This is a genomic window from Mesorhizobium sophorae, from assembly GCF_002270415.1.
Classification (GTDB): Bacteria; Pseudomonadota; Alphaproteobacteria; order Rhizobiales; family Rhizobiaceae; genus Mesorhizobium; species Mesorhizobium sophorae.
In genome coordinates, this window is the sequence record NZ_NNRI01000003.1 from 1 (window position 1) to 56,335 (window position 56,335).

Consider the following 56,335-nt stretch of genomic DNA (forward strand, 5'->3'; position numbering starts at 1 on the left):
GGTCAGACCTAAGAGGCAGGCCGGCCGTAGCAAATAGAGTTCGGATTTCAGAAAGCCCGGAATCTGGCGCGGGTATGGAGGAGGGCTTACGGCCGGCATGTGGGGCGTCTACCTGCTGGTCAGCTAGCGCCTCTTCGGCTTCGGCGTGATCTGTTCGATCCGCACCTTGTCGCCGATCTCCATCGCCATGGCAAAGGCCTTTTCTCGAACACGGTTGTCACCTGCAGCCATTGGCGGCGAGTTCGCCGGGATCTACCTGTTCTACCAGCACAAGTTCGACCACGGCAACATGCCGCTGCTGATCGGCTTGCTGGTCGGGATCGCGGTCTTTGCAATCGCCGGCAACTTGTTGTGGAAGGCGGCCAATAGGCACGATCCGGCCCGCGCATCCGACACGGCCAGATTCTTCTTCCACCATTGGAACCGCCAACACTTGCGCCCGCGCCGGCATTAGCTCCGCTGCTGCCGCCTATGGAAGCGCCAGCACCAGCCTTGACCCCGCCTCCACCGCCATGTTCCCGCCGTTCTAAATCAGCCATCTCTTGCAGCGGCCGAATCTCAATTTCACATGGACCGGGCATCGGATTAGGGCAGCGTCTGACCCAGGCCACCGCGTCGTCCATATCCTCCACTTCCCAGAGCCAGAATCCGGCGACCAGTTCGCGGGTGCAGGCGAAAGGCCCGTCGATTACCGTGCGGCCGGGACCATTGAACGCAATAAGCTTGCCCTTCGATCAAGGCTCAAGACCGTCTGCGTCCCGCAAAATCCCGGCTTTACGCAGTTCATCGTTAAATCGACCCATCGCCTCAAAGGCGTGGGCCGTGGGGGAGAGTGCCTTTTTCGCTGTCTCCTGTCGCCTTCACGAGCACCATGACGCGCATCACCGATCTCCTATCCCGTTTTAAGGCTGGCTGTATGCGTTGCGCCCTAACCGTCCTCAAGCCAAGGCCGGAGATCAATTTGTCCTGTTGATCGACGTAACCGCAAGGTTCGTCAGCTTGTTGTTGGTGGCTTTCTCCTGGTCGAGGATGTCGCTAAGCAACTTGTGCGCCTCGTCGTGCCCGAGGTCCTTTGCCCATTCCCGCAGAGAGCCATACCGGGAAATTTCGTAGTGCTCGATTGCTTGGCAGGCCGCCAACAAGCCAGAATCGAGGGCCGTCCCCGACGCTTCTTCCATCAGCCCGTCGGCTTCCTTGATGAGCCCCTCGATAGCGGCGCACTTCTCACCAGATGCTTTCTTCCCTATCGACTTGAACACCTGTGCCAGCTTACTGATCTGCCCCTTCGTCTCTTCAAGGTGATCCTCGGCCGCCTTCTTTAGCTTGGCGTCCTCCACGGCCGCGGCCACTTTCGGCAAAGCCTTGGTGATCGCATTCTCCGCATAATACATGTCCTCAAGGGTATGCTCAAAAATATCGGCCAGCGTTTTCATTACAATGCTCCTTGCCCCAATTGGCTTCGGGAGAAAGAGAGGGCGAACCGAAAGGTTCCGTGCTTTCACGCGAACCGGGGTACATACTGCCCGGGCGTGCGCAGACTTTTAGACGCTACCCTACTGCGTGAGCACTCAAGCTGGTCAGCGTTGCGCTAGCCATGCCACCGCAAACAGCACGACAACACCAGCAGGACCTCCTGCCGTGTCGAACGGAATAGGCGCGAGTGAATTCCGCGCCGAGAATATGACGAGCAGCCCACCAGCAGCCCCATATGAAGACGCAATCGCACTGGAGCGATGTAACAACCGATAAGCGACTTGCCGAGCGTGAACATCGCAGCGGTCACAACAGCCCCAATCCTGACGTCGCGCCGTTCCGGGGTTCGATCAGGCAGGATCGTATAAGATTGCGGCGAACCATCGCTGAGATCAGGACGAACGAAACCATACCACTGCATTGATCACGCTGAGCACGATTGTGCCGAATGGCAAGTGAGCGTTGATGATGTTGCCCTGTGCCGAAATTGCTGCGCTCGCAACGAGAGAGCTTACCAACATGAAGCCAAGTACAGCGACCAGTCCCAGACTTGCTGCACGTGCGCGCAACGGCGCTACATCGCTACATGTGCAAGACAGCCAAGGGCGATCAGCTAGCACTACTTTGGCATTTTTTTTAGCAACGGGTGAGTTTTTGTGATTCCCAAGAGAGGGTTTGCGTGATTCATGGGAGGTCGGCTTATGGAGGGCCGATCAATGGAGGTGGACTGGCAAGCCGATCTGGATCGCTGGCTCGGGCCGTTTGTCGCGGCGCTACGGCACAAGACGAGGGCACGGATGTGTCCGGCCTATATCGCTGGGTTGATTGGCCCAGGAGACCGCAAGAGCGTTCAGCCGATGGCGGCGCGCGCTGGCGAGGTCGGCTACGATCAGCTTCATCATTTCGTCGCTGCCGGAGTTTGGGACAGTGCTCCACTCGAGGCTGCCCTGCTGAAGGAGGCAGATGGCCTGGTTGGCGATGAGGCTGGCTTTCTTGTCATCGATGACACGGCGTTGCCCAAGAAGGGACGTCACTCGGTTGGCGTCGCGCCACAATATGCCTCGTCGCTTGGGAAGACGGCCAATTGTCAATCGCTGGTCTCGGTAACGCTGGCCTCGCGCGAGGTGCCGGTGATGGTGGGCCTGCGGCTATTCCTGCCCGAGAGCTGGACAGATGATCCTGAGCGCATGGCGCGAGCCCATGTGCCGAAGGATAGACAGACTGCTCTGACAAAGCCGGAGATTGCGATCGAGGAGATCGACCGCGTCATCGCCTCCGGTGCGCGTTTTGGCTGTGTGCTTGCCGATTCAGGGTACGGCTCCAGCGGGCCTTTCCGTCAGGCTTTAAGCGAGCGCGGTCTGCTGTGGGCGGTGGGTCTGTCGCGACGCCAGAACGTCTATCCCGCCGACGTTGCCCTGATTTTCCCCGTCGCGAAGACCGGAAAGCCCCGCAAATACCACATCCCTGATCAGCCCCCGGTCTGTGCTGAAGCGTTGTTGGCCGGAGGGAAATGGCAAAGGGTCAGCTGGCGGCGGGGCACCAAAGGTCGGCTGACATGTCTCTTCGCGGCCCGCCGTGTCCGCGTTGCGGATGGCCATAAGCACCGCATGCTCGATAATCGTATGCAGTGCATGCCCGGCGACGAAGTCTGGCTCGTCGGCGAGCGCCGGTCGACTGGCGAGCAAAAATACTATGTGTCGAACCTGCCGGCCGATGCGAGCCTCAAGATGCTCGCTGCCACGATCAAAGCCAGATGGGTCTGTGAGCAGGCGCATCAGCAGCTCAAGGAGGAACTCGGCCTCGACCACTTCGAAGGCAGATCCTGGACCGGGTTACACCGACACGCCCTGATGACCATGATCGCCTACGCCTTCCTCCAAGCCCGCCGCCTCAAAGCAGCGGGCCGGAAAAAAAAGAGTCGGAGGACCGCCGCCACAACCGAGCATGCCGGCCATCAGGCAAGCCATCCTCGACCTCTTCGCACGGCCGCCACCCAGGCGATGCCCCCACTGTGAGAAACTCCTCGCCGACGCCGTCGAACCTAAAGTGCCAAAGTAGTGCTAGGGTCAGGACTCATTGATCAGAGCCAAAAGATGACGGCGGCAGCGATGCAGATGGCCGAGAAGAAGGTATGGGCGCATCGGTCGTAGCGGGTTGCGATGCGGCGCCAGTCCTTGAGTTTGGCGAACAGGTTCTCGACCTTGTGGCGGTGGCGGTAGAGCGCTGTGTCGTGGGCGTATGGGACTTTGCGGCTTCGGCTCGAGGGGATGCACGGCTCAATGCCCCTGGCTGCGAGTTGCTCGCGGAACCAGGCACTGTCGTAGCCGCGATCGGCGATCAGATGAGAGGCTGGTGGCAAGGCGTCAAGGACGAGACGGGCGCCCTTGTGGTCGCTCATTTGGCCTTCCGACAGGAGCAGGATGATCGGCCGTCCTTCACCGTCGCAAACGGTGTGGAGCTTCGAGTTCAGCCCACCTTTTGTTCGCCCGATACGACGGGGAACATCCCCTTTTTGAGCAGGCTCGCCGCGGTGCGGTGGGCCTTCAGATGCGTGGCGTCGATCATGATGCGCTCGGGCTTCGGCCCTTCGCCGGCAAGGCCGGCGAAGATACGGTCGAACACGCCCATCCTGCTCCAACGGATGAAGCGGTTGTAAAGCGTCTTGGGCGGGCCATAGCCCGTTGGCGCATCCTTCCACTGCAGGCCGTTCCTGATCACGTAGACGATCCCGCTCACCACCCGTCGGTCATCGACCCGTGGAACGCCATGCGACAGCGGAAAATGCGGCGATATCCGCGCCATCTGGCGCTCGCTCAGCAGAAACAAATAACCCATCACGGCCTCCTTCTCGGAAACCGTGAATCACATCTCAATCCAAATTAATAGGTCCTGAGCCTAGTCGAGGCGGTCCAGGAGATGCTATTCGATTACATGCTCGGAAAGTGACGTGCCGAGGTTATGCGCAACAAAGCGTTTTTCAGGATGCCGGACATCTGATGTCGCGGAACTTTGTTGCCTTATGAAACGTTCTCCCGCCGAACCAATTGGGGTTCGAGGAAGGGGAAACAATGCAAAACCCAGGTGTTGGCTGGATCGCAGCGATCATAATCGGCGGTATCGCCGGATGGCTCGCAGAGATGTTCATGAAAAGCAATATGGGCGTGCTCATGAATATCATTTTGGGGATAGTCGGTGCCATCGTCGCCAACGTCCTTCTCGGGCTGCTCGGCGTATCGTTGGCCGGCTGGCTCGGCTATCTTGTCGCGGGCTTCATCGGTGCGTGTATTTTGATTGCCGTAGCGCGGATGATTAAACGCTGAGCCCACGATCGACCTTGCACCCAGACTCATGATTGAGACGCGTGATCCTAAGGATCACGCGTCATTTCACAGATGAGATAACCCGGGCGGGTCGTTGGGCGCGCACTAAGGCTTACTCGAATACTCTTGCTCTCTGGTATCGGTTATGAGCAAAAAAACCTCCAGAAGATGGCGAGTCTGGAAGCAATCGACGAAACGGGGACGGCGCCGCCGTCGCTTCGGCGAGCTTCTTCCTATTACTGTATCAAGCAGTACGTTCCCTAACATGCGGGCGACCAGACGCTTTCCAGCACCGCAGTTTTGGGCTCGCAAGACGATATAAGCCGAGACCATGCCCGTCGCTGCGTCTCCAAGAACGGGCACCTACCAACAAGGGCATCCAATCCAAAACGAATTGATGTGCCCGGAATGCGCCAACGGGAATCGAGTAACGCGGCCAACAAATCCAACTCAGCAATTACGCTGTCTGCCTTGGCGCCTTGATAGCCCAGCCGACTTTTCCGGGCTGCCGGGCCTGTACGATCCAATAGGTCTCCCCGGTGTATAGCCGTCACTCTAGACATCGCTTTGACCGGTTGAGCCAGCTTGCTTCCGCCGGGGCACGTCGTCGAGCAGGGTGGTCTCATCCGAACTTTGGGCTCGCTCAGATGGCAAATCGCCATATGGCGTCATCTTGTTGACTGCCTCGGGCAAATCTCGCGTGATCCTGCGGATGAGGTCCTCGCGCGAAAGACCGGTCTGCATCGAAAGGGAAGTGAGCGTGTCTTCGTCAATGGCCGCTTCCACGTCACTTGGCTGGATCGGCTCGTTCGGCCCGGTGCCAACCCAAGAGTCGACTTTCGATCCTGCCCCTGCCCCTCTGAATCGGTCGAGAATGTCGCCAAGGGCCGTCCCGGATACCCCTTTCGATATCTGATCCAGAATCCCGCCTTGCGGGTCGTTGGGATTACGATTTCCCGCTTCACGGATCATGTCGCCGATCTTGTCCCGATTTTGGTATGCCAGGACGCCAAGCATCGCGATGGCCAATTTTCCCAGATTTGCCATTTTGGTCTCCTCTCAACGGTTCAGGTGGAGGAAAGGTTCAGCTTCACAAAAGTTCCGCCAGCGACGCTCTAATGTTGTGGGATGTCATTACGGCGCTGTCCGGAGGGTTCGACCAATTTGTCCGACTGGGATTTGAGGACCTCTAGCAAGGTATAGGCAGGTTCTGTCCGGAGTGAAATCGATGATCAGGCTCGTTGTTTGGGGCCGCAGCGTTCGTCCTCGCTTGTGGCGGAAGCCTAAGCGGCTAAGCAGAACCTGGCTGCCGTGAACCCACAAAGCACGGCTTATCCGTCCGTCGAAGAGGCCGTTCTTTTCGCCAAAGGTCCGTCTCCTGCAGCATGTGCGATGCTGCCGCATCGGCTTTCCTATGCGCAGTCGCCGTCTACGCTAAGAAGGTCGCCCCTCTAGGGTTTCTCCCAAAAATCCTGCAACGAGGCGTGGCGCAGCTGCTACTCGCCTTTCAGGAATTTGACGCGGCCCACAAGGCCAGGCTTGAGCCATTGGGCGTTTTTCTTCGCAAGGGCTACAGGCGCTGGAGCACCATCTTGCCTGAGTCCTACTCTGGCCAAAGCCAATCCCGATCCCCGCGTCAAAGCGTACTTCGTTTCGCTCGCTGTGCTCGGGGTACACTACCCCACCGACGCCGTTGCAGGATGGTGCGTCGGTTCCGCTTGAACCATTCTTTGCTGTTCTGCGATCAATCGCATTGAGCAAAGGCGAGGCGGATAACCCCGTTATTATGCGGGCCTTTGCCGCTGCATCACGCCCCATTCGTGCCAGATCAGCACCATCACAATCGCGTCGAACACGGTCCGTACGAGCAGGCCCGGGAGACTGGGTGTAGGAATACCGATAGACCTGGTAGACCATGAACGCTCCCAATGCGGCCAGCGAAGCCGGATACGACCACAGCTTGCCTCGCAAGAGCCCAAGTACCAAGGCCAACTTAATTAAGCCGTGGCTGAGTAGGTAGAAGGCGTAGAACTCCTTGCTGGCGATCGAAAAATGGCTTGCCGCCTGCGAGAGATGGCCGGCCATGAAATCGTTCGGATCTTCGATCAGTTCATCTTGAGTGAAGGCATTGACCCACGAGGCAATGGTGTCGGTGGTGACGAGATAAAGCAGGATGCCGCCAAGGCATTCGATCAGGGCATGGGCCCCCTTTAGCCATACGCTGACTTCAAAGATTTGATGGATGCGGCGCTCATCGACTGCTCTCATAAATGCACCTCGCGAGCAACAACGGAAGCAAGACAGAATGGATGCAACTCTCACCCAATGGTCAACGCTACGGCCGGGCTTCACCCGCTGCTTGATAGGGTAATGATCGGTGTGTCACAAATTGGCGTTCCGTTGATGGTGCTGGCTGTGGTTCTGCACTGGTGGGTGAAAGTCGACCGATACCATGTTCGTCACGCTGCCTTGTCGGCCGGATGCGCGTTCTTGCTCGGTCTGGCGATAAACCAGTTCATTCTTCTGTTCGTGCACCGGATACGGCCCTACGATGCCGGCGTGTCTCATTGAGTGCGCCTAGCGCCGACTGGTCGTTCACGTCCGACCACGCTACCGCTGCCATAGCGATCGTTGCGGCGTTTGCGATGCAAGCTCTGCCACGCCGAACAGTAGCATTTTCAGTTTTGGCAATCTGGTTTGCTGGTCGAGAATTTACATTGGCACTACTACCTGACCGACGTAGTCGGCGGGGCCCTCGTTGGTGTCTTGGGGGCCGTTGTGGCGCGATTGGCTTATCGAGAGGATTCCCGACTTGACAATCTAGTGACCAGAATTTTCTAGCACGGGGCGGCAAGACATCACAGTTGGTCTTCGGGCTTCCGGCATAGCTCAATAGTAAGACCCGCCGTTCCACTAGCGGCAACGGCGGGTCACCCCAACAGGCACATTAGTTGTGCCCTAGCCATTTTTCATCTCGTCAGCCACCATTAGCGGGCGCTGCAGGAGCAGGTGCGGCCGGCTTGGCTGACCGATGTCGCCGTTGGCCACGCTGCGCATCAACACGGCCGAAGTCTTTCAACCGCTGCTAGCCCCTGCCCGCTACAAGGCGGCGCATGGCGGTCGCGGATCGGGCAAATCGCATTTCTTCGCCAGTCTGATGATCGAAGACAGCCTCGCCGAGCGTGGGTTGCGATCGGTCTGCATCCGGGAGGTCCAGAAGAGCCTTAAGGAGTCCGCAAAGCGCCTGTTGGAGGACAAGCTCGCTGAATGCCGGCTTGGTGAGGCCGCCGGCTTCAAGATCTTCCGCGAAGTGATCGAAACGCCGGGCAATGGCGTCATCACCTTTCAGGGCATGCAGGACCACACAGCCGAGTCGATCAAATCACTGGAGGGCTTTGGGAGGGCATGGGTCGAGGAGGCCCAGACGCTTTCGACCACGTCCCTGGCGCTCTTGCGCCCAACCATCCGGGCGCCGGGTTCGCAGTTATGGTTTTCTTGGAACCCTCGTCGCAAGACAGATCCAGTGGACGTCATGCTGCGGGGGCTTGCGCCTCCGACGGGAGCGAGGGTGGTCCGCGCAAACTGGTCAGACAATCCATGGCTGCCGCCAGAGCTTGAACAGGAGCGCCTGGACTGCATGAGGACTGATCCCGACCAGTATCGTCACATCTGGGAAGGCGAGTATGCAACCGTGCTCACCGGCGCCTACTACGCCGCCTCGTTGACCGCGGCTCGCCACGAAGGCCGAATTGGCAAAGTTGCTCGCGATCCCCTGCTCCCGATCAAGGCCTTTTGGGATATCGGCGTCAGAGATGCGACCGCAATCTGGATCGTTCAATACGTCGGTCGCGAGATCCGTGTGCTCGACTACTACGAGGCGGTCCATCAGCCGCTGGCAGCCCATCTCGAGTGGCTGCGTTCGAAGGGCTACGGCAACGCGGAATGCTTTCTGCCGCATGACGGGTCGCAAGAGGATGCGATCTCCGCAATCCGCTTCGAGGACCATATCCGCTCTGCCGGATTCGAGGCCACCACCGTACCCAACCAGGGCAAGGGCGCGGCGCTCACCCTAACCTCAGTTGTGCAACCCACCTCGTCGGAAAGAGCACGGTTCGGGTGCAGATTTCGACCGCACCTCGTCGTGTTTTAGGTTAGTAGGCGCGCGAAGGTGAACCTGTCCCACACGCCCGACTGCACGAACGGTTGTCCCTGGCGATGGTGATATCGCGGTCGACTAACATCGAGTCGATATAGCCGCCTAAGGCATCGTAGAAGCTCAGCTGCGCCTCGATCATGCGGATCGGCTTCTCAGATGACGTCGCCAGCGTCAGCGTGATTCGGTTGAGCAAGCGGCAGACGATGCATTGTATGGCGAGTTCGCCGATGGCTTTTGCCGGGCGAAGACGTTTGGGACTTGATGGATCGAATTTTGAAGTGAATCGGTTCCTCAACCCCTGTTCAGTCGAACGGTAGGTGCAGAATGCACGGTGGGAAGGCGATCGGCGCGCGCCAAAACCTGCTCGACCGTCTTGAGGCAAGTTTCTGGCAGACATTTGCGCCGTGTTGTAGATTGGTTGGGGGCGATGGGAAGAGGTTGGTCGGCAGTGGTTGGAAATGCTGCGCAGCGCCGTTTGGCTGCCATCCTAGTAGCCGACGTGGTTGGTTACTCCCGCCTCATGGAGGCGGATGAGCTCGGCACTTTTGATGTGCTCAAGGAACGGCGAAGGGAGATCGTGGTGCCCGCCGTTCGAGAGCACGCAGGTCGAATTGTCAAGTTCATGGGTGACGGAATCCTGGCCGAATTTGCAAGCGCGGTAAATGCGGTGAGTTGTGCGCTTGAACTTCAGCTCCGTATGGCCAAGGCAAATGAACCGCTAGCAGATGCTAACCGGATCAGATTGCGGATAGGCATTAACCTAGGCGACATCATAGAGGACGAGTCGGATGTCTACGGTGACGGTGTTAACATCGCCGCTCGGCTTGAAACCCTGTCCGAGCCGGGAGGTATTTGCATTTCGGGCCAAATGTACGACGCGATTCAAGGAAAGCTCGAGATTTCAGTCGAGGATATTGGGGAAAGCTCCCTCAAGAATATATCCAGGACAATTCGCGCCTATCGCATCAGGCCCAGCGACGCAGAAGGAGTCCAAGAAGCCCAATCCTTAAGGGGCAACGAGCGTACGACGGTGGCGGTATTGCCGTTCGCAAATATGTCTGGCGACCCAGCACAAGACTATTTCTCCGATGGAATAACCGAGGACATAATCACGGAGCTTTCCCACTATCAACATCTGTCAGTGATTGCACGTAACACGACAGCTCTGTTTAAGGATCGGTCCGTAAACGTGGCGGAAATAGGCCGCAAGCTTCGGGCTGATTTTGTGATCGAGGGAAGCATTCGTCAGGCCGGCAACAGGGTGCGTGCTACAGTTCAACTCATTGACGTTCAAACTGGGGCTCATGCGTTCGCAGAAAAATTCGATCGGAAAATTGAAGACATATTTCAAGTTCAGGACGAGATCGTTGATGCCATTCTTGGTCGGCTTTTTTACAATCTAGATGAAGCAGCAAGCAAAGCTCGTCAGCGAAATCCGACGACAAGCACCACCGCCTATAGTTTGTGGTTGCGCGGCAGGCAGGCTTCGAGAAATGGCGATGAGGAGGATGCTATAAGCTGCCTGAATCAGGCGATCAAAGTTGATCCTCAATATGCGAGAGCGTTGGCCATGTTGAGTGGCTTGTATGGCTATAGACGATTCACCGGATCCGCACGTGACACTCATATGAAAATCGCCGAACTATCTCGCGGATACGCTGAAAGAGCTATCGCTGCCGACAAGACAGACGCCTACGTGCTTGAACAGGTAGCAGCTGCGTACCTAATGCTCGGTGATGGAGACAATGCAAGACGATACTCTGATAGTGCAAGTTTACTCAATCCGCGTGACATCTCCACGGCCGCCACACGCGCACTAGTTCTCGCCTTTATAGGCGAACACAATCGCGCACGGGAAATAATTGAACGTGTAAATCGGGCTGAGCCACGCGTGCCGCCGGGATGGACGGTTATCTTGGCAGACGTACAGTATCTAATGCGTGACTTTGAAGGAGCCCTTAATACCTACAAAACAATTAACGGCGCACCTTTCTATGTAAGATTGCTTCAGTCGATGTGCCTTTCGCAACTGGGAAGGATCGATGAGGCAAAAGCAATTCTAGGCGAGGCACCGACAGGTTTCGATATTCCGGCATTCGCCCGCAATTGTGCAGGCATGTGCGCGCTCACCGAAGACCGTGAACTGTGGCTCGAGGGGTTTCGCAAAGCAGGCGTGCACCTGTGAGCGCCGTGTTCCGTTCTCAGTTGAAGACGCTTCGATGGTTGCGGCTGTACTCAGCCCCCTGCCAGCATATGACCGACGAAGCCGAACATCGCACCGCTGAGTTAGCTGAACTAACCGACCGAAATTGTATCGGCATTTGTAAGCAACAACTCAGTTCCAGCAGCAAGTCTGCCGGAACTGATTGCCTCGGTTCATCGGTCATTGTCCGGCCTAAGTCAGCCAGCGCCAGTGTTTCCCGATTACATTTTAAGCTTGGAAGACGGCCGCAAGTTCAAGTCCATGAAACGGCACCTCGGACTGCTCGGCATGACACCAGACGAATACCGCGCCAAGTGGAGCTTGCCGCTTGATTATCCAATGGTCGCTCCGAATTACGCAGCGCAACGATCAGCCCTGGCGAAGGAATTTGGTTTGGGCCGAAAGGCTGTGCCTGATGCGCCAGCCACTAAAGGACCCGCGAAGCGGAAGGCGAAGTGACCCGCCTTTCCATCGCTGAAGAGCTTGAGAGCGCTGCGGATAGGATCGCGGATTATGTCGCGGGCGGATCTACAGATCATCCTTCGTCGTGCTGCCTTGATGCTCCGCAACGTCGCTGGCGTGCCGCTGGAGCCGATGACGGAAGACGCGCTCAATTCCATATCCACCGAGATGAAGGTGTCCGGGCCCGACCTTATCGCGAGGATCTTACGGGGGTGGCCGGAAACGAATTCCTATCTGCCGGTCCGGATGATCGATGAGGACAGCGAGACGGACGGGAGCGCTTAGCAAAGCTTCCGCGATCACACCCAACATCTTTGGTTAGGCGGCTTTCAAATCAGCCAACAAGACCCGCCGCTCCATTGGGGAAGCGGCGGGGCCCCCGCTGACAGCGCAATTGCGGTGCCACCCTATGGAGCCATTACGAGACACCTTTGCGATTGGCGCAATATGATATTGCCGATTAATATTAACTGTGGCTAATGCACCACCTTTGGTCGGAAGGGAGCAAAGTGGAGAGGTTCTTGGCAAGCTAAGTTGGCCGCGATGCGTAGCGGCTACAAGGCAGCAGAAAAGCGCCCCAGCGCGCGTTTCTGCCTGGCGTCGCTCTTGCGTGGGCGAAGCTTGCGTGCCGGCCATGCTTTCGCCACCCGGCCGAAGTCTAATTGACATCGTCCGACCCACCGCGGCTCCCGAGCGGGTGGAAGAAGGAATTTGCCATGGCTTCGACCGCAGCGTTGATCTGGTATCTGGTAATCGCCGGTCCGCAGGGAGGATTGGTCGTGCTGCCCAGCACCTTCGACACGCATGAAAAATGCGCTGCCGCTATCGCCGAATATCAGAAGCAGCCAACGCCGGCCGGTTGGTCGCTGCAGTGCGTCCCGAGCGCCTCACCCTTTGCCGACAATGGGTCGGCAGAGTAAGGAGCATCGCAGCGGTGGCCTACACAGTGATTTGGTATGGGAAACAAGGCGTCGTTGAAAAGACGCCTTTTGATACCGAGAAGGCTGCGAGGGACCACGTCTTTGCGACCTTTCCCGCTCGGAAGCGGGATGACGGTATCGTAGCGGTGGAAATACGCAAAGACGACGGCACGGTTGTTTTCAGTCGAGCAAGCTAAGTCATTGCGCCGGGCCATCGCTGAATGGGTCGGGTCCGCTGCCGGGGAGACAGCGGACTCAAACTAGGGCCAGGAGGGGCAAGGCCCTTTATGATCCCGATGCGGGGATCATGCTGATAACACCGGACTGTTCGTCGGCTGAAAGATATATCCCGGGCCATAGGTCGGCGATTGCGCCTCGACACTTGCAGGCATGACGTGGCGTCAAGACTCAGCTAATCTAGCGCTGCGGCGGACCTGATGCTCCGCTTGGCCGGCGCCTTTCAGGCAACCTCCCCCTATGGCGCCGGCCTTCTTCCTCCTGCTGATATCGTCGGCACGCCCTTGCGAATTTAGGCTTGTCAGCAGCTTGTGACGAGCAGCCTGGCGCGGCTCATCAGTCTGGAACTATTTCGCAACGACGACGTTTTGTGGATAGCCAAAAAGAGTGCCCAATCAGCGAGGACTTGATCATGAAGTTCCTGACCGGCATGGCAGCCGCCTTGATATCAGCGTTAGCGCTAACGAGCGCTGCGCCAGTTGATGCCGCACCAATTTTCGTGCCTCAGGCGCAAAGCGCGCAGACCCACGTCATCCAAGTTCGGGGCGCCAGATGGCGCAACAATCATTGGGCAGGTGGCAATTATGGGCGATACAGCGGTGGTTACTATGGCCACCGCTACTATCGGCGCGGATACGACGGCTACAATGACTTCTTTCCGGGAGGACTTGTCGCAGGAGCCCTGATCGGAAGCATGTTCAACAACGGCTACTACGGTGGCGGCTACTACGATGGCGGGTATTATCCCGACCCGTATTACGGCGGTGGCTATTACCGACCGGTGTATTATCACAGGCACTACTACCATAGGTATTATTACCACCACAGGTACTATCATCACAGGTACTACTATCACTATAGGCACTACTACCACCACAGGCACTACTACCACCACGGGTATTACCATCGTAGGCACTACTACCGCTACTGAAATACCGCACACTGCCCGCATCTAGCTCGCCAGCGTGCGAGGCAACTGTGCTAGCGTAGCGCCTCAGATGTTCCTCTCGATATGAGCCTCGATCGGATTTGGGCGCCGTAGCTCAAATCTTCTAGCTGCCATAAATGTCAGCACGATAGCGGCAGCTATCGTTGCAATCACGGTGGCGGTGCTGGCTAGACTCTCACCATCACTCAAAGCCTACCGCCACTTCGGCTTCGGCGTTGTCTCTTCGATCCGCACCTTGTCGCCGATCTCTTTATCGAGCGCGAACGCCTTTTCCTTGTCCTTGGTGGTCAGCACCGTGCGCCTGTGCGGCTTCTCGAACACGCTCACGACGTAGGTTGTCACAGGCTTGTCGGTCATCTTAAACGGCACCCATCCGTAGAGTAATGGCCGGTGCGGTTGGGCTCTTTGGGTGGCGGGCCGCACCGGCCACTGCGGGTTTGGTTTGGACGTCCCCCGCGCTGCCAAAACTATGGGTATATTAGCAACTTCGCAATTAAGCCTATTGGCGGGACTAAGACTGAAGTCTCAACCCAGCAGTCTAGCGTTGTCGATCGAAAGTCGGTTTCCAGTCGCGGTTGCGCCGGTGCCGGTTGTGGGCTTCTAGCGCGCGCCCTTCACCCGCATCTTGAGGCCGTAAACACTGCCGGTTGCGGTGATGAAGAGCAGGTCGTTATCTTTGCCACCAAAAGTCACATTCGTCGTCGTCTCGGGTACGTCGATTTGTTCGATCTTCTTTCCCGTTTTATCGAACACAGCCACACCAATCTGGGTGAGATAGACGTTGCCCTCAGAATCGATGGTCATGCCGTCTGAACCGAAATTGCAGAAAAGACGTTTGTTCGTGAGGGCGCCGTCGGGATTTATGTCGTAGGCGTAGGTCTCGCCCGCGCCGTAGTCTCCCACGTAAAGCACCTTGCCGTCTGCCGTACCAATGATGCCGTTAGGCTTAAACAGGTCGGCCGTCATCCGCGTAACGGCCTTATGGTCGGGCGTGACAAAGTAGACGTTTTGCCCCTCCACCCGGCTACTTTGGTCGTGATCCGAACCGAAATCAGGGTCGGTAAAATAGATGCCGCCGTCTGGACGTATCCACAAGTCATTTGGGCCGTTGAAAACCTTGCCGTCGAAGTTGGTCACCAGCACTGTAACTTTCTTGTCGGGCGCAATGGACCATAGTTCGCCCTTATCGGGGGCGACGGCGATGAGATTGCCGACCTTGTCGAAGTAAGTTCCATTCGCGCGTCCCGCTGGCTTGAGCCAGTCGAAGAATTTCCCGTCTACCGCGCTCCACTTAACGATACGATCGTTCGGGTCGTCGGTGAAGAACACGTTGCCATCAACATCCGCTGCCGGACCTTCGGTGTATCCATAACCTTCGCCCAATTTTTCCAACTTCGCACCAGGCGCGACGACGGAGGAATCCGCAGCGAAGGTGGAACCTGTTGTGAGCAACAGAACGCCGAGAAGTGCGCAGGTGAAGCCGAATGCTTTCATGAGCGGCAGAATGGGCCAAAAGTGGAAGTTGGCGCAGCAACCAGAAATCTTGTCATGTGACGATTTACTCTCAGATAGGCGGCCATCTGTGCTCCCTCCCTTTGTCGCCGAACCCCTTCGCCATCGCTTTGGCAGCGCTGTGGATAACCAGTGCAGAGTTTTCTGGCGTAGGAGGCAAAAGGCCCGCCGCCCCACTTGCGAAGCGACGGGAGCCAGCCATTCCACGACAGCAGGCCCCGCCGCCTGTATATTAGCAATGATGCAAGTGCGCCGCATTTCAACTTTTATGTAATGAGGGGGCAGCGATGCGCCTTGGTTAAAATCTTACAGTCGAAACGCGCCTCGGTCGGTGCCCCACGTCGCGGCACGCCTGGCAAAACAGGCACTCCGCGCCAGCGCACTTCCTGGAACCAGATCCATCGCTCCGCATTCTCTTTGGGATAGGGGTTGAAGGAGCGCAGCGTGAAGGCTTTGTTGGGAATCGCAGGAGGTTTCTTGCTGACGCTTGCGGTCTTCACCAGTGGCCTATGAGCGGCTCCCTGTAGCGCTCGCCGTTCGTCATCAGTGCCCAGACCATGCGGGCAGTCTTGTTGGCCAGCGCAACTGCTGCAACCTTGGTCGTTCGCCGCGCCATCAACTGCACAAGCCATGGCCTCCTGGTCCCGTTCCGCTCGGCATAGCGGATGACCGCCATCGCGCCGACCACAAGCAACTGTCGTAGATAGCGATTGCCGGCCTTGGAGATGCTGCCGAGCCTCTCCTTTCCCCCGCTTGAGTTCTGCTTCGGCACGAGCCCGATCCATGCCGACAGACTGCGCCCCGACTTGAACGCATGCGCATCGGCGACCGTAGCCACGAATGCACTCGCCAGCAGCGGGCCAACGCCCGGGATCTCCATCAACCTCCGGCCAAGCTCGGTCCCTCGCGCACTCGCCCGGACCCGGCGATCGTTCTCAAGAATCTGTTCCTTCACGACATTGAGCTGCGCCTCGAGCATGCGCAGGCAAAGTCGTGCGTCGGCCGGTATCCTGGCATCGTTCTCGTCGTTGATGACCACGAGCAGTTGCTCAATTCCATTACGCCCGGTCGGCGCCACGACCCCGAACTCAGACAGGTGTGACCGCAATGCGTTCGATATCTGAGTGCGCTGGCGGTTGAGCATCAACCGGACGCGGTGCAGCATCATAACGCTTTGCTGGTCGGGCGACTTCACTGGCACGAAGCGCATAGTCGGTCGTGTCACGGCCTCGCAGATGGCTTCTGCGTCTGCAGCATCATTCTTCTGCCGCTTCAGATAGGGCTTCACATACTGTGCCGGCAGTAGTCGCACATCGTGGCACGTGCGATCAGTTCGCGGGCCCAGTAATGCGATGAACTGCACGCCTCGATCCCCACCAAGCATCGCGGCAAGCTCTCGAAGAACGCCAGTACGCGCCCACGCGTCAGCTTCCTGCGAACGGAAACCTCACCAGCCGCATCCACGCCGTGCACTTGAAACACGGACTTCGCAATATCCAGACCGACCGTCATAACGTTGCTCATCATAGCGCTCCTCCATCTCTGATCCCCCGAACATACCGCAGGGAGGGAGGAGAGCCGTCCACATGGGGTAATCGCGGGAGCGACGCGCCCTAGAACCGATCATAGCCTTGGAGGGTGGCTGTTCCCCGATAAGATGAAATTCGGGCTCACGACCTGACGCCGGGCCCAGCATCAACGGAGAACAGCCATGACAGAATATATTGGTCTCGACGTGTCGATGAAAGAGACGGCAGTATCGATCCGCCGTGAAGGCGAACGGATTTGGCGCGGGAAGTGCGCATCTGATCCCAACATCATTGCTGAGCTTGTCCGCAAGCGGGCACCGGCCGCAAAGCGCGTCGTGTTCGAAACCGGCCCGCTGTCGGTGTGGTTCTATCATGCGCTGCGCGCCGAGGGATTGCCAGCCATCTGCATCGATGCGCGCCATGCCAAAGCCGCTCTCGATATGGCGGCGAACAAGACGGATGCGAATGATGCCGATGGTTTGGCGCGTCTTGCTGAAGCAGGGTTCTTTCGCGAGGTACGCGTGAAAGGCTTCGACAGTATGTTGACCCGCACGCTCGTGGCAGCACGCACCCGGCTGGTCCGGATCACCGTCGAGCTTTCCAACCAGATCCGAGGGATCATGAAAACGTTCGGCCTGGTCGTTCCCGCAGGTAAGGGAACTACATTCGAAAAGAATGTCCGGAGCCTTCTTATCGATCAGAACGAGCTTGCTCCTATCGTGCTACCGATGTTGGAGGCTTGGCGCAGCATTCGCATTCGCGCCGCCGAGCTCGGGCGCCAACTGGTTGCGGGTGCTCGTCAAAGCCAAGCCTGCCGCATCCTCATGTCGATCCCCGGCATCGGCGCGATCACCGCGACCTCTTTCGTCACCGCCGTTGAAGATCCAAACAACTTCAAGAAGTCCCGCTCTGTAGCCGCATGGATAGGCCTGACAACTCCCCGCTACCAATCGGGAGAAGTCGATTTTGACGGCCATATATCCCGGCGCGGCGATCGACATTTGCGGGGGCTCCTCTACGAGGCCGCGGCGGTCATCCTGACACGCAGCTCGATCGACAGCAGCCTGCGCACGTGGGGCCTCAAGCTCCGGGAGAGGATTGGCTTCAAACGAGCTGCCGTGGCTGTGGCGCGCAAACTGGCGGTGATAATGCATTCGATGCTCAAAACCGGTGAGTTCTTTGATCGAAATGCAGGCGCCACAGCATGAAATCTTGCGAATAGCGTTCAGGATCTGAGCGCCTGAGACGTCCCTGCCGGGACGTGAGCCGAGCCATTCCGCTGATGCGGTTGCACCGCTGTCTCAGCAAAGTGCGTCGTCCACATTGAAGGCTCGTCCGCGGAGCTCCATCATGCGGCGACTGATGTCGACCGCGAAGACAACCATGCACCCGGCAGCGTCGTCTCGACGCAATTACATGCTTGACGTCCCATCGGCGATTAGACAACCGCATCATTTGCGGACTGAAGGCTTTTTGGCGCACGAAGTGCGGAAGCGGACCCATCGACCGGCGATCTAGTAGTCAGACTCGGACACTTCGAACCCTCAGACCGGCTCACGCGGGGCGGTTTGCGTAGGGCAGCTTTGCGGACGAACCTGCCGTAGGACGATACTGGGAAGCGACTTGCTGCAGCACAGCTGCGGAATTCCTGCCATTCGGGGTCGGCGCGAAGTATCAATTGAGGTCATGGGGGCCGGCGCACGCGCAGCGACAATCGGCTTCACGCGGAGGCTTGTCGCTGCATCCAGCGAAGCAGGGCTTCCAAGGCCCCGCGCCTCGGGTGCCCGGCCCGATAGACAAAGTAGAACCCGTAGCCGGGCAGAACGATATCGCTGACTCGCAGAAGACGGCCATCGCGAAGTTCCCGTGCAACAAGCACGTCACTACACAGCCCAAGACCCTGTCCGGCTACGATCGCTTCGATCCCGTGGTGCTCTTCGTGGAATTTCAGTTGCGGTGGCCGGACGATGCCGCTGATTCGGTGGCCTGCCGCTCGGGCCGCAGTCTCCCAGTGACGCCAAGTGGGCGCACCTACGTCGGTCAGGGGCCAGCCGACCTCGACACGCGGCAGATCGAGGATCGCCTGAGGCTCGATCATGCGGACGCCTCCCTGAAGAATCGACGGCGCCGCAACAACGTGGAAGGTATCGCGAAGCAGCTCCACCGCGACTCCGTCTGTCGGGGATCGCCGCGCATAACGGATCGCAACGTCAACTTCGCCCGTGCGAAGGTTCAGTACCGTATCCGTTCCCACAAGGTCGAGCGTCGATCCCGGCGCTTCCGCTCGCCAGCTTTCCAGGCGCGGCACCAACCAGCGCGCGGCGAAGGCGCTGGTTGTCGTCACCCGAAGATGGCCGATCGGGCTGCCAGGGGTAAGGCGGGCAAGCTCGTCCGAGATCGACAGAAAAGCGTCCCGGACAACCGGCAGAAGCTGTGCGCCCGCAGTGGTGAGCTGCAACGGCCTCGGCTGGCGCTGAAAAAGGGGCTGGCCGCAATAGCGCTCCAGTAGCCGTATCTGGTGGCTGACGGCTGTGGGTGTGACGGACAGTTCCTCGGCCGCCTTCCTGAAGCTCAAAAGGCGGGCCGCGGATTCGAAGGCCTGAAGCTCTCGAAGAGGCGGAAGGCGGTGCATGCGTCGAACTCTAGATGAATTGTACTCACCTTGCCTCGAATTGTTTGCTGTTGCCCCGCATCCCATCGAGTCCGACCATTACGGCATTCTGGAAGGAGATCATCATGCTGGACGGACAATCGGCATCTACCGCTGCAACCATGATCGAAAGGTTCGAACAGATCCGCCCTTTGCTGGCAGAGCAATCTGGACGCTTTGACGCGGATCGAAGGCTGTCGGACGAGGTTTTTAATGCCTTGAGCGGAGCGGGGTTCTTCCGCCTTCTGCTGCCAGCTCAATTGGGCGGATGCGGGCTTTCGCCCCTCGACTTTATGAACGTGGTCGAGCATGCCGCAGCAGTCGACGGAACAATCGGCTGGCTCGTCGGAAACGGAGGCGGCATTTCGCGTGCTGGCGGATACCTGCCCTTGGACGCCGCACAGAAGGTTTTCGGGAAACCGTCGGCCTTCGTCGCCTCAAGCACAGGCGCGATTGGCAAGGCGGTCCCTGCTAAGGGTGGATACCGCGTCACAGGCCGGTGGCCTTTTGCCAGCGGCGCCCCACACGCCACGACCTTTGCCCCGCTTTGTGAGGTGAACGAAGGCAGTGGGCTGATCGTTCTAGCGTTCTTGCCCCGTGAGTCCGTCAATCTAGCCGACAACTGGCATGTGTCAGGGATGAGAGGCACCGGAAGCTGGGACTTTGAGGCAGACAACGCGTTCCTGCCAGCCGAATTCGTTTGCGACTTTCAGCCAAATCCTACCCACGCCGGTGTCGTCTATCGCCTTCCGGGCATTTCCGCCTTTGTCTGGACTGTTGCCACAGTGCCGCTTGGAATCGCGAAGGGCGCAATCGACGCGCTCATCTCGTTAAGCTCCAGCCACCGTCGTCAGGGAATGACCGCCCCCGTCGCAGAACGCGAACTGGCTCACGCAGAGATCGGGCGCTGCCTTTCGCAGTGTAGGGCGGCTGGCGCCTACATGCGGTCAGCCATGTCGGCCTTGTGCACGTCCGTCGAAAGCGAGGGCTCTGATCTGGTTGCGGCCCGGATCAACTACCGGCTTGCGTGTTCTCACGCTGCTGAAGTCGCAGTGAGCGTCGTACTGCGGGTGAACGATCTGATCGGAGCCCGGGCCCTCGCCGAGTCCCAGCCCTTCGAGAGGCGTGAACGCGACGTTCGCGCGGCGGCCAAGCACATCGCCATGAGTGCCGAACAGTTTGTGATCGGTGGCCGCCACGCTGTTGGCGGCGATATCAGCGGTGCAAGCTTCTAACGATCAGCGCGCGCTGGTCCCGACGTGATCCCGCCGCTTCGATCCGCTGTAGAGCTGCCGGGGCCGGCCGATACGCATCAGACATATACGTCCCACGAATATTGCAGCGAACGTCCGTGATAAAGCGGCCAATATCGTCGGCAAAAGAGCGTCCAAATAGGACTGTCGGCGACTCTGTCGTGGGAACGAAAAAAGAAGAGAAGCAGAATTTTCGTGTGCGATTTTTGCACACGACATCGCACAACTATCTGATTTTACTTATCTATCTGCCCCATCCATCATAGGTGCAATGGCTATTCTAAATTCCTGATTTTTCGCCATTTTTCCTTTAACACTAAATCGCTAGACCTTGCCAAGTGCACACGAAATTATCGAATTTTCCCTTTCAATCATAGGCAGTCGGCACCGCCTTCAGTCGAGGGAGGCCACCAATACACGAGGATTTCAGCTCCAGGTAATCATCGATGCCATATTTAGAACCTCCCGGCCGGATCCTGACTGCTTGATGCCTCCGCGCGACGGCTATTTAGTGCATCGCAGCGTGTTTACCAGCGCAGTTAGTGCAGCAGGCTGATGCTGGCGACTGGGGTAGTACATGAAGAAGCCGGGAATGGGGGGCGTCCAGTTCTCAAGCACTCGAATGAGGCGGTGCTCAGCAATATGCCCCGCAACCTGCTCTTCATAAGCGAGCCCAAGGCCGGCTCCGGTGAGCGCCGCCTGAATCACCAGGTTGGTATCGTCGATCACGAGCGGGCCGCTCACACCGATTGTGATCGCCTTGCGTCCCTGCTCGAACTGCCACCGATACGGACCGTTCGGAAGACGCAGGTTCAGACATCGATGATCATTTAGATCCTTGGGCTTCCGAGGAATGCTTCGTGACGCAAAATAGCCGGGCGATCCCACTACCGCCAAACGCAACTCCTGCGAGACGCGCACCGCGATCATGTCCTTTTGAATATACTCGCCGAGTTGAATACCAACATCGAACTCGCCCGCGACAATGTCTACGGGACCAGTGACAGTGACAACGTCAAGAACGACGTCAGGGTAAGCCTCGGCGAATGCTGTGAGCCTCGGCAACAACACCATCGTCGCAGCCGACCGTGACATCACAATTCTAAGGCGTCCCGCAGGTCGGTGGCGAACGCTTTGGGCTTTGTGCAGCGCACGAGTAATTTGCTCAAGCGCCGGAGACAGCTCCTTCAAAAGAGCTGCGCCCGCTGCGGTTGGCGCGACACTCTTGGTCGTCCGAGCAAGAAGCTGGAGCTCGAGACGCTGCTCAAGTCGCCGGATCGTGTGGCTCAGGGCGGACTGGGAGACGCCCAGCTTCGCGGCAGCATGTGTAAAGCTCCGCTCGCTGGCGACGACTGCAAACGCAGCGAGTTCATTCAGCTCATTTCCCATGATTTATGACGCTCACTCATGACTCCATCCTGTGCAACATATCTAGCCTCATAAGTGTCCTTGTCCTAGGTTTGACCGACAGAAAGTCGACTCGTCACCGGCTTGCCTGATGCTTGTCACGTGATTGCCGCGTGTACGAAATGGTTGGACGTAACAACGAGGTGACCCATGGATACCGATGTTCGCGCTTTGCGCACCCTGGCACAGACCTATTTTGACGCCGCCTATGAGATGGATGCTGAGAAATTTGCATCCGTATTTCATCCCTCGAGCTCCGTGACGAAGGTCGCTGGCGACGGCGACGTGGGCGTAACGCCGGTTGCGATGTGGCTTGCAGTCGTCCGCAACACGAAAGCCCCAAAACAACAGGGCGTGAAGCGTGACGACGAGATCCTATCAGTTGACGTCGAAAGAGACCTCGCGCTTTTGAAGGTAAGATTGCGGGTACCGCCACGCCACTTCACGGACCTCTTGTCATGCTTGAAGGTCAACGGAACCTGGAAGATCGTTCAGAAGGTGGTGACCTCGAAAACGTAACGGCTTCAAGCCCCGTACTAGAAGATTAAATTCGCCCGTATGACAGGTTGCCCCGTGAAATTTCTGTCTCAAAGCGCCAACACCATGGCCTGTGCTTCGGGATCATCGAAGGTTTGGTCGCTCTCCGACGGATATGTCGACCTGCCGGCCCAATTGCTCAGAGATCCGAACGACAAGATATATACGCAAACAGTATCGCCTCAGCGGGAAGAGGCGCTCGTTCGACTTTCGGTCAACTGCTTCTTGATCGATCGCTCCGGCATCGACCGCATCTTGATAGATTGTGGGGCGGGGGGAAGTTGGGAGCCGTCCATGGGCCACCTCGAGGAGGCCATGTTCGAGGCAGGCATCGACACATCATCCATCACGATGGTCGCCCTCACCCATGCCCATGGCGACCACATCAACGGTCTTCTTACGCCTGACGGGCGTCGAGCATTCAGAAACTTGAGCAAGATCGTGATCGGTGAGGATGCCGTTGAGGATTTCCTCGCCGAGCCGGGACTAGCGGATTTTCGGCCACTCCTGGCCCCAATCAGTGGAGGCGACCGGCTGGACGAACATTTGCTGGCGGTGGCGATACCCGGGCATGCTCCGGGCCATATGGGTTATCTCCTCAGCACTGGCGAGGAGGATATTTTATTCTGCGGCGACCTGATCCAAGTTCCTGCTGCACAGTTTGCCCGCCCCGAGCTTGCTTGGGCCTATGACGCTGACAAGTCCATGGCGAGGGCTAGCCGGATCAAGCTGCTCCAAGAGGCAGCGGGTGCACATACTTGGCTGGCTGGCGCCCACCTAGGTCGACCAGGCATCGGCAGAATAGTGAAGGAGGGGCACGGATATGCATTTATTTCGGCCGTGTAGCCGCCAGTTGCAGAACGAAGATGGAAGTACTGGCGAGACCATTTGCATGCGCTCGCGCAACGCGCCGAGGTTCCCAGTTTCATACCGAAGTGACGCACCCGACACGTTTCGAACGTGTGGCCTCCACCTTGCGAGGGTAGCGCTTTGTCCAACTGAGCTGCGGGTGCATCCTGCTTACGCTAGTCCCTGGTCCGACACGCCTAGAGCTTTTGCGATATGATTCCGACTGGATGACGTGCGGAGGCCAGCATGGACGACACAGCCGACAGAAAACCTGTCTACGATCCCCAGCAACTGGAGCCCCTGTTGGTTTCGCGGCAGCATGCGGGCGATGTCGACGGCATGACGGCCTTATTCGAACCCGATGCGGTGATCGACCGTGGCGGCGGAAATTTGCTGCGCGGCAAGGAGGCCATTCGCAGCTATTATGCGGAGATCGTCGCGTCCGGACGGAAGTTTGCCGTGGGCGAGCAGCGGCCGGCGCTCGTTTGCGGCGACCTTGCCCTCACATCGACCCGACTTCCCGATGGCGACGTGACCAGCGAGGTTGCCCGTCGGCAACGCGACGGCACCTGGTTATGGGTGATCGACCGTTATTCCGTCACCTGAGCCACCAGAGGCAAGCACCTCCGGAGGAGCTTTCGACCAGTGATTTTCGGAGCACATCTCAAACCAGGACCCGCGCCGTCACGGCACGAGACCCTCGCATGACCGTCAAGACAACAGGCCCTTACCGCCGCAGCGCGTACACCTTTGCCATGCTTTCGCTGGCTGCCGGCAACGCCATATCATCGTCGAGAAGGCGCGTGATGCGGGCAAAGCCTGTGAACGCTTTCCTTGCTTCCTCGGGCGACATCTGGCCCGACAAGGCGGCCGAGCAGCAATTGAGCGCGCACTGATAGACTGGACCGCGCCGTCCTGTCGGCCATTTCCTCAAGAACACCATGGCCTCGGCAACATTATCGATTTCCTCAGCAGGATACCCCTGCCCGCGCGAAATTCGCACCGGCGAAAAGAAGTGCAGATAATCCATTATTTCCTCCCGGTTGACCGCGATGCACGCGATCGAACCCTATGAAACGCACCATCCACGGTTTGGTTCCGTGCAAAGAAGCGGAAATCAGAAAAATCGCCATGTGCCGAAATTCGAATCATTCGACCGGCAAACGCAAAACGGCCCACCATTGCGCCCCGTCGATAATCGCAGTTCTCATTGAATATCTTTAAGGCCAAAGCCGGCAAATAGGTTGCTTGTCCGTTCCCCGACGTCAGGCTTACCCTGCGTGCGGCCAACGCGTGAGGGCGCGTGCTGCAAAAGGGGAACATTGCAATGACAATACAGGGTGCTTCACCTGATCTGTATAACGAGGATCTGGCTCCGGCCAAAATTCGAAACTGGGGACCATTCTCGATCTTCAACGTCTGGACGTCGGACGTTCACAGCCTCTGGGGCTACTACCTGGCTGCCAGCCTGTTCCTGTTCTGCGGCGGCTTCGTCAACTTCATAATCGCCATCGGCATCGGTTCGCTGATCATCTACGCGCTGATGAACATGGTCGGTTATGCCGGCGTGAAGACTGGCGTGCCCTATCCCGTGCTCGCCCGCGCCTCATTCGGCATCTGGGGCGCCAATATACCGGCGCTGGTGCGCGCCATCGTCGCCTGCTTCTGGTACGGCGCGCAGACGTCGGCAGCCTCCGGCGCCATCGTGGCACTCTTGATCCGCTCGCAATGGTTCGCCGATCTCAACGCCAACTCGCATTTCCTCGGTCATTCCGGTCTGGAAGTGATCTGCTTCGTCGTTATCTGGGCGCTGCAGCTTCTGATCATCCAGCGCGGCATGGAGACGGTGCGCCGCTTTCAGGATTGGGCGGGTCCGGCGGTCTGGGTGATGATGCTGATGCTGGCGATTTACCTGTGCCTCAAATCCGGAACCTTCGCCTTCACCAGCGACATCCCGATGGATGTGTTGTTGGAGAAGACCAAGGATGCGGGCGTGCCGGGAACGCCGGGCTCGTGGACCGCGCTGTTTGCGGTGGCCGCGATCTGGGTGACCTATTTTTCGGCGCTCTATCTCAACTTCTGCGATTTCGCCCGCTATGCGCCCGATCAGGCGTCGCTGCGCAAGGGCAACATCTGGGGCCTGCCGGTCAACCTCATTCTGTTCTCGCTGGTCGCCGGCGTCACCACCATTGCCGCCTATGACGTCTATCACGAGGTGCTCCTGCACCCCGACCAGATCTCGGCGAAATTCGACAGCTGGTTCCTGGCAGCCCTTGCAGCCCTGACGTTCGCCGTGGCGACGCTTGGCATCAACGTCGTCGCCAACTTCGTGTCGCCGGCCTTCGACTTCTCGAACGTCTTTCCCAGGCAAATCGACTTCAAGAAGGGCGGCTACATCGCAGCGTTGATCGCGCTGGTGCTCTACCCCTTCGCGCCGTGGGAAGGCAGTGCCGCCTCCTTCGTCAACATCATCGGCGCGACGATGGGACCTATCTTCGGGGTGATGATGGTCGACTACTATCTGATCCGCAAAGGTGAAGTCGACGTCGAAGCACTCTATCGCGAGGACGGCGAGTTCCGCTTCCAGGGCGGCTGGCACGTCAATGCCTTCATCGCCGCCGGCATCGGCGCCATCTTCTCGTCGATCCTGCCCAACTTCACCAACTGGCTGCCGTCCTGGTGGGGTGTCTATGGCTGGTTCTTCGGCGTTGGGATCGCCGGCACCATCTACTACGCGCTGCGCGCAGTGGCTTTGGGCGCCGGCGCCAAGACCGCGAAGGCCTGACGGCTATCGTCCGGGGCGGTGCAAAGCCGCCCCGGATCCTATGCGCTGACCATCTCGGCCAGTTTGCGCACCGTGTTCCAGTTCCGCGACGTCCCGATGCCCAGACGTTTGTGGCTCGTTGCCGCCAGAAGCCGCGAACTGGGCCTCTCACGCGAAAAGACAACCCAGATGTCGCCACCGACCGACAGCACCTTCTCGTCAGCGGCGGCATAGGCCTGGAGCGCCGCTACGGCATCCACTAGCGCGGGTTTGCGCATCACGCGCACCGCCACCTGGTCACCGGCTTCGGCCGACTCGCCCGGGAACGGATTGCCGGCGGCAAGCGTCCGCCAGTCCTCGGCACCGCGCACGATGATATCGACATGCCGGCCGAAGGTTTTTTCGAAGGCTGCTTCCAGCCGTTGCTCCAGATCAGCGACGGCCGTTGCCGACGTCTCGAAGACCAGGTTGCCGGTCGCAACCAAGGTGCGAACTTTCTTCAGGCCGAGCTCTTCCGCCATCGCCTTCAGGTCGGTCATGACGAGCCGCCGTCCCTCGCCCAGGATGATGCTGTAGAGGAGCGCGACATAGGTCTGCATCGCTAGACCCGGATGATTTCAGGTCGAATCGACCTGAAATTTGAATCCGCACCCAAATCAAAGAGATCGGGCATGATTTCGTCCGAAAACCGCTTCACACTTTTCGGCATCATGCTCTAGCCAGCCAGAAGTCGTTACACCAGCCGGCTCTGTTCCACTGCCGCCTCGATGAAGCTGGCGAACAGCGGATGCGGGTCGAGCGGCCGGCTTTTCAGTTCCGGATGATACTGAACGCCGATGAACCAGGGATGGTCGGGGTATTCGACCGTCTCTGGCAACACGCCATCGGGCGACATGCCGGCAAACACCAGGCCGCAATCCTCGAGCCGCTCCTTGTAATCGACATTGACCTCGTAGCGGTGGCGATGGCGCTCGGAAATCTGCGTATCGCCATAGATCTCGGCGATCTTGGAACCCTTGGCGAGATCGGCCTGATAGGCGCCGAGCCGCATCGTGCCGCCGAGATCACCGGTTTCCCGGCGCTTCTCCAGCATGTTGCCTTTCAGCCATTCGGTCATCAGGCCGACCACCGGTTCCTCGGTTGGGCCGAATTCGGTCGATGAGGCATGCTCGACGCCGGCCAGCGACCGCGCGGCCTCGATGCAGGCCATCTGCATGCCGAAGCAGATGCCGAAATACGGCACCTTGCGTTCACGCGCGAACTTCGCCGCCAGGATCTTGCCTTCGGAGCCGCGCTCGCCAAAGCCGCCGGGAACCAGGATGCCGTGCACCTTTTCCAGCCAGGGCGTCGGATCTTCCTTTTCGAAGATCTCCGATTCGATCCAGTCGAGCTTGACCTTGACGTGGTTGGCCAGGCCGCCATGCGAAAGCGCCTCGATCAACGATTTGTAGGCATCCTTGAGGCCGGTGTATTTGCCGACCACGGCGATGGTGACCTCGCCTTCCGGATTGTGGATGCGGTTGGATACTGCCTGCCAGGGCTCCATGCGCGGCTTCGGCGCCGGATCGATGCCGAACGCGGCCAGCACTTCCGAATCAAGCCCTTCCTTGTGATAGGCCATCGGCACATCGTAGATATGCGGCACGTCGAGCGCCTGGATCACAGCACTTTCGCGCACATTGCAGAACAGCGACAGTTTTCTGCGTTCTTCCTTCGGAATGGCGCGGTCGGCGCGAACCAGCAGAATGTCGGGCGCGATGCCGATGCCGCGCAGTTCCTTGACCGAATGCTGGGTCGGTTTGGTTTTCAGCTCGCCCGCCGTCGGAATGTAGGGCATCAGCGTCAGATGCACGTAGACGGCGTTGTTGCGCGGCAGGTCATTGCCAAGCTGACGGATCGCCTCGAGGAACGGCATCGCCTCGATATCGCCGACCGTGCCGCCGATTTCGCACAGCACGAAATCATAGTCATCATTGCCGTTGAGGACGAAATTCTTGATCTCGTCGGTAACGTGCGGAATAACCTGCACGGTGGCGCCGAGATAGTCGCCGCGCCGCTCGCGCTCGATGATGTTCTTGTAGATGCGGCCGGTTGTGATGTTGTCCTGTTGGTTGGCCGAGCGGCCTGTGAAGCGCTCATAGTGGCCAAGATCAAGATCGGTCTCCGCACCGTCATCGGTGACGAAAACCTCGCCGTGCTGGTACGGCGACATCGTGCCTGGATCGACATTGAGGTAGGGGTCGAGTTTTTTGATGCGTGCGCGATAGCCTCGCGCCTGCAAGAGAGCCCCAAGGGCCGCTGCGGCAATGCCTTTTCCAAGTGAGGAAACCACGCCGCCTGTGATGAATACATATCGCGCCATGGGAGTCATCGCTTAACGCGGCCGGATTGATTCCGCCAGAGAAAAAACCGCCGCGAAGGTTTTTTCCCAAGAAGGCGCGATACCTCTATGCATGTCGCCCAAAGCGCGAAGCAGCTTTTGGGACAACGACATGCACAAAACAAAGAACTAAAGCGCGTCGATTGAATCCGTTTCAACGCAACGCGCTTGGGGCAAGTCAAAACAAAAGGGCCGGCAAAGGCCGGCCCTTCGGCATGATGGATGCTGGCGTCAGATGATGACGACCTTGGTGCCTACCCTGACGCGGCTGTAAAGGTCCATGACGTGCTCGTTGATCATGCGGAAGCAGCCGTTGGAGGCGCTCGTTCCGATCGACTGCGGCGCGATGGTGCCGTGGATTCGCAGATGCGTGTCTTTCTTGCCGTCATAGAGATAGATGGCGCGGGCGCCGAGCGGGTTCTGGCCACCGCCGGGCATGCCGTCCTTGTACTGCCCATAGTGCTTCGGCTCGCGCTTCTGCATGTCCAGCGTCGGGATCCAGCGCGGCCATTCCTGCTTGTCGCCGACCGCGACCGTGCCCTTGAACTGCAAGCCTTCGCGGCCGACCGCAATGGCATAGCGGCGAGCGGTGGAAGACGATTCGACGAGGTAGAGGCGGCGAGCGCTGGTGTCGATGACAATGGTGCCGGCGTCGTAGCCGGTGAATTCCACGTCCTGCGGCACAAACTCCGGCTTCACCTTGAACTGCTTCTTGGCTTCCTTCTTGGCGAGAGCCTGGTCCAGCGCCCGTGTCTCGGGGAGATATGAGACCGAAGACGAGGAGCTGCCGCCGAAGAGGCCGGCGAACAGGCCGCCGCTCGACTGCTTCTTGCCGATGACTTCGCTGCGCAGCTCGCCATTGTTTCCGGTCAAAGCGACGTTCATCGCTTCGGCGGGGAGTGGCTCAGCCGACTGGATCGGTTCGATCGGCGCAATCGGCTCGATGATGTTGACGGTCTTCTTGGCAGGCTTGGCGTCGGCCACTTCGGTTGCCGAAGCGGTCTTGCCCCTCTTGGCGAGGAACGCTTGCCGTTCCGCCTCGGCCTTGGCCTTGGCCGCTTCGCGCATCGCCAGCTTCCTGGCTTCCAGCGCCTTGGCCTTGGCCGCTTCCTTGTCGGCAACGATCTTGGCCTCGATCTTCTTGATCTGGGCGAGATCGTCCGGTGTCGGGCTTTTCTTCTTCTTGAGAAGCTTCAATTGCGCCGCATCACTCTTGACGGCGACGTTGATGGCACTGGTTGTTTCAGCCGATTGATTTGCGGCCATATTGGCCGGCATGCCGGCGAAAGCCGGGGAACTCATGCCGAGTACGGCGCAGAGTCCCATGAAAATGAAGCTGCGAAGCTGCATGGCGAAGATCCGATCGTTCTATGCTTGTTGCCCACGGCGCCGCTCAGCGCCCCCCAAGGGCGCCGGAAATGCCGCGCGCAATCTATAGTCGAATAAGCGCGGGCGCCTCAAGGGTAACGCCACATTGCAGGCACTCGATTCTTCGTGATGGTGCTGCATTTGCCGCGACTGTGTTCAAACGACAACAGATCGCGGCTTCAGGCGCTGGAGACTACTGGTTCGGGACCTGCGGGGTCGCTGGCGCAGCGGGCGTGGTGCCGTTGGTCGCCGGCTGAGTCGAGCCGGCGGCAGGCGCCGTGGCCGGGGCAGTTGCAGGAGGCGTTGCCGCGGCATCGTTGCCGGACGGCGGCTTCGGTGCGGTGTTGCCGGCGGGCGCCGGAGTGGTCGTGCCGGGCAATTGGTTGAGCACACCCTTGCCGGCGCCGTCAGATGTCGCGGGCACGCGGTCGAGGATGTCGATCGGCTTCTCGCCGTAGCGGGCGACGATCGACAGTGTCAGCGACGTGGCGAAGAAAGCGGCCGCCAGGATCGCCGTCGCACGCGTCAGCGCGTTGGCCGCACCGCGCGCGGTCATGAAGCCGGATCCGCCGCCGATGCCAAGGCCGCCGCCTTCGGAGCGCTGCAGCAGCACCACGCCGACAAGGGCGAGCACGACCATGAGATGGATGACGATCAGTACGGTTTCCATAGTTTATCCTGGCAAGGCCTTGCCCGGTCGCGGACCGACCGGTGAATTGGAGGCGGCTCAATACAATGCTTTGATGGCATTTCCAAGCCCGTGGCCGGAATATGGGAAGCAACGCTCCCTTTGCAACGATTTCCGGCGCCGTCCACCCCTAGGCGATGCTGCGATAAGCCTCGGCGATGGCAAGGAAGTCCGCCGCTTTCAGGCTGGCGCCACCGACCAGCGCGCCGTCGACATTCCTGACACCGAGCAGTTCGACCGCGTTGGAGGGCTTGACCGAGCCGCCATAGAGAATGCGCATCTTGGCTGCGACGCTGTCGAGCTTTTCCGACAGTTTTTCGCGGATATGTGCGTGTGCTTCGGCCACGTCGGCGGCGGTCGGCGTCAGGCCGGTGCCGATCGCCCACACTGGTTCATACGCAATGATGGTGTTGGACGGGGTGGCACTTGGCGGCACCGATCCGGCAACCTGCCGCGACAACACGTCGAGCGTAGCGCCCGATTCACGCTGCTGCTGCGTCTCGCCAATGCAAATGATGGCCACAAGCCCGGCACGCCAGGCGGCCGAGGCCTTGGCCTGGACCGTCGCGTCATCCTCCCCCGCTTGCTCGCGGCACTCGGAATGGCCGACGATGACATGGCTCGCGCCGGCGTCCTTCAGCATTTCGGCCGAGATGCAGCCGGTGTAGGCGCCGCTTTCCTTGGTGTGGCAATCCTCACCGCCGGCGTGGACCGGCGTGCGTGACAGAATCTCGGCTGCGTGGGCAAGCAGGGTTGCGGGAACGCAAACCAGCGCTTCGGTCTCCGCATCAAGCCCACTCATGAAACCGTTGCCGATCATCCTGAGCTCGTTGAGCGAGGCACTGGTGCCGTTCATTTTCCAGTTGCCGGCGACGAGCGGGCGAATTCCTGGCGTCATGGGTTGCTTCTCCGGGCGATATCAGGCTCTGGCCCTCACTACCAAAATCAGGCCACAAAGCAATCGACAGTGGACCGGAAGGGCGCTATTGCGCTTGTTTCAGACTCGGCGCATGCGAAAATGCGCATAAATCGGAAGTAACGATGCTTGGTGTATTGAGAAGCGCGGCGGGTACCTGGGTCGCGAAGGGTCTACTAGTGTTGCTGGTGCTCAGCTTTTTGGTCTGGGGCATTTCCGGACGGCTGATGGGCGGTTTCGCCGGCCACGATTCGGTTATTTTCGCCGGCGGCACCAAGGTGTCGATCAACGAATACCGTCTCGCCTATGACCGCCAGCTCGCCGTCATGTCGCAGCAATTCGGCCAGCGTCTCACCCACGAACAGGCAAAGGCGCTCGGTATCGACAACCAGGTACTGGCGCAGCTCGTCTCGGGAGCCGTTCTCGACGAACAGGCCCGCAAGCTGGGCCTCGGCCTCTCCAAGGACCGGCTGGCCGAGCTGACACGCGAAGATCCGGCCTTCAAGGGTCCTGGCGGCCAGTTCGACAGGCGAACCTTCGAATATATGTTGCAGCAGATTGGCATGCGGCCTGCCGATTATCTGAAGAACCGTGCCCAGGTGGCGGTGCGCCAGCAGATCGTCGAGGCGGTCTCGGATGGCCTCAAGGCGCCGGATACTTTCTTCAAGGCGGTCGCGCTCTATCGCGGCGAAGACCGCACCATCGACTATTTGACGCTGCCCAAGGCATTGGTCGAGCCGATCGGCACGCCGTCCGACAGCGTGCTCTCGGCCTATTTCGACGCCAACAAGAAGACGTACGCGGCACCAGAATACCGCAAATTCTCCTATGTCCGCCTCGAACCGGTCGACATCATGGATACGACCGCCGTCACCGACCAACAGGTCAGCGACGACTACAACAAGAACAAGGCGCGCTACACGACGCCGGAGCTGCGCACCATCGAGCAGCTCGTGTTCAAGACGCCTGACGCGGCCAAGGCCGCGCTCGATTCGCTCAAGGCCGGCGCCACCTTCGACAAGCTTGTCACGGCGGAAGGCAAGACCCCGGTCGATACGTTGCTCGGCACGCTGGCCAAGGACAAGATCGCCGACAAGGCGGTCGCCGACGCGGCCTTCGCACTCAATGCGAATGAAGTCAGCCAGGTCGTGCAAGGCGCCTTCGGTCCGGTGCTGCTGCGCGTCACCGAAATCAAGCCCCAGGTGGTGAAGCCGCTGGCCGAAGTGTCCGACCAGATCCGCAAGGATCTGGCGTTGGGCGAGGCAAGTCGCATCCTCCTGGACGTGCGTGACAATTACGAAGACACCCGCGCCGCTGGCGGCTCGCTGGCCGACGCCGCCACCAAGTTGAAGCTGAAGATCGTCACCATCGACGCCATCGATCGCAGTGGCCTGAGACCTGACGCAAGCATCGTCAAGGACCTGCCGCAGTCGCCGGAATTGATCAAGGCTGTCTTCGACGCTGAACCCAACACGGAAAACGACGCCTTGACCACGGCGGACAACGGTTTCGTTTTCTACGAAGTGGCTTCCATCGCACCGGCTCGCGACCGCACACTGGACGAGGCTCGCCAGAAAGTCGTCGCCGACTGGACCGCCGCCGAAACAACCAAGCGGCTCACCGCCAAGGCAGACGAGCTCGAAAAACGGCTCAAAGCCGGCGCCACGCTCGACGTCATCGCCGGCGAACTGAAGCTGGAAAAGCAGACCAAACGCGGTGTCAAGCGCGAAGCCGATGATGTCGACTTCGGCAAGGAGGGCGCGGCAGCGATGTTCGGCGTTGGCGAAGGCGGCACCGGGCTGATCCCCTCGCCCACCGGCGACGGACAGATCCTGTACAAGGTCGCCGAAGTGTTCGAGCCCGCCGGAGCTGACGCCAGCTCCGTGCCGGAAGACGCACAGAAATCCTTCACCTCCGGCATGTCTGACGATCTGCTCGACCAGTTGGTGGCGCAGTTGCAGACGCAATTCGACGTTCGCATCGACCAGGCCGCCGTCGCCCAAGCCTCGACAAGATGAGCGCGCTGAAAACCCATATCGCCAAGGTCGCGACCGGAAGCGCGCTTTCCTTCGAGGAAGCGCGCGAGGCCTTCGACATCATCATGTCGGGCGACGCAACGCCCGGCCAGATCGGTGGCTTCCTGATGGCGCTGCGCGTGCGCGGCGAGACAGTGAGCGAGATTTCCGGCGCCGTCGCCACCATGCGCGCCAAGATGCTGCGCGTCGAGGCGCCCGCCGGCGCCATCGATATCGTTGGCACCGGCGGTGACAATTCCCACAGCGTGAACATCTCGACGGGATCGGCGTTTGTTATCGCCGGCAGCGGCGTGCCGGTTGCCAAGCACGGCAATCGCGGGCTGTCGTCGCTGACAGGGGCCGCCGACGTGCTGGTCGCGCTCGGGGTCAAGATCGATATCTCGCCCGAATTCATCGGCCGCTGCATCCACGAGGCGGGCGTCGGCTTCATGTTTGCGCCCGCACACCATCCGGCGATGAAGCATGTCGGCCCGACCCGCGTCGAACTCGGCACCCGCACCATCTTCAACCTGCTTGGGCCCCTCTCCAACCCGGCTGGCGTCAAGCGGCAGATGGTCGGTGTGTTCCTGCCGGAATGGATCCTGCCGGTGGCCGAGACGCTGAAAGCGCTGGGTGCCGAGCATGCCTGGGTTGCCCATGGCGATGGCTATGACGAGATCACCACCACCGGCGAGACCCATGTTGCCGAGCTGATCGGCGGCGAGATCCGCAGCTTTACGCTGACCCCGGAAGCGGTTGGACTGGCGCGCCACAGCAAGGACGAATTGCGTGGCGGCGACGCAGCCTACAACGCCGACGCACTGCGCGATATGCTGAGCGGTGCTGCCGGCGCCTATCGCGACACCGTGTTGATGAATGCCGGCGCCGGACTTGTGGTCGCGGGCAAGGCGACGACACTTGGCGACGGCATCGCGCTCGCCGCGCAAGCCATCGACAGTGGCCGCGCGCTGCAGGTGCTTGACCGGCTGATCGAGATTTCGAACGGGTAGAGCGTGTCTGACATTCTTCGCAAGATAGAGGCCTACAAGCGCGACGAGATCGCGGCGGCAAAGGCACGCGTGCCGCTGGCCGAGATCAAGGCGCGGGCCAAAGATGCCGAGGCGCCGCGCGGCTTTCTTGCCGCGCTCGAGACCAAGCGCAAATCCGGCGCCTTCGCGCTGATCGCCGAGATCAAGAAGGCAAGCCCCTCCAAGGGCCTGATCCGCGCCGATTTTGATCCGCCGGCATTGGCGCAGGCCTATGCGAAAGGCGACGCCGCCTGTCTTTCGGTGCTGACCGACGCGCCGTCATTCCAGGGCGCGCCCGAATTTCTCACCAGGGCGCGAGCCGCCGTCGCCCTGCCCGCTTTGCGCAAGGATTTTCTGTTCGACCCATACCAGGTCTACGAAGCCCGCGCCTGGGGCGCGGACGCCATCCTGATCATCATGGCCAGCGTCGACGATGCTTTGGCCCGCGACCTCGAATCGACGGCGTTAGAACTCGGCATGGATGCGCTGATCGAAGTGCACGACGAAGCCGAGACGCAGCGCGCGCTAAAACTGTCGTCGCGGCTGATAGGCATCAACAACCGCAATCTCAGGACATTCGAGACCAGTCTCGAAACCTCCGAGCGGCTGGCGTCGATGGTACCGGCCGACCGCCTGCTGGTCAGCGAAAGCGGCATTTTCTCGCATGACGATTGCCTCAGAATGCAAAAGAGCGGCATCGGCACCTTCCTTGTCGGCGAAAGCCTGATGCGGCAACAGGACGTCACCACGGCGACGCGCCTGCTTCTGACGGGCAAGGCGCCGGCCGAGGCCGTCTGACGATGGCGGCCGCCCTCACCCATCTCGGCGCGCAGGGCGAGGCCAACATGGTCGATGTCGGCGACAAGGCAGAGACGACGCGTACCGCAATCGCCGAGGGTTTTGTCGCGATGCAGCCCGAGACGCTGACCATGATTCTCGAAGGCAACGCCAAGAAGGGCGATGTGCTTGGCACTGCGCGCATCGCCGGCATCATGGCGGCGAAGAAAGCGCATGAGCTGATCCCGCTCTGCCACCCGCTGCTCCTGACGAAGGTTTCCATCGACATCGAGCCCGACCATGCTTTGCCCGGCCTGAAGGTCACCGCCCTGGCGCGTGTCACCGGCAAGACGGGCGTCGAGATGGAAGCGTTGACCGCCGCTTCGGTTGCCTGCCTCACCATCTACGACATGGCCAAGGCGGTGGACCGCGCCATGGTCATCTCCGGCATCCGATTGGTCGAAAAGACCGGCGGCAAGTCGGGCGACTACAAAGTGGACGCCTGATGGCGCTGGTTCCGGTCGCCGAGGCGCTCGAACGCTTGCTTGAGGGTGCAGCACCTTTGGCGGGCGAAAGCGTTCCGTTGTTCGAGGCTGTTGATCGCGTGCTGGCCGAACCGGTCGCAGCGCTGCGCACCCAGCCGCCATTCAACGCTTCCGCCATGGACGGCTACGCGGCGCGTGCCGTCGACGTGGCATCGGTGCCGTCGAGACTTTCCGTGATCGGCATGGCACCTGCCGGGCGCGGCTTTGACGGCACGGTCGGCAAGGCACAGGCTGTGCGTATCTTCACCGGTGCGCCGCTGCCCGAAGGCGCCGACACCATCGTCATCCAGGAGAATGTCCGCGACCTCGGTGGTGGTGACGTCGAAGTCATCGAACGGACGGCGGAGTGGCGCAACATCCGCCGCGTCGGCCTCGACTTCTCGAAAGGCGACGTCCTGCTGGAAAAAGGCCGCGTGCTCGATCCGGCGGCATTGTCGCTGGCGGCGTCGGCCAACCATCCACGGGTCAACGTGGTGAAACGGCCGCTGGTCGCCATCATCGCCACCGGCGACGAATTGTTGCCGCCCGGCAGCGAACTCGGGCAGGACCAGATCATCTCGTCCAATGCCTATGGTGTCGCCGCGGCGGCGCAGTCGGTCGGCGCTCGTGCGCTCGATCTCGGCATTGCCGCCGACCGTAAGGAGGCCATCGCCGCGCTGGTGCGGAAAGCGGTCGCGGCCGGCGCGGACGTCATCGTCACGCTGGGTGGCGCCTCGGTCGGCGACCATGATCTGATCCACGACGTGCTGACCGGCGAAGGCATGACGCTCGGCTTCTGGAAGATCGCCATGCGCCCCGGCAAGCCGCTGATGTTCGGCCGCCTCGGCGACATCAGATGCATCGGCCTGCCCGGCAATCCGGTGGCAAGCCTGGTCTGCTCGCAGCTGTTCCTGAAGCCACTGCTGGCGCGACTTGGCGGCCGCGAACACCGCCAGGACATTCGTCCGGCGCGACTGGGCGCCGCAATGCCGGCCAATGATTTGCGCCAGGACTATGTGCGGGCGGTTGTCCGGGACGATGACGGCGCGTTGGTGGCGACGCCGTTCAGCATCCAGGATTCCTCGATGCTGAGAATGCTGGCCGACGCCAACGGGCTGATCGTGCGGGCACCGTTTGCGCCCGCGGCGGCCGTTGGCGAAGCTTGCAACGTGCTGATGTTGCGCTGAAGATTCGCCAAACAAGCCATTGACGACAAGCCGAAAATAGACTCGGCGCTATTCCGAGATCAAGGTCCGGGTCAGTGGATGCGCCGGATCGGCAAGGCCGTCGACGATGCTGTAATGGTGCCGGTCGGGCTCGACCACGGTAGAGGTCGTGGCATCGAGGCCGGTCCAGATATTGGCAAGCAAGGCGTTCTGGCGAAGGAACTCCGCGCGTTCACCACCACCGGCCCAACAGGTGATGCGGGCACCATCCATGGGACGCAACAGCGCCGGGCTTTCGGCCAGCGCCTCCTGCTCGTCGATTGCCAGTGTCGCGTTCATCTCGGTGCGCATGATCGGGCGCAGGTCGTGGAGGCCTGAAATCGAAACGACGTGGCGTATACGCCGCGCCACATCGGCCACCAGCGGCGTTGTCGCCGTGACCATGCGGCTGGCGAGATGTCCACCGGCCGAATGGCCGGTCAACATCAGCGGCCCGTCGACCAGTCCTGCCGCCTTGCCGATCGCCTCGCCGATCTCCTGGACGATGCCGGCGATGCGGATTTCGGGGCAGAGAGTGTAGGAGGGCATCGCCACGGCAAAGCCGCTGCTGACGGCACCGTTGGCGAGATGCGACCAGAAACTCTTGTCGAACGCCATCCAGTAACCGCCATGGATGAACACCACCAATCCCTTGGGCGTGGCACTGGGTAGGAAAAGATCAAGCCGATTGCGCCGTCCGCCGCCATAGGTGATGTCGAGCCGTGCCCGGCCCTCTGACGAAAGCGCGTCACGAAACGCTTGCGCCGGCTCCACCCACGCGGTCGGCCAGCGGTCGCTGCCGGCGATGTTCGCGCTGTTGGCATAGGCATTGTCCCAATCGGCAATGCGATGTCTAGGCATCGGCATCCTCCCCCAAAACGGCATCGTTTCTGCGCTAGCAATGGCCACCGCCACGCCATGCGTCAATGCTCCATGGCAAAAACATTTTAGGCTTGAAACAAATTTCGACTGGTGCGATCCTGCCATCCAGAACAGCCGACAATGGGAGGTCCGCTGTGCTGCCCAAACCTGCAATGCCCGCCCTTTCGGGTCGTGTCGAGCAAGGTGCGACTGTCAGCACGAAAACCTCCTCAAAAGCAGGACCTTCAGATCCACCCCATCAGGCCAGGCGCCTCGCGCGCTGGCCAGGCAGCAGACAGGATAGCGGCGACATGCTTGGGCCTTCAGCGCATATCGACACGTTCACGCGCGATCACCTGCCGCCGCCGGAGCAATGGCCGGACTTCCTGCTCGACGGTTTCGATTATCCCGAACATCTCAACGCCGGCGTCGAACTCACCGACAGGCTGGTCGAGAAGGGCCTGGGTGACCACACCGCGCTGATCGGGAATGGCCGCCGCCGCACCTACAAGGAACTGTCCGACTGGACGAACAGGCTGGCCCACGCGCTGGTCGAAAACTACGGCGTCAAGCCGGGCAACCGGGTGCTGATCCGCTCGGCCAACAACCCCGCCATGGTTGCCTGCTGGCTGGCCGCCACCAAGGTCGGCGCCGTGGTCGTCAACACCATGCCGATGCTGCGCGCCGGCGAGCTCGCCAAGATCGTCGACAAGGCGGAAATCACGATCGCGCTTTGCGACACCAGGCTGATGGACGAGATGACCGCTTGCGCCAAGGACAGCGCGTTCCTCAAGCAGGTCATCGGCTTCGACGGCACCGCCAACCATGATGCCGAACTTGATCGCGCCGCCCTCGACAAGTCGGTCGTTTTCAGCGCCGTCAACACTGGCCGCGACGACGTCGCGCTGCTTGGCTTCACCTCGGGCACGACAGGCGTGCCGAAGGCAACGATGCATTTCCACCGCGACCTCCTGATCATCGCCGACGCCTATGCCCGCGAAATCCTCCAGGTGACGCCAGACGACATCTTTGTCGGCTCGCCACCGCTGGCTTTCACCTTTGGCCTTGGCGGCCTCGCCATCTTTCCCCTGCGCTTCGGTGCGGCGGCGACGCTGCTCGAACAGGCGACGCCACCCAACATGATCCACATCATCGAGACCTACAAAGCGACCATCTCCTTCACCGCGCCGACCGCCTATCGCGCCATGCTGAAGGCCATGGATGAGGGTGCCGACCTGTCATCGTTGCGCGTCGCCGTTTCGGCCGGCGAGACCTTGCCCGCTCCGGTCTTCGAGGAGTGGACGCAAAAGACCGGCAAGCCGATCCTCGACGGCATCGGCGCCACTGAAATGCTGCACATCTTCATCTCCAACCGCTTCGACGATATGAAGCCTGCGTCGACCGGCAAGCCGGTGGGAGGTTACGAGGCTCGCATTGTCGATGACGAGATGCACGAGGTGCCGCGCGGCGCAACCGGCAGGCTGGCGGTGCGCGGCCCGACCGGCTGCCGCTACATGGCTGACGACAGGCAGAAGGAGTACGTTCGCGACGGGTGGAACCTCACCGGTGACACCTTCACCCAGGACGAAAACGGCTTCTTCCATTTCGCCGCGCGCTCCGACGACATGATCGTCAGCGCCGGCTATAATATCGCCGGCCCCGAGGTCGAGGCAGCGCTGCTGGCGCACCCGGACGTCGCCGAATGCGCGGTCATCGGCGCTGAGGATGCCGAACGCGGCCAGATCGTCGAGGCGCATGTTGTGTTGGTGCAAGGTGTGGCACCTGACGCGATGACCACCAAGCGCCTGCAGGACCATGTCAAAGCGACGATCGCGCCCTACAAATATCCGCGATCTGTGAAGTTCATTGCTGCGTTGCCCAAGACGCAGACCGGCAAAATCCAGCGATTCCGGCTGCGCACGGAGAAAATCAGTTGAGCGAGCCATACGATCCGGCCTCCGAAGGCGCACAGATGTCGTTCAAGGAGCGCATGTCCTACAGCGACTATCTGCACCTGGAGAAAGTCCTTGAGGCGCAGACGCCGCTGTCGTCGGCGCATGACGAGATGCTGTTCATCATCCAGCATCAGACCTCCGAGCTCTGGATGAAGCTTGCCCTGCACGAGATCGGTGCCGCGATCCGCTCGATCCGCGCCGACCGCCTCGAGCCGAGCTTCAAGATGCTGTCGCGCGTCGCCCGCATCTTCGAGCAGTTGAACAATGCCTGGGACGTGCTGCGGACGATGACACCCAGCGAATACACCGAATTCCGCGACGCGCTCGGCCAATCCTCGGGTTTCCAGTCCTGGCAGTATCGCGCCATCGAGTTCATGGCCGGCAACCGCAACCTCGCCATGCTCGGCCCGCACAAGCACCGGCCGGACCTCAGCGGGAAGCTTGAGGCGATCCTGGCCGAACCGTCGCTCTACGACGAAGCGCTGCTGCTGCTCGCCCGCAACGGATTCGACATCGGTGCTGACGCCAACCGTACCGACTGGCGTGAGACACGCACCGAGAATGAAGCGGTCCTGGTCGCCTGGCAGACAGTCTACCGCGACCCGCAGCGCTACTGGATGTTCTACGAGCTGGCTGAAAAACTGGTCGACTTCGAGGATTATTTCCGCCGCTGGCGCTTCAACCACGTGACCACGGTCGAACGCATCATCGGCCTGAAGCGCGGCACCGGTGGCACGTCGGGTGCGTCCTATCTGAAGAAGATGCTGGAGGTCGTCCTGTTTCCGGAACTCTGGACAGTTCGCACCCGGCTCTAGCTTCTCAGGTCACCGCGGTTTTGACCGCGAAACGCGCATCCTGCCAGGCATCCGTGCGCAGGATGTCTTCCAGCACCTCGACCGCCTGCCAGACATCCTTGTAGCCGACATAGAGTGGCGTGAAGCCGAAGCGGATGGTCGAAGGCGCGCGGAAATCGCCGATCACCCCGCGCTCGATCAAGGCCCGCATCACCTGGTAGCCGCTGGGGTGGATGAATGACACCTGACTGCCGCGCTCGTTGCCGTTACGCGGGCTTTCAAGCTCGAGCCCGTACGCCCCGCATCTTGCTTCGACCAGCTGGATGAACAGATCGGTCAGCCCGATGCTCTTTTGGCGCACGGCCGCCATGTCGACGTCGTTCCAGAGGTCCAGGGCGCCCTTGAGCGCCCGCATCGACAACACCGGCTGCGTGCCGCACAGGAACCGGCGAATGCCGGTGCCTGCGGCATAGCCTTGTTCGAAGGCGAACGGCCGCGCATGCCCCCACCAGCCGCTGAGCGGCTGATAGACATCACCATGGTGCCGCTGTGCGGCATAGATGAAGGCTGGCGAACCCGGGCCGCCATTGAGGTACTTGTAGGTGCAGCCGATGGCGAAATCGGCATTGGCGCCGTCGAGTTCGACCGGCAGCGCACCGGCGGTGTGACAGAGATCCCAGACGATCAGCGCACCGGCCTGATGGGCCTTGCGCGTCAGCGCCGCCATGTCGCGCAATTGGCCGGATTTGTAGTTGACGTGGTTGACCAGGATAACGGCGACGCGCTCATCGATCAGCTCCTCGATGTCAGGCGCATCGACGCCCTCGAGCCGCAGGACCGTACCCGGCCGGGTCGAAGCAACGCCCTCGGCCATATAGAGATCGGTCGGGAAGCTGTCGCCCTCTGCGACGATGACCGACCGGTCCGGACGCATCGCGAGCGCCGCATGCAGCACCTTGTAGATATTGATCGACGTCGTATCGCAGACCACAGTCTGGCCGGCCGCGGCGCCGATCAGGCGTCCGAGCTGGTCGCCGAGCTCGACCGGCATGTCGAACCAGCCGGCGGTGTTCCAGGCCCGGATGAGGTCCTGCGCCCATTCCTGTGTCGCGGCCTTGTTCAGTTCGTCGAAGACGGCGGGTGAAGCCGCACCAAGCGAATTGCCATCGAGGTAGATCACCCCTTGCGGCAAGACGAAACGATCGCGCATGGCGCGTAGCGGGTCCACGGCGTCCATCGCCTCGATTGCAGCGAGATCGGGAGTTGCATTCATGGTCGACTATCCCCGCGCATGAGCGTGCTCAGATGAACATATCAGGTGAACCGTCGGCGATCATGGGCAGTCCCTTGGGTGTTGTCAAACATTATATATAATTTACGCGATGGAAGGATTTCATATATAATCACCCGAGCAATTGGTACGGATGGTCGGCAATGCTGGACGACGAGCACTTCTCGAAGACAGAAGCAGCCTACAAGCTGCTGCGCCGCGATATCCTCACCACCCGTCTGAAGCCCGGCGCGCCGCTCAAGCTCAGCGCGTTGCGCAACAGCTACGGCATCGGCTGGACACCGCTGCGCGAGGCACTCTCGCGGTTGGAGGCCGAGCGCCTAGTGACCGCCATCAGCAATCGCGGCTTTGCCGTCGCCGCGGTCTCGCGCAACGAGTTGGAAGATCTGTCACGCGCCAGGTTGGTGGTTGAACTGCCTCTGCTCCAGGAATCGATCGAGGAAGGCGGCCGTGAATGGGAGGACGCCGTCGTTGCCGCCCATTACAGGCTGTCGCGCAGCAGGACCGCGGTCGACGACCCGTCCGACGAAGTGGTCGACGAATGGGATGAAAAGCACGAGGCTTTCCACGCGGCACTGCTCAGCGCGGCGGCGTCCCCCTGGCTGCTGACCTTCCACTCCACGATCGCGGATCAGTTGCGTCGCCATCACCGCTTTCTTGGCCTAGCGCCAACCTTGCGCGCGGCCGCCGGTCTCCAGCATGGCTACGAAGAGGCCATGGAGGCGTTGCGCCAGGCCATCGCGATCGAACATCACACCGCGCTCATGGAAGCGGCGCTGGATCGTGACATCGAGCGCGCGAAAACCCTGATGGTTGCCCACATCGGCTACACGCTGCATGTCTATGTCCATGCGGGCGACGGCAACACAAACAGGCGGTAATGCGACGAGGAACGATATGGGCAATCCCTCCGCCAAAGTTGGCATTTTGGCTCCCTTTCGTTCACGGGAGCCACGACCGGTGAAGTGAACCAAGCCCTCTTGTCGAGTTCCAGCGTTAGCCGAGGACAAGCCCGACACAGGGTGGGCCATAGGCCATTAACCATAGCAATTTCAACCAAGCGCTCGGCGGTGGCAGGCATGCGTCGATCGCGACGACTGCCGGGGCGCCAAATAATTTCAGCCGCCTTAACAAGTTCATTAAACTTTAAACGGTTGCGGAACACAACTGGAACAGATAGTGTTTGTTCTGGGTTTGTTTTTCCGATTCTGATTTAGGGTAACCTGGGGGCTGCCATGCTGACGCGCAAACAACATGAACTGCTGATGTTCATCCATGAACGGCTCAAGGAAAGCGGCATTCCGCCATCCTTCGACGAGATGAAGGAAGCGCTCGACCTTGCCTCCAAATCCGGCATACACCGGCTGATCACGGCGCTGGAGGAGCGCGGCTTCATTCGCCGCCTGCCCAATCGGGCGCGCGCGTTGGAAGTGCTGCGGCTGCCGGATTCGATCGCGCCAGGCCTCAACGCGGCAAAGAAGTTCTCGCCAAGCGTCATCCAGGGCAGCCTCGGTCAAGGCGGCCTTGGCCGGCAACTCAAGCCTGCGTCTTCGCGGATGCCTTCGGCCGGCAATGACGACGACGTGGTCTCCGCCGTGTCGATCCCGGTCATGGGACGCATCGCGGCCGGTGTGCCGATCGACGCCATCCAGCACCAGACGCATTCGATCTCGGTGCCGCCGGACATGATCATGGGCGGCGAACACTATGCCCTGGAGGTCAAGGGCGACTCGATGATCGAGGCCGGCATCTTCGACGGCGATACTGTCATCATCCGCAATGCCGATACAGCCAGCCCGGGTGAGATCATCGTGGCGCTGGTGGATGAAGAGGAAGCGACGCTGAAGCGGTTCCGCCGCAAGGGTGCCTCGATTGCTCTCGAAGCCGCCAACCCGGCCTATGAAACCCGCATTTTCGGACCGGACAGGGTCAAGGTGCAAGGCAAGCTCGTCGGGCTGATCAGGCGCTACTGAGCAGGGCTTGCGACCGGCTTTTCGGGTTTGCGGTAGGGTGGCAGGCCCCTCGCCTCGCGCGAAAACTTGCGCTGCGTGTGCCAGGGCCGGTATGACCCGTCCACTGCGAAGCTGATCGTCGCAGGCGTGGTCGCCGATTGGCGATCGAAGAAGACGGCCGCGCTACCCTTGCGGGCCAGTTGTCGCTTGGTGATGACGAGCACCAGCGGATTGTGACAGGGGTCATGGGCCGTGGCGTCATTGATGACGATCAGGTCGGCGAAGCCGCAGGCCATCCAGGCGTCCTTTCGGTCTTCGACATGCGCGATGATCGCACCGGACGGATGCTTGGCGAGACAAATGCCTGCTGTGCAATAGAAAGGCGCGCCCGACGGCAGCTCGGCGGCATCGGCTATCTCGAATTGCCCGTCTCCTTTGCTGAACACCTCCGGCATGACGATGGTTTCAGATGTCAGCGCGCGTTTCCAGTTGTCGACCGTGAATTCGTTCGGGCGTGCCCGGCTGACGGCGAGTTCGCCACCCCCGATCGGCAGCGCAACCAGCCGGGCGTCCTCCGAGATCAGCACGTCCGGTGCGCGCGTGTCCGAGACGGTCAACAGGCCGGCAAGCGCGAACGGAAGGGCTGCGAGCCGTAGCCATGTCGTGGCCATCGTCGCGATGACCAAGGCAATCGCCACCAGCAGGACGGACTGCTGCGAAATCAAACCGACCGCGTCGACCGGCGAGCGCTCGGAAATCCATCCGGACATAGCGATCATCACCGTCAGGCCTTTGCCCATCACGTAAAGAAAGGGACCATCTGCGCCAAAGGGCATCGCCAGTGCACTGAGGACGGCGAAAGGCATCACAACCAGCGAGACGATTGGCATGATGGCGAGATTGGCGAACAGGCTGAGCGGCGACACCCGCTGAAAATGCCAGATGGCAAACAGCGCCGTGGCAGAGCCGGCGATGATGGAGGTCATGGCAAGGCCGCCCATCGCCGACAGGAATTTTCTGGTGAGAAAGTCAGGCAGAGATCGCCGTGGCGGCGGCGGTTTCGTTTTCGCCGCACGATGATCAGACCAGCCGGCATAGGCACCGACCAGCGCCGAGGTCGCCGCGAACGACATCTGGAAACTTGGGCCGACCACTTCATGCGGCGACACCGCAATGACCGCGATCGCCGAGATCGCCAGGTTGCGCATGGTCAGCGCCGCCCGATCAAACAGCACGGCAAGCAGCATCACCGCCAGCATGATGAAGCTGCGCTCGGCGGCAACGACGATGCCTGAGATCACGAGATAGGCGGCGATCGAGACAAGTGCGGCGGCGGCCGCGTATTTCTTGACCGGTCTGCGCGCGGAAAAGTCAGGAAACAGGGCGAAGGCGCTGCGCATCAGCATCATGATGGTGCCGGCCACCAGCGCCATGTGCAGCCCCGAAATGGAGATGACGTGGTAGATGCCGGTGCGCCGCATCGCTTCGTTGATCTCATCGGGAATGCCGGCGCGCACGCCGACGATCAGCGCCGCGGCGATCTCGCCTTCGGCCCCACCGACACTGCCCCTGATATGGTCGGCGATGGCTTCGCGGGCATTTTCTATCCCCGAGGCAATCCGGGCCGACAGCGGCATGTCGTTGTCATTGCCGGCGACAAGCTTTGGATTGCCGAGAAAGAACCCGCTGCCGCCGATGCCGGCGAAATAGCTGTCGAAGGAGAAGTCGTAGCTGTCCGGCCTCACCGGGCCGGTGGGCGGCAACAGCTTGGCGTAGCCGGTGACCAGGGAGCCGGCGGTGATCTCCGCCGGGATCTTTCGTGCCGAAAGCCGAACCCGCTCCGGCGCATAGCGCAATTTCGGCCTCGCGGTCGACGTCACGTCGATGGTCAGCCGGATGCGGCCGGTCTCCATTTGGTCAAGCGAGACGACCCGGCCGGTCACTTGGGTCGAGATTTCCGAACCGAGCATCTGCGTTCCCGCCCGCCATGTCTCGACCTTGCCGGCGAGCAGGCCGAGCGTGCACAGCAGCGCAAACATGAAGCACAGATGGGTTTTCGGCCAGGAACGCGAGACGAACGCGCACAGCCCCGTCAGAACGACAACCGCGACAGGCTTCGCAAAATCAGGTTCCGCCGCCAGCGAGAAATAGCCGATCGCTCCGATCGCCAGGCAAACCGGCACCAGCAGGAAGGCTACGCCTCGGTCGAGTTCCAGGCCCGCTGCCGTGGCCACGCTGTGCCGCAGCCGAGGCAGCGATATCCGGCCGATTTGCCGGCGCACGCGCACGATCCTGCCAACTTCGGCAACAGGAGCGGGGGCGGAGACATCCGCTTGCAACGGCGGGTTGCCGGGGTCCGGCACGAGAGGTGATGGCAGCGGTAACGCAGCCGGCAGCGGCATCGCAAACAGGGACCGTTCGCTGACGCCAATAGCGGCGTCCTCGTCCTGATCCGAGCCCCGGCCCCGTCCAGCCATCGGGTCTGCCCCTTGCGCCCTCGACACCCTATGCTACATGAACGCGCAACGCGCGAAAGTCCGCGCAACCACACCCCGCTTCAGATGGTTTCCGAGAGTTTCATGTCCGACAAGGTCGTCACCCGTTTTGCCCCCTCGCCCACCGGTTACCTGCACATAGGCGGCGCGCGCACGGCGCTGTTCAACTGGCTGTACGCAAAGCACACTGACGGCACGATGCTGCTGCGCATCGAGGACACCGATCGCGAGCGCTCCAACGATGCCGCGACCGCAGCCATTCTCGACGGGCTTTCCTGGCTCGGCCTCTCCTGGGATGGCGAGGCCGTTTCGCAATTCGAGCGCGCGCCGCGTCATCGCGAGGTGGCCGAGGAGCTCGTGCGGATGGGCAAGGCCTATTACAGCTACGAGACGCCTGCCGAGCTCGAGGCGATGCGCGAGGCAGCACGCGCCAAGGGGCTGCCGCCCCGCTATGACGGCCGGTGGCGTGACCGGGACCCCTCCGAGGCGCCCGCAGGCGCCAAGGGCGCCATCCGCATCAAGGCGCCGACCGCGGGCGAGACGGTGGTGCACGACCGTGTCCAGGGCGAGGTGCGCTTCCCCAACAAGGATCTCGACGACTTCATCATCCTGCGTTCGGACGGCAACCCGACCTATATGCATGCCGTCGTCGTCGACGACCACGACATGGGCGTCACCCACATCATCCGTGGCGACGACCATTTGACCAATGCCGCCCGCCAGACGGTGATCTACGACGCAATGGGCTGGGACGTGCCGTCCATGTCGCATATCCCGCTGATCCACGGCGCCGATGGCGCCAAGCTGTCGAAGCGGCACGGCGCTCTCGGCGTCGAGGCCTATCGCGCCATGGGCTACCTGCCGGAGGCGTTGCTGAACTACCTGGCGCGCCTCGGCTGGAGCCACGGTGACGACGAGATCATGTCGATCAAGGACATGATCTCCTGGTTCGACATCGGCGATGTCAACAAGGGCGCCGCCCGCTTCGACTTCGCCAAGCTGGAGGCGCTGAACGGCGTCCATATGCGCCGCATGAGCGATGCTGAGCTGTTCGACATCTTCATCGCCACCCTGCCTTATCTCGAGGGGGGCCGGCGATGGCCGCGCGCCTCGACGACAGGAACAAGGCGCAGCTGCTGGCCGCGCTGCCCGGCCTGAAGGAGCGCGCCAAGACACTGGTCGAACTTGTCGACGGCGCCGCCTTCCTGTTTGCCACCCGGCCGCTCCCGGTCGACGACAAGGCGGCACTGCTGCTCAATGAAGACGCGCGCAAAATCCTGCGCGGCGCTCACGAAGCTTTGACGACCCTGTCAGGTGACTGGACGGCCACTGCGGCTGAAGCCGCGGTGCGCGACTATGCGCAGGCCGGCGGCCACAAGCTTGGCACCGTGGCCCAGCCTTTGCGCGCCGCCCTGACTGGCAAAAGCACCTCGCCGGGTGTGTTCGACGTGCTTGCCGTGCTCGGCCGCGAGGAAAGCCTGGCGCGCATAGCGGATCAAATCGATTAGGAGCGAACTGGCCCAAGAAGATTGGCATTGAAAGGCGCGTTTCGCAGTGCAACATTAGGCCTTGGCCCAATCTGGCACGCACCTCCTAGAATGCGGTGGCGAATACGCGCATTGCGGTGATTTCGACGTGTCGCTCTGCGGAATTTTGCCTTTGCCGGCATGAGGAAACAAGAAGGAGTTTGCAATGACCGAAGCTGCGAAAAAACTGGATTTGGGCGGCAACACCCACGAGGCCACGGCAACGCTTGAATTCGCCGGCAAGACGCACGAGTTCAAGGTGCGAAGCGGCTCGGTCGGGCCTGATGTCATCGACATCGCCTCGCTCTACAGCACCACCGGCGCCTTCACCTACGATCCCGGCTTCACTTCGACCGCAAGCTGCGAGTCGGAGATCACCTTCATCGATGGCGACGCCGGCATCCTCTTGCACCGCGGCTATCCGATCGACCAGTTGGCCGAACACGGCGACTTCCTCGAGGTCTGCTATCTCCTGCTCTATGGCGAATTGCCGACCAAGGCGCAGAAGGACGATTTCGATTACCGCGTGACGCGCCACACCATGGTGCATGAGCAGATGTCGCGCTTCTTCACCGGCTTCCGCCGCGACGCGCACCCGATGGCGGTGATGTGCGGCGTCGTTGGCGCGCTGTCGGCCTTCTACCACGACTCCACCGACATCTCCGACCCCTACCAGCGCATGGTTGCCTCCATGCGGCTGATCGCCAAGATGCCGACGATCGCCGCGATGGCCTACAAATACCATATCGGCCAGCCCTTCATTTACCCGAAGAACGAGCTGAACTTCGCCGCCAACTTCCTGCACATGTGCTTCGCCGTGCCGTGCGAGGAGTACAAGATCAATCCGGTGCTGGCGCGCGCCATGGAGCGCATTTTCATCCTGCACGCCGATCACGAGCAGAACGCCTCGACCTCGACCGTGCGTCTTGCCGGCTCGTCGGGCGCGAACCCGTTCGCCTGCATCGCCGCCGGCATCGCTTGCCTGTGGGGCCCGGCCCATGGCGGCGCCAATGAAGCGGCGCTCAACATGCTGGGCGAGATCGGCCATGTCGACCACATCCCGGAATTCATCGCCCGCGCCAAGGACAAGAACGACCCGTTCCGGCTGATGGGCTTTGGCCACCGCGTCTACAAGAACTACGATCCGCGCGCCAAGATCATGCAGAAGACGGCGCATGAGGTGCTGGGCGAGCTCGGCATCAAGGACGATCCGCTGCTCGATATCGCCATGGAGCTGGAAAAGATCGCGCTGACGGATCCCTATTTCATTGAGAAGAAACTCTACCCGAATGTCGACTTCTATTCCGGCATCACGCTTAAGGCGCTGGGCTTCCCCACCACGATGTTCACCGTCTTGTTCGCGGTCGCCCGCACCGTCGGCTGGATCGCGCAGTGGAAGGAGATGATCGAGGACCCGCGCCAGAAGATCGGCCGCCCGCGCCAGCTCTATACCGGTGCGCCGGAGCGTGACTACGTGCCGATCGCCAAGCGGTGATCGAGGCTTTCCGGATTGAGAAAGGCGCCCGTCAGGGCGCTTTTTTTATGTGACGAAGCACGACGCCCGCCGCGATCTCGCCGGACGGCTTGTCGGTCGCCATGCGCCGGGTAATCTCGGCAAAACCTTGCTTCTGCCAGGCGCGCATCCCGCTGTCGGCGAGCAGCGCTTCCAGTTGCCGGGTCAGATTGTTCGGCTTGACGTACTCATTATAGAATTCCGGGACCAGCGCCCGATCCGCGATCAGGTTGGGCAACAGCGCCGACCAAACGGACAACAAGTAAGGCGCCACGATGCGCGCGACGGGATCGAGCCTGTAGCAGGAGACCATCGGCACACCGGCCAGCGCCAGCTCCAGCGATACCGTCCCCGACGCGATCAGCGCCGCATCGGCCTTGCCGAAGGCCTGCCATTTGCGGTGGGGATCAAGGATGATCTCGGGTTTCTCATCCCACCGTGTGACCGAGGCCCTGACGAGGTCGGCGACATGCGGGACGGTCGGCAGCAGCAGCCGCAGGCGATGCCCGCGCGCATGCAGCATAGACACCGTCTCGCCGAACGGCTCGAGCAGCCGTCGTACCTCGCCGCGCCTCGAACCAGGCAGGACGAGCAGTGTCTTGACGCGATCTGGAGACGCAAGATCGCGCGGCAGATCCTGCGCCTTGGCAGCACCGAGCACGCCCGCATCATGGGTGAGGCGATGCCCGACATAGGTTCCGGGCGGGCCGCCCAGTCGTTCGAGTTCTTTCACCTCGAACGGCAGGATACAGAGGATATGGTCGACATAGGGCTTCATTGCCACCGCCCTGCCCGGCCGCCATGCCCACACGCTCGGGCAGACATAGTGGATGATCGGGATCGACGGATTGGTCGCACGCACCTTCCTGGCGACGCGCAGCGAAAAGTCAGGACTGTCGATGGTGACGAGGCAATCGGGCTTCTCGTCCGCAACGGTTTTGGCCAGCTGGTTGATCCGCCGCATCAGGCGTGGCAGGTCGCGCAGGATGGCGCTGAAACCCATCAGGGCGATCTCGCCGGCATCGAATGGCGACACCAGCCCCAGCGCCTGCAAATGGCGGCCGCCGAGACCGACGATCTGCACCTCGCGCCCGGTAGCCTGCTTGAGCGAACGCACGATGTCGGCGCCAAGCAGATCGCCCGACTCTTCGCCGGCAACAATCGCGATCTTCAATGCCCTGTCAGGCATGATGCGGCTCCGTTGCGGCAGGCAGACCGATGACGAACAGGCCGAGGGCGTTGGCGCGCGCGACGGTTTCAGGGCCTTCGAGAACCAGCGAACGTCCCGCCTCGACGGCAATGCCGGCAAGCCCGGCCGCATGCACCGCCTCGATCGTCTGCGGACCGATGGAAGGAAGATCCGCACGCAGTTCCTGGCCAGGCTTGGCGCATTTGACCAGCACGCCGCGGGTCTTGCCCGCGATACGGCCGTGGCCACGCAACTGTTTGGCGCGATCGAGCAATCCGGCAGTTCCCTCGATGCCTTCGAGCGCAATGGTGCGGCCGCCGACCGCGATCGCCGCCTGGCCAATATCCAGCGCGCCAATCGCCTTTGCCGCTGCAAGGCCTGCCTCGATGTCGAGCCAGTCCGATTTGCGTGGCGAGGCCTTGGTCAGGACACCCTCGGCGGCTACAAGGTTCGGCACGATTTCGTGGGCTCCGACGATCTTTATGCCTCGTGCTTCGAGACCTCGTGCCACGACCTTCAGCAAGCCATCGTCGCCGCGCGCCAGCGCCATGACCACCAGGGGAATCACCGCGAGCAGGCTGAGACTGGGCCGCAGCGCAAGCAATCGTGGCCTGCGCTTGATCTCGCCCGCAAGCACCAGATGGGTAATCCGGTGCCGCCTCAACAAGGGTATCAGCGAGCCTATACCTTCCAGAGCGAGGCTTTCATGCTCATACCGGGAGAGCTCCGCCATGCGGTCCACCTCGCCTTCCATCAGGATGACAAAGGGAGGATGGCCTCGTTGCGCCGAACCGGCCGCGACTTCGACCGGCAGGCTGCCACCGCCGGCGATGATGCCGACCCTGGCGCCCGAAGGGAGATCAAGACCCGCTGCCGCGGTCTCAGCCTTCGTCATCGACATCGTCGCCATCGCCGCCCTTGAGCGACGGCACCGCATAATGCCGTTTGCCGCGACTGGTGATGAAATCGACGATCTTCATGGCGGTCGGCGACGAAGCGAATTCGGCCTTGGCGAATTCGATGTTCTCGCCAACGGTGCGAGAGCGATCGAAGATCATATTGTAAGCCTTGCGCAGCACATGGATTTCGGACCTCGGCAGGCCGGAACGCTTCAGGCCAATGATGTTGAGGCCGCGCAGACTGGCGCGGTTACCAACTGCGATGGCATAGGGAATGACATCGCCCACGATAGCGGAGCAGCCGCCCAGAAAGGCATTGTCGCCGACACGGACAAACTGATGAACCGCCGTAAGGCCGCCAATATAGACGTTGTTGCCGACCTCGCAGTGGCCGCCCAGCGTCGCTCCGTTGGCGAACGTCGCATTGTCGCCGACGACGCAATCATGGGCGATGTGGGCGTAGGCAAGGAAATTGCCATTGTCGCCGATCGTCGTCTCGCCGCGGCTGGAATCGGTGCCGAGATGCATGGTCACGCCTTCGCGGATCGTGCAGTTCGTGCCGATGACCAAAGTGGTGCGGCCGCCCTTGTGCTTGGTGTTCTGCGGCGGCCCGCCCAGTATCGCCATCGGATAGACCTTGGTCGAGGCACCGATGGTGGTCGCGCCCATCACCGAGACATGGCTGACCAGTTCGACGCCGTCGCCGATCACCGCATCGGCGCCGACATGACAAAACGGCCCAATGCGCACGCCTTGACCGATTTGGGCGCCCTCCTCCACGACAGCGGAAGCATGAATGGATGTCTTGATTTTCATAAGCATTCGATCGTCAGTCGCTGGTGACCATCATGGCTGAAATCTCGGCCTCGGCCGCCTTGGCGCCGTCGACCATGGCTTCACAAGCGAATTTCAGCAGGTTGCCGCGTTTCTTGATTTTCTTGACATGGATCCTCAACTGGTCGCCCGGAACGACCGGTTTGCGGAATTTGGCATTGTCGATGGTCAGGAAATAGACCAATGACGGCTTTTCAGTGCGCAGGCTGCGGATGCAGATGGCGCCGGCCGTCTGCGCCATCGCCTCGACGATGAGCACTCCCGGCATCACCGGCTGCTCGGGGAAATGGCCCTGAAAATGCGGCTCGTTTATGGTCACGTTCTTGATGCCGACGGCGGACTCGTCGCCATCGATGTCGACGATGCGATCGATCATCAGGAACGGATAGCGGTGCGGCAGGAGCTTCATGAGCCCCATAATGTCGACCGCTTCCAGCGTCGTCGAAGCGATCATGTCAGCCATTGCCTCCCTCGCCCTGTTTGCGGGTCCTGGCGAGCTTGCGCAGCATGGCTATCTCCCGCATGGCTTCCGCCATCGGCTGTGCCGGATAACCACCCCAGATCTCGCCTGCAGGGACATTGCTCATAAACCCACTTCTGGCGGCGAGCTTGGCCCCAGACCCGATGGTCAGGTGATCCGCAAGCCCGACGCCGCCGCCCATGGTGACATTGTCACCCACGATCACGGAACCCGAAATACCCGAAAGCCCGGCTATTATGCAATTGCGGCCGATGCGGACGTTATGGGCGATCTGCACGAGATTGTCGATCTTGGTGCCCTGGCCAATGATCGTATCGGACATGGCGCCGCGATCGACGGTGGTGTTGGAGCCGATCTCGACATCGTCCTGGATAACGACACGGCCGACCTGCGGCACGCGTTCGGGTCCCTTGGCGCCGCCGACGAAGCCAAAACCATCTTGGCCGATCCTGGCGCCGCCATGGATGATGACGCGGTTGCCGATCAAGGCATACTGGATGCTGGCGCCTGGACCGACATAGCCGTCGCGGCCGATCTGGCAGGATTGTCCGATGACCGCGTTGGGCGCGATGACCGTACCGCCGCCGATCGAAGCACCCGGCCCGATGACGGCACCTGCCTCGATGACAGCACCTGCCTCAACATGCGCGGTCGGATCGATATGAGCATGCGGCGAGACACCGGTTTCACTGGTCATTGGTCCCGGTGTCGCGGCCGTCGGGAACAGCAGACGGCCGACCAGCGCGAAGGCCTGTTGCGGGCGCGGATGAACGAGTACCGCGATGCCGGCCGGCGCCTTGCTGGCGAATTCCGCCGGACACAGGACCGCAGCCGCTCGCAATGACAGCATCAGCGCGGAATTGCGCTTGCCATCAACGAAAACGAGCGCATTCTCGCCGCCTTCATTGGCCGGCGCGAGCGCTTCGATCGAAACGTCGGATTGGCCGGAATCGACAAGCACCGAGCCGGTCAGATTCGCGACTTCGCCCGCCGTATACCGGCGTGATGGCGCGAAGAACACCGGATCGGTCATTCCAGAAGCTATATCCAGCTAGGTCGGAACATCTCTCCCGGACCTGAAAAATCCGGGAGCATCGTTGGCCGTCGATCAGAAGCGGGTCGATATGCCGAAATTGAACTCCTGCACGTTGTCGGTCGCTTCCTTCTTGACCGGGATCGCATAGTCGATACGGATCGGACCAAACGGCGATGCCCACATCAAGCCGAGGCCGACCGAGGCGCGCAGCTTCAAGTCCGTCGAGGTCTGGGTGACAGCCACATTCTCGATTTGGGTGCCATAGAGCGTTGCAGCGTCGGCAAATACGGCGCCGCGCAGCCCAAAGCTTTCCGGAATGGCCGGCAGCGGGAACTGGGCTTCGGCCGAGGCGTTGAAATACGTCGTGCCACCGAGATGGTCACCCGTAACACTGTCCACAGGGCCAATGCCGCCATATTCGAAACCACGGATCATGCGGTCGTTGCTCTGGAACTGATCGAAGATACGCAAACCGCCGTCGCCGCCATAACCCCCGACATGGCCTGCGCCAGCCGAGACGAGGCCAACCAGATCGAACTGCTCCGAGAGCGTCTGATAGATGCTGCCGCGCCCAGTCAGCTTCACATACTTGGCATCGCCACCGAGGCCGGCAAATTCGGCCGTCGTGGTGGCGTAGATGCCTTCGTGCGGGTTCTTCATGTCGTCGATGGTATTGTAGACCAGCCCGAGGCTGACCGACGACTTGATCCAGGGGCTTTCATCGATACCCTGAACGATCGCCTGCGAAATGTCGCAGTCGCCCAGCACGCCGTCTCCATTGTCATCGCAACCGTTGTCGTACTCGTACTTTTCCCGTGAGATGTTGTACGCCAACTGCGTCGAGATGCTGTTGGTGATCGGCAGGCCGAAGCGCACCGTCGCGCCCGTGGTCTCGCTATCGTAGTGATCGTAATTCCGGGTCTGCTGGAAGATATCGAAGCCGGCGGCGATGCGCCGTCCGAGGAAATAGGGTTCGGTGAAGGACAGGCTGTAGTCGCGCGAATTCTTGCCGCCGCCTGCCGACAGCTTGATGAACTGGCCGCGACCGAGGAAGTTGCGCTCGGTGATCGATCCTTCGATGGACGGACCCGCCGTGTCTCCACCGGTCGAGTAGCCGGCGCCGACCGAGAATTCGCCGGTCGATTTTTCGACAACGTCGACCACCAGCACGACTTGGTCAGGCTGCGAACCTGGAACGGTCGAGATATCGACTTTTTCAAAGTAATTCAGGTTTTCCAGGCGCTTCTTCGCGCGCTGAATGAGAACTTGATTGAAGGCGTCACCTTCGCTGACGTCGAACTCGCGGCGAATGACATAATCACGCGTGCGGTCGTTGCCGCGAATCTCGATGCGTTCGATATAGGCTTTGGTGCCCTGGTCGATGGTGTAGACCACCGAAATGGTGTGGTTCTCGAAATTGCGGTCGCCGCGCGGCGTCACCTGCGCGAAGGCATAGCCGGAACCGGCCACCTTCTCGGTCAGCGCGATGATGGTGTCCTCGACGTCCTTGGCATTGTAGACGTCGCCCTTGCGGGTCTCGACCACCGATTCCAGCGACTTCGAGTCGACTTCCGGGATCGTGCTTTCGACGCTGACATCGCCGAACGTGTAGCGGTCGCCTTCTTGGACGGTGATGGTGACCGTGTACTTGTTCGTCGCACTGTCGAGTTCGCCGACGGCGGACACGACCTGGAAATCGGCATAGCCGTGATTGTAATAGAAGCGGCGCAGCAGCTCCTGGTCGGCGCGCAGTTTGTCGTCGTCATAGACGTCGTCGCGCAGAATGAAGGAAACCCAGGACGAACGCTTGGTATTGATCACATCCGACAGGCGGCGGCTGGAATAGGCGCTGTTGCCGACGAAATTGATCGCCGCGATCTGAGTGCGGTCGCCTTCAGTGATGTTGAAGACGACGTTCACGCGGTTGTCGCCAAGCTGCATGACCTGCGTGGTCACAGTCACATCGTCGCGACCGATGCGCCTGTAGGCAGCCTTGACCGCCTCGACGTCGGAATCGAGCGTCGCCTGCGAAAACGTTCCGCGCGGCTTCAACTGCACCGCCATCTCAAGCGCGTTGTCCTTGAGCTTCTTGTTGTTCTGGAACAGCACCTGGTTCACGACCTGGTATTCGGCAACCTTGACCACCAGCGTCGAGCCGACCTGATTGATCTGCACATCCGAGAACAAGCCGGTGCCGAACAGCGCCTTGACCGCGCTGTCGATATCGGAGCTGGAGAAAGCTTTGCCCGGCTTGATGGTGATGTAATTGCGGATGGTTTCAGCGTCGATACGCTGGTTGCCGCTCACTTCTACTCTGCTGACGACAGCGGCTTCGGCCGCCGATGTGGCAACGAACTGCACTGCGAGCGCGCCTGGCACCACAAGGG

The 56,335-nt window shown here is 60.8% G+C and carries 50 protein-coding genes, 1 tRNA gene and 4 pseudogenes (1 of these 55 cut by a window edge); 27 read left to right on the forward strand and 28 right to left on the reverse strand.

From position 1 onward, the window contains the following. The first annotated feature begins 166 nt into the window (after window positions 1–166). Window positions 167–454 (forward strand): hypothetical protein, encoded by a 288-nt coding sequence (locus CGZ66_RS40560; protein ID WP_245330984.1) that lies wholly within the window; start codon window positions 167–169, stop codon window positions 452–454. A 76-nt stretch (window positions 455–530) separates the two neighbouring features. On the opposite strand, the pseudogene CGZ66_RS02765 reads toward CGZ66_RS40560, so the two are convergent. Continuing rightward, window positions 531–882 (reverse strand): annotated as a pseudogene (locus CGZ66_RS02765) (YciI family protein); the annotation flags it as partial. 74 nt (window positions 883–956) lie between these two features. After that, on the reverse strand, window positions 957–1,433 hold the full coding sequence (locus CGZ66_RS02770) for a YciE/YciF ferroxidase family protein (protein ID WP_095081332.1): 477 nt from the start codon (window positions 1,431–1,433) through the stop codon (window positions 957–959). Window positions 1,434–2,174: 741 nt separating this feature from the next. Between CGZ66_RS02770 and CGZ66_RS02780 the strand changes: the two genes are divergently transcribed. Beyond that, complete coding sequence (locus CGZ66_RS02780; protein WP_425352252.1) at window positions 2,175–3,488, forward strand: IS701 family transposase; 1,314 nt, start codon at window positions 2,175–2,177, stop codon at window positions 3,486–3,488. 65 nt (window positions 3,489–3,553) lie between these two features. On the opposite strand, the gene CGZ66_RS02785 is transcribed toward CGZ66_RS02780, so the two are convergent. Next, window positions 3,554–4,308, reverse strand: a protein-coding gene (locus tag CGZ66_RS02785) for an IS5 family transposase (RefSeq protein WP_095081339.1) whose coding sequence is annotated in 2 segments (ribosomal slippage) — window positions 3,554–3,975 and window positions 3,975–4,308 — 756 coding nt in all. Because the reading frame shifts where the segments join, the coding sequence is not laid out codon by codon here. 233 nt (window positions 4,309–4,541) lie between these two features. Between CGZ66_RS02785 and CGZ66_RS02790 the strand changes: the two genes are divergently transcribed. After that, window positions 4,542–4,793, forward strand: a complete 252-nt coding sequence (locus CGZ66_RS02790) for a GlsB/YeaQ/YmgE family stress response membrane protein (protein WP_095081484.1) — start codon at window positions 4,542–4,544, stop codon at window positions 4,791–4,793. Window positions 4,794–4,898: 105 nt separating this feature from the next. On the opposite strand, the gene CGZ66_RS41630 is transcribed toward CGZ66_RS02790, so the two are convergent. The 3 genes from CGZ66_RS41630 to CGZ66_RS41490 form a co-directional block, all read right to left on the reverse strand. Next, entirely contained in the window at window positions 4,899–5,126 is a 228-nt protein-coding gene (locus tag CGZ66_RS41630) for a DUF4112 domain-containing protein (RefSeq protein WP_143748650.1), read from the reverse strand. Between the two features lie 222 nt (window positions 5,127–5,348). Next, window positions 5,349–5,840 carry a YidB family protein gene (locus CGZ66_RS02800; protein WP_095081343.1) on the reverse strand — a complete coding sequence of 164 codons (492 nt, stop codon included), beginning with the start codon at window positions 5,838–5,840 and terminating at the stop codon, window positions 5,349–5,351. Between the two features lie 387 nt (window positions 5,841–6,227). Beyond that, a complete protein-coding gene (locus CGZ66_RS41490; RefSeq protein ID WP_342586833.1) occupies window positions 6,228–7,061 on the reverse strand; it encodes a DUF2127 domain-containing protein in 834 nt (277 codons plus the stop codon). Between the two features lie 57 nt (window positions 7,062–7,118). Here CGZ66_RS41490 and CGZ66_RS40575 point away from each other — a divergent pair, with 57 nt between their 5' ends. Together CGZ66_RS40575 and CGZ66_RS02820 are read left to right on the forward strand one after the other, a co-directional pair. Continuing rightward, window positions 7,119–7,364: a hypothetical protein gene (locus tag CGZ66_RS40575; RefSeq protein ID WP_245330981.1), complete on the forward strand. Its 246-nt coding sequence runs from the start codon at window positions 7,119–7,121 to the stop codon at window positions 7,362–7,364. Between the two features lie 460 nt (window positions 7,365–7,824). Then, the gene (locus tag CGZ66_RS02820) at window positions 7,825–8,943 is read left to right on the forward strand and encodes a PBSX family phage terminase large subunit (RefSeq protein WP_342586834.1); all 1,119 of its coding nucleotides are present in this window, start codon (window positions 7,825–7,827) and stop codon (window positions 8,941–8,943) included. A gap of 1 nt (window position 8,944) precedes the next feature. Here CGZ66_RS02820 and CGZ66_RS02825 read toward each other — a convergent pair whose 3' ends face one another. Next, entirely contained in the window at window positions 8,945–9,346 is a 402-nt protein-coding gene (locus CGZ66_RS02825; RefSeq protein ID WP_143748652.1) for a hypothetical protein, read from the reverse strand. 51 nt (window positions 9,347–9,397) lie between these two features. Between CGZ66_RS02825 and CGZ66_RS02830 the strand changes: the two genes are divergently transcribed. The 5 genes and pseudogenes from CGZ66_RS02830 (at window position 9,398) to CGZ66_RS02855 (ending at window position 13,702) form a co-directional block, all read left to right on the forward strand. Further along, on the forward strand, window positions 9,398–11,134 hold the full coding sequence (locus tag CGZ66_RS02830; RefSeq protein WP_167391964.1) for an adenylate/guanylate cyclase domain-containing protein: 1,737 nt from the start codon (window positions 9,398–9,400) through the stop codon (window positions 11,132–11,134). Window positions 11,135–11,202: 68 nt separating this feature from the next. Continuing rightward, window positions 11,203–11,611 (forward strand): annotated as a pseudogene (locus tag CGZ66_RS02835) (Ros/MucR family transcriptional regulator). Window positions 11,612–11,665: 54 nt separating this feature from the next. After that, window positions 11,666–11,899, forward strand: coding sequence for a hypothetical protein (locus CGZ66_RS02840; protein WP_143748654.1), 234 nt, complete (start codon window positions 11,666–11,668; stop codon window positions 11,897–11,899). A gap of 431 nt (window positions 11,900–12,330) precedes the next feature. Then, window positions 12,331–12,534, forward strand: a complete 204-nt coding sequence (locus tag CGZ66_RS02845; RefSeq protein ID WP_095081349.1) for a hypothetical protein — start codon at window positions 12,331–12,333, stop codon at window positions 12,532–12,534. 649 nt (window positions 12,535–13,183) lie between these two features. Continuing rightward, window positions 13,184–13,702: a BA14K family protein gene (locus tag CGZ66_RS02855; RefSeq protein WP_143748655.1), complete on the forward strand. Its 519-nt coding sequence runs from the start codon at window positions 13,184–13,186 to the stop codon at window positions 13,700–13,702. A gap of 210 nt (window positions 13,703–13,912) precedes the next feature. On the opposite strand, the gene CGZ66_RS39740 is transcribed toward CGZ66_RS02855, so the two are convergent. The 3 genes and pseudogenes from CGZ66_RS39740 to CGZ66_RS02865 all read right to left on the reverse strand — a co-directional run bounded on the left by CGZ66_RS39740 (window position 13,913) and on the right by CGZ66_RS02865 (window position 16,756). After that, a complete protein-coding gene (locus CGZ66_RS39740) occupies window positions 13,913–14,077 on the reverse strand; it encodes a hypothetical protein (protein ID WP_167391965.1) in 165 nt (54 codons plus the stop codon). Between the two features lie 243 nt (window positions 14,078–14,320). Further along, the gene (locus CGZ66_RS02860) at window positions 14,321–15,214 is read right to left on the reverse strand and encodes an SMP-30/gluconolactonase/LRE family protein (protein WP_095081355.1); all 894 of its coding nucleotides are present in this window, start codon (window positions 15,212–15,214) and stop codon (window positions 14,321–14,323) included. Between the two features lie 514 nt (window positions 15,215–15,728). Next, window positions 15,729–16,756, reverse strand: a pseudogene (locus CGZ66_RS02865) (IS110 family RNA-guided transposase). 187 nt (window positions 16,757–16,943) lie between these two features. On the opposite strand from CGZ66_RS02865, the gene CGZ66_RS02870 reads away from it, so the two are divergent. Next, entirely contained in the window at window positions 16,944–17,969 is a 1,026-nt protein-coding gene (locus CGZ66_RS02870) for an IS110 family RNA-guided transposase (RefSeq protein ID WP_095081357.1), read from the forward strand. Window positions 17,970–18,481: 512 nt separating this feature from the next. Here the strand turns inward: CGZ66_RS02870 and CGZ66_RS02875 are convergent. Beyond that, window positions 18,482–19,393, reverse strand: coding sequence for a LysR substrate-binding domain-containing protein (locus CGZ66_RS02875; RefSeq protein ID WP_095081359.1), 912 nt, complete (start codon window positions 19,391–19,393; stop codon window positions 18,482–18,484). A 104-nt stretch (window positions 19,394–19,497) separates the two neighbouring features. Here CGZ66_RS02875 and CGZ66_RS02880 point away from each other — a divergent pair, with 104 nt between their 5' ends. Further along, the gene (locus tag CGZ66_RS02880; RefSeq protein ID WP_167391966.1) at window positions 19,498–20,646 is read left to right on the forward strand and encodes an acyl-CoA dehydrogenase family protein; all 1,149 of its coding nucleotides are present in this window, start codon (window positions 19,498–19,500) and stop codon (window positions 20,644–20,646) included. A 522-nt stretch (window positions 20,647–21,168) separates the two neighbouring features. Here the strand turns inward: CGZ66_RS02880 and CGZ66_RS02885 are convergent. Next, window positions 21,169–22,053: a LysR substrate-binding domain-containing protein gene (locus tag CGZ66_RS02885; RefSeq protein ID WP_095081363.1), complete on the reverse strand. Its 885-nt coding sequence runs from the start codon at window positions 22,051–22,053 to the stop codon at window positions 21,169–21,171. 168 nt (window positions 22,054–22,221) lie between these two features. On the opposite strand from CGZ66_RS02885, the gene CGZ66_RS02890 reads away from it, so the two are divergent. Together CGZ66_RS02890 and CGZ66_RS02895 are read left to right on the forward strand one after the other, a co-directional pair. Beyond that, the gene (locus CGZ66_RS02890; RefSeq protein ID WP_095081365.1) at window positions 22,222–22,590 is read left to right on the forward strand and encodes a nuclear transport factor 2 family protein; all 369 of its coding nucleotides are present in this window, start codon (window positions 22,222–22,224) and stop codon (window positions 22,588–22,590) included. Between the two features lie 54 nt (window positions 22,591–22,644). Then, the gene (locus tag CGZ66_RS02895) at window positions 22,645–23,454 is read left to right on the forward strand and encodes an MBL fold metallo-hydrolase (protein ID WP_167391967.1); all 810 of its coding nucleotides are present in this window, start codon (window positions 22,645–22,647) and stop codon (window positions 23,452–23,454) included. A 93-nt stretch (window positions 23,455–23,547) separates the two neighbouring features. Here CGZ66_RS02895 and CGZ66_RS02900 read toward each other — a convergent pair. Beyond that, window positions 23,548–23,621: transfer RNA gene (locus CGZ66_RS02900), tRNA-Ala, on the reverse strand. 82 nt (window positions 23,622–23,703) lie between these two features. Between CGZ66_RS02900 and CGZ66_RS02905 the strand changes: the two genes are divergently transcribed. Then, complete coding sequence (locus CGZ66_RS02905; RefSeq protein ID WP_095081369.1) at window positions 23,704–24,063, forward strand: YybH family protein; 360 nt, start codon at window positions 23,704–23,706, stop codon at window positions 24,061–24,063. A 121-nt stretch (window positions 24,064–24,184) separates the two neighbouring features. Here CGZ66_RS02905 and CGZ66_RS02910 read toward each other — a convergent pair whose 3' ends face one another. After that, on the reverse strand, window positions 24,185–24,487 hold the full coding sequence (locus CGZ66_RS02910) for a DUF982 domain-containing protein (protein ID WP_095081374.1): 303 nt from the start codon (window positions 24,485–24,487) through the stop codon (window positions 24,185–24,187). A 297-nt stretch (window positions 24,488–24,784) separates the two neighbouring features. On the opposite strand from CGZ66_RS02910, the gene CGZ66_RS02915 reads away from it, so the two are divergent. Next, window positions 24,785–26,242 (forward strand): NCS1 family nucleobase:cation symporter-1, encoded by a 1,458-nt coding sequence (locus CGZ66_RS02915; protein WP_095081381.1) that lies wholly within the window; start codon window positions 24,785–24,787, stop codon window positions 26,240–26,242. A 38-nt stretch (window positions 26,243–26,280) separates the two neighbouring features. On the opposite strand, the gene CGZ66_RS02920 is transcribed toward CGZ66_RS02915, so the two are convergent. The 5 genes from CGZ66_RS02920 to tpiA all read right to left on the reverse strand — a co-directional run bounded on the left by CGZ66_RS02920 (window position 26,281) and on the right by tpiA (window position 31,555). Continuing rightward, on the reverse strand, window positions 26,281–26,820 hold the full coding sequence (locus CGZ66_RS02920; RefSeq protein WP_095081384.1) for a DUF1697 domain-containing protein: 540 nt from the start codon (window positions 26,818–26,820) through the stop codon (window positions 26,281–26,283). Between the two features lie 134 nt (window positions 26,821–26,954). Next, window positions 26,955–28,592 carry a CTP synthase gene (locus CGZ66_RS02925; RefSeq protein WP_095081390.1) on the reverse strand — a complete coding sequence of 546 codons (1,638 nt, stop codon included), beginning with the start codon at window positions 28,590–28,592 and terminating at the stop codon, window positions 26,955–26,957. A gap of 240 nt (window positions 28,593–28,832) precedes the next feature. Beyond that, on the reverse strand, window positions 28,833–29,951 hold the full coding sequence (locus CGZ66_RS02930) for a L,D-transpeptidase (RefSeq protein ID WP_095081393.1): 1,119 nt from the start codon (window positions 29,949–29,951) through the stop codon (window positions 28,833–28,835). A gap of 211 nt (window positions 29,952–30,162) precedes the next feature. Next, window positions 30,163–30,639: a preprotein translocase subunit SecG gene (secG, locus tag CGZ66_RS02935; protein ID WP_095081396.1), complete on the reverse strand. Its 477-nt coding sequence runs from the start codon at window positions 30,637–30,639 to the stop codon at window positions 30,163–30,165. A gap of 148 nt (window positions 30,640–30,787) precedes the next feature. Then, complete coding sequence (tpiA, locus tag CGZ66_RS02940; RefSeq protein ID WP_095081399.1) at window positions 30,788–31,555, reverse strand: triose-phosphate isomerase; 768 nt, start codon at window positions 31,553–31,555, stop codon at window positions 30,788–30,790. 143 nt (window positions 31,556–31,698) lie between these two features. On the opposite strand from tpiA, the gene CGZ66_RS02945 reads away from it, so the two are divergent. From CGZ66_RS02945 to CGZ66_RS02965, 5 genes are read left to right on the forward strand one after another with little or no spacing between them, the layout of a single operon-like run. Further along, window positions 31,699–33,591 (forward strand): SurA N-terminal domain-containing protein, encoded by a 1,893-nt coding sequence (locus CGZ66_RS02945; protein ID WP_095081405.1) that lies wholly within the window; start codon window positions 31,699–31,701, stop codon window positions 33,589–33,591. Further along, the gene (gene trpD / locus CGZ66_RS02950) at window positions 33,588–34,598 is read left to right on the forward strand and encodes an anthranilate phosphoribosyltransferase (RefSeq protein WP_095081408.1); all 1,011 of its coding nucleotides are present in this window, start codon (window positions 33,588–33,590) and stop codon (window positions 34,596–34,598) included. Before CGZ66_RS02945 ends, trpD begins: the two co-directional genes overlap by 4 nt. A gap of 3 nt (window positions 34,599–34,601) precedes the next feature. Next, the gene (gene trpC, locus CGZ66_RS02955; protein ID WP_095081410.1) at window positions 34,602–35,414 is read left to right on the forward strand and encodes an indole-3-glycerol phosphate synthase TrpC; all 813 of its coding nucleotides are present in this window, start codon (window positions 34,602–34,604) and stop codon (window positions 35,412–35,414) included. A 2-nt stretch (window positions 35,415–35,416) separates the two neighbouring features. After that, window positions 35,417–35,899 (forward strand): cyclic pyranopterin monophosphate synthase MoaC, encoded by a 483-nt coding sequence (gene moaC / locus CGZ66_RS02960; RefSeq protein WP_095081412.1) that lies wholly within the window; start codon window positions 35,417–35,419, stop codon window positions 35,897–35,899. Then, window positions 35,899–37,104, forward strand: a complete 1,206-nt coding sequence (locus CGZ66_RS02965; protein ID WP_095081414.1) for a molybdopterin molybdotransferase MoeA — start codon at window positions 35,899–35,901, stop codon at window positions 37,102–37,104. Before moaC ends, CGZ66_RS02965 begins: the two co-directional genes overlap by 1 nt. A gap of 48 nt (window positions 37,105–37,152) precedes the next feature. Here CGZ66_RS02965 and CGZ66_RS02970 read toward each other — a convergent pair whose 3' ends face one another. Then, entirely contained in the window at window positions 37,153–37,983 is an 831-nt protein-coding gene (locus CGZ66_RS02970) for an alpha/beta hydrolase (protein ID WP_095081492.1), read from the reverse strand. Window positions 37,984–38,294: 311 nt separating this feature from the next. Between CGZ66_RS02970 and CGZ66_RS02975 the strand changes: the two genes are divergently transcribed. Further along, on the forward strand, window positions 38,295–39,920 hold the full coding sequence (locus CGZ66_RS02975; protein WP_095081416.1) for an AMP-binding protein: 1,626 nt from the start codon (window positions 38,295–38,297) through the stop codon (window positions 39,918–39,920). Beyond that, on the forward strand, window positions 39,917–40,753 hold the full coding sequence (gene kynA / locus CGZ66_RS02980; RefSeq protein ID WP_095081418.1) for a tryptophan 2,3-dioxygenase: 837 nt from the start codon (window positions 39,917–39,919) through the stop codon (window positions 40,751–40,753). The genes CGZ66_RS02975 and kynA overlap by 4 nt, the downstream gene beginning before the upstream one ends. 4 nt (window positions 40,754–40,757) lie before the next feature. On the opposite strand, the gene kynU is transcribed toward kynA, so the two are convergent. Then, a complete protein-coding gene (gene kynU / locus CGZ66_RS02985) occupies window positions 40,758–42,005 on the reverse strand; it encodes a kynureninase (protein WP_095081420.1) in 1,248 nt (415 codons plus the stop codon). Between the two features lie 161 nt (window positions 42,006–42,166). On the opposite strand from kynU, the gene CGZ66_RS02990 reads away from it, so the two are divergent. After that, window positions 42,167–42,904 (forward strand): GntR family transcriptional regulator, encoded by a 738-nt coding sequence (locus tag CGZ66_RS02990; RefSeq protein WP_095081423.1) that lies wholly within the window; start codon window positions 42,167–42,169, stop codon window positions 42,902–42,904. A 354-nt stretch (window positions 42,905–43,258) separates the two neighbouring features. Next, the gene (lexA, locus tag CGZ66_RS02995) at window positions 43,259–43,996 is read left to right on the forward strand and encodes a transcriptional repressor LexA (RefSeq protein ID WP_095081425.1); all 738 of its coding nucleotides are present in this window, start codon (window positions 43,259–43,261) and stop codon (window positions 43,994–43,996) included. Here lexA and CGZ66_RS03000 read toward each other — a convergent pair. Then, window positions 43,990–46,452 (reverse strand): ComEC/Rec2 family competence protein, encoded by a 2,463-nt coding sequence (locus CGZ66_RS03000; protein ID WP_095081428.1) that lies wholly within the window; start codon window positions 46,450–46,452, stop codon window positions 43,990–43,992. The genes lexA and CGZ66_RS03000 overlap by 7 nt on opposite strands. 102 nt (window positions 46,453–46,554) lie before the next feature. Here CGZ66_RS03000 and gltX point away from each other — a divergent pair. Both gltX and gltA read left to right on the forward strand, forming a co-directional pair. Beyond that, window positions 46,555–47,978, forward strand: a pseudogene (gltX, locus tag CGZ66_RS03005) (glutamate--tRNA ligase). 184 nt (window positions 47,979–48,162) lie between these two features. Further along, window positions 48,163–49,491: a citrate synthase gene (gltA, locus tag CGZ66_RS03010; RefSeq protein WP_095081430.1), complete on the forward strand. Its 1,329-nt coding sequence runs from the start codon at window positions 48,163–48,165 to the stop codon at window positions 49,489–49,491. 31 nt (window positions 49,492–49,522) lie between these two features. Here the strand turns inward: gltA and lpxB are convergent, their stop codons facing one another. From lpxB to bamA, 6 genes are all read right to left on the reverse strand, one after another. Further along, window positions 49,523–50,698 (reverse strand): lipid-A-disaccharide synthase, encoded by a 1,176-nt coding sequence (gene lpxB / locus CGZ66_RS03015; protein ID WP_095081432.1) that lies wholly within the window; start codon window positions 50,696–50,698, stop codon window positions 49,523–49,525. Next, window positions 50,691–51,593, reverse strand: a complete 903-nt coding sequence (locus CGZ66_RS03020; RefSeq protein WP_425352254.1) for an LpxI family protein — start codon at window positions 51,591–51,593, stop codon at window positions 50,691–50,693. Before CGZ66_RS03020 ends, lpxB begins: the two co-directional genes overlap by 8 nt. Further along, complete coding sequence (gene lpxA, locus CGZ66_RS03025; protein ID WP_095081495.1) at window positions 51,580–52,413, reverse strand: acyl-ACP--UDP-N-acetylglucosamine O-acyltransferase; 834 nt, start codon at window positions 52,411–52,413, stop codon at window positions 51,580–51,582. Before lpxA ends, CGZ66_RS03020 begins: the two co-directional genes overlap by 14 nt. A gap of 13 nt (window positions 52,414–52,426) precedes the next feature. Then, window positions 52,427–52,894 (reverse strand): 3-hydroxyacyl-ACP dehydratase FabZ, encoded by a 468-nt coding sequence (gene fabZ / locus CGZ66_RS03030; protein ID WP_095081436.1) that lies wholly within the window; start codon window positions 52,892–52,894, stop codon window positions 52,427–52,429. Continuing rightward, window positions 52,887–53,945 carry a UDP-3-O-(3-hydroxymyristoyl)glucosamine N-acyltransferase gene (gene lpxD / locus CGZ66_RS03035; RefSeq protein ID WP_095081438.1) on the reverse strand — a complete coding sequence of 353 codons (1,059 nt, stop codon included), beginning with the start codon at window positions 53,943–53,945 and terminating at the stop codon, window positions 52,887–52,889. Before lpxD ends, fabZ begins: the two co-directional genes overlap by 8 nt. Before the next feature lie 75 nt (window positions 53,946–54,020). Beyond that, window positions 54,021–56,335, reverse strand: partial view of an outer membrane protein assembly factor BamA gene (gene bamA / locus CGZ66_RS03040; protein WP_095081440.1) — the 3' portion only. 55 nt of this gene lie beyond the right edge of the window; only the last 2,315 of its 2,370 coding nucleotides appear in the window; the start codon falls outside the window, past its right edge — the gene reads right to left on this strand; the stop codon is at window positions 54,021–54,023.

What these genes read in the sequence shown, in the direction of transcription:
- kynU (WP_095081420.1), bottom strand. Translation starts at nt 42,005, where the DNA reads ATGAATGCAACTCCCGATCTCGCTGCAATCGAGGCGATGGACGCCGTG.
- fabZ (WP_095081436.1), bottom strand. Translation starts at nt 52,894, where the DNA reads ATGGCTGACATGATCGCTTCGACGACGCTGGAAGCGGTCGACATTATG.
- CGZ66_RS02770 (WP_095081332.1), bottom strand. Translation starts at nt 1,433, where the DNA reads ATGAAAACGCTGGCCGATATTTTTGAGCATACCCTTGAGGACATGTAT.
- CGZ66_RS02860 (WP_095081355.1), bottom strand. Translation starts at nt 15,214, where the DNA reads ATGAAAGCATTCGGCTTCACCTGCGCACTTCTCGGCGTTCTGTTGCTC.
- CGZ66_RS02870 (WP_095081357.1), top strand. Translation starts at nt 16,944, where the DNA reads ATGACAGAATATATTGGTCTCGACGTGTCGATGAAAGAGACGGCAGTA.
- CGZ66_RS39740 (WP_167391965.1), bottom strand. Translation starts at nt 14,077, where the DNA reads ATGACCGACAAGCCTGTGACAACCTACGTCGTGAGCGTGTTCGAGAAG.
- tpiA (WP_095081399.1), bottom strand. Translation starts at nt 31,555, where the DNA reads ATGACGCCAGGAATTCGCCCGCTCGTCGCCGGCAACTGGAAAATGAAC.
- CGZ66_RS02855 (WP_143748655.1), top strand. Translation starts at nt 13,184, where the DNA reads ATGAAGTTCCTGACCGGCATGGCAGCCGCCTTGATATCAGCGTTAGCG.
- CGZ66_RS02945 (WP_095081405.1), top strand. Translation starts at nt 31,699, where the DNA reads ATGCTTGGTGTATTGAGAAGCGCGGCGGGTACCTGGGTCGCGAAGGGT.
- CGZ66_RS02930 (WP_095081393.1), bottom strand. Translation starts at nt 29,951, where the DNA reads ATGCAGCTTCGCAGCTTCATTTTCATGGGACTCTGCGCCGTACTCGGC.
- CGZ66_RS02790 (WP_095081484.1), top strand. Translation starts at nt 4,542, where the DNA reads ATGCAAAACCCAGGTGTTGGCTGGATCGCAGCGATCATAATCGGCGGT.
- CGZ66_RS03020 (WP_425352254.1), bottom strand. Translation starts at nt 51,593, where the DNA reads ATGACGAAGGCTGAGACCGCGGCAGCGGGTCTTGATCTCCCTTCGGGC.
- moaC (WP_095081412.1), top strand. Translation starts at nt 35,417, where the DNA reads ATGGCGGCCGCCCTCACCCATCTCGGCGCGCAGGGCGAGGCCAACATG.
- CGZ66_RS02910 (WP_095081374.1), bottom strand. Translation starts at nt 24,487, where the DNA reads ATGGATTATCTGCACTTCTTTTCGCCGGTGCGAATTTCGCGCGGGCAG.
- CGZ66_RS02890 (WP_095081365.1), top strand. Translation starts at nt 22,222, where the DNA reads ATGGATACCGATGTTCGCGCTTTGCGCACCCTGGCACAGACCTATTTT.
- CGZ66_RS02780 (WP_425352252.1), top strand. Translation starts at nt 2,175, where the DNA reads ATGGAGGGCCGATCAATGGAGGTGGACTGGCAAGCCGATCTGGATCGC.
- CGZ66_RS02925 (WP_095081390.1), bottom strand. Translation starts at nt 28,592, where the DNA reads ATGACTCCCATGGCGCGATATGTATTCATCACAGGCGGCGTGGTTTCC.
- CGZ66_RS02915 (WP_095081381.1), top strand. Translation starts at nt 24,785, where the DNA reads ATGACAATACAGGGTGCTTCACCTGATCTGTATAACGAGGATCTGGCT.
- lpxA (WP_095081495.1), bottom strand. Translation starts at nt 52,413, where the DNA reads ATGAAAATCAAGACATCCATTCATGCTTCCGCTGTCGTGGAGGAGGGC.
- lexA (WP_095081425.1), top strand. Translation starts at nt 43,259, where the DNA reads ATGCTGACGCGCAAACAACATGAACTGCTGATGTTCATCCATGAACGG.
- CGZ66_RS02875 (WP_095081359.1), bottom strand. Translation starts at nt 19,393, where the DNA reads ATGCACCGCCTTCCGCCTCTTCGAGAGCTTCAGGCCTTCGAATCCGCG.
- CGZ66_RS02840 (WP_143748654.1), top strand. Translation starts at nt 11,666, where the DNA reads ATGTCGCGGGCGGATCTACAGATCATCCTTCGTCGTGCTGCCTTGATG.
- CGZ66_RS02845 (WP_095081349.1), top strand. Translation starts at nt 12,331, where the DNA reads ATGGCTTCGACCGCAGCGTTGATCTGGTATCTGGTAATCGCCGGTCCG.
- CGZ66_RS02885 (WP_095081363.1), bottom strand. Translation starts at nt 22,053, where the DNA reads ATGGGAAATGAGCTGAATGAACTCGCTGCGTTTGCAGTCGTCGCCAGC.
- trpD (WP_095081408.1), top strand. Translation starts at nt 33,588, where the DNA reads ATGAGCGCGCTGAAAACCCATATCGCCAAGGTCGCGACCGGAAGCGCG.
- CGZ66_RS02920 (WP_095081384.1), bottom strand. Translation starts at nt 26,820, where the DNA reads ATGCAGACCTATGTCGCGCTCCTCTACAGCATCATCCTGGGCGAGGGA.
- CGZ66_RS02880 (WP_167391966.1), top strand. Translation starts at nt 19,498, where the DNA reads ATGCTGGACGGACAATCGGCATCTACCGCTGCAACCATGATCGAAAGG.
- CGZ66_RS02825 (WP_143748652.1), bottom strand. Translation starts at nt 9,346, where the DNA reads ATGTCTGCCAGAAACTTGCCTCAAGACGGTCGAGCAGGTTTTGGCGCG.
- CGZ66_RS02965 (WP_095081414.1), top strand. Translation starts at nt 35,899, where the DNA reads ATGGCGCTGGTTCCGGTCGCCGAGGCGCTCGAACGCTTGCTTGAGGGT.
- CGZ66_RS40575 (WP_245330981.1), top strand. Translation starts at nt 7,119, where the DNA reads ATGGTCAACGCTACGGCCGGGCTTCACCCGCTGCTTGATAGGGTAATG.
- secG (WP_095081396.1), bottom strand. Translation starts at nt 30,639, where the DNA reads ATGGAAACCGTACTGATCGTCATCCATCTCATGGTCGTGCTCGCCCTT.
- CGZ66_RS41490 (WP_342586833.1), bottom strand. Translation starts at nt 7,061, where the DNA reads ATGAGAGCAGTCGATGAGCGCCGCATCCATCAAATCTTTGAAGTCAGC.
- CGZ66_RS02800 (WP_095081343.1), bottom strand. Translation starts at nt 5,840, where the DNA reads ATGGCAAATCTGGGAAAATTGGCCATCGCGATGCTTGGCGTCCTGGCA.
- CGZ66_RS02975 (WP_095081416.1), top strand. Translation starts at nt 38,295, where the DNA reads ATGCTTGGGCCTTCAGCGCATATCGACACGTTCACGCGCGATCACCTG.
- CGZ66_RS02970 (WP_095081492.1), bottom strand. Translation starts at nt 37,983, where the DNA reads ATGCCTAGACATCGCATTGCCGATTGGGACAATGCCTATGCCAACAGC.
- lpxB (WP_095081432.1), bottom strand. Translation starts at nt 50,698, where the DNA reads ATGCCTGACAGGGCATTGAAGATCGCGATTGTTGCCGGCGAAGAGTCG.
- lpxD (WP_095081438.1), bottom strand. Translation starts at nt 53,945, where the DNA reads ATGACCGATCCGGTGTTCTTCGCGCCATCACGCCGGTATACGGCGGGC.
- CGZ66_RS03000 (WP_095081428.1), bottom strand. Translation starts at nt 46,452, where the DNA reads ATGGCTGGACGGGGCCGGGGCTCGGATCAGGACGAGGACGCCGCTATT.
- gltA (WP_095081430.1), top strand. Translation starts at nt 48,163, where the DNA reads ATGACCGAAGCTGCGAAAAAACTGGATTTGGGCGGCAACACCCACGAG.
- CGZ66_RS02905 (WP_095081369.1), top strand. Translation starts at nt 23,704, where the DNA reads ATGGACGACACAGCCGACAGAAAACCTGTCTACGATCCCCAGCAACTG.
- CGZ66_RS02820 (WP_342586834.1), top strand. Translation starts at nt 7,825, where the DNA reads ATGTCGCCGTTGGCCACGCTGCGCATCAACACGGCCGAAGTCTTTCAA.
- CGZ66_RS02990 (WP_095081423.1), top strand. Translation starts at nt 42,167, where the DNA reads ATGCTGGACGACGAGCACTTCTCGAAGACAGAAGCAGCCTACAAGCTG.
- CGZ66_RS41630 (WP_143748650.1), bottom strand. Translation starts at nt 5,126, where the DNA reads ATGGTCTCGGCTTATATCGTCTTGCGAGCCCAAAACTGCGGTGCTGGA.